Here is a 57,671-nt window from a genome sequence, read left to right as displayed (position 1 = left end):
ACAGTTCCATTTGCTGCTACTTCTCTATAACAAACACCTAGCGTGCACTCAACAAACTTTGATGACATACCTAGCAACCCGACAACAATCATCCAGAAAGTTGCACCTGGACCACCTATAGAAAGTGCAATTGCAACACCTGCAATATTACCAAGTCCTACTGTTGCAGATAATGCTGCTGTGAGGGCTTGAAAGTGACTTACCTCTCCCTGCTCACTTTCATCTCTTATAGTGTCAGGTATATCTACTGTGGGTGTATGCATTTCTCCTCCCTTTTCTATTGCATCATACTTACCTCGCACAACCTGAATAGAAGTCCAGAAACCTCTTACATTAATAGCTTTAAAATAGAAAGTGAAATATGTAGCTCCAGCAATAAGAACGATAAGTACCCAAGGCAAGCCCACATTTTCTGTAATGGGAATTTGCCACATTACTGCATCTACAAACCAGCTAGTTGCATTATCAAATTGTTCATTAATACGCTCATCTAGAGAGCTGTTTTGAATACATAAAAAGAGATTCATAGTATATGTTTTTGATCTTCTCAAAAGTCATATACTTATGCTCACTATAAAAGGTTACGCAGTGTTCAAAAAGGCATAGTTAAGTACTTAAGTACTTCTTAACCCTATTGTTTTATAGAAGCGTGCTGCAATAAGTCATTTGCTTTTGCAAATGCAATAAGTCGTTCCTTACCTCCTGTTCCGCTTATGCTTAGCATCTTTTTGATTTGGTGTATATGAGCTTGAAAACCATCTAGCGAGATGTGCATCGCCTCTGCCATCTCTCCATAAGACATTGTATCGCCATATAACCCTAGGTTGCCTAAAACTTCTTTTTGCCTGTCTGAGAGTTCAATCTTATGTGCTGCCTTGAGCGTTTTAAGCTCAGACTTCATACTTTTTATAGTATCAAGATGGCTCTCATTTGCCAGTGTAAGTTGCTCTTGATTTTTAAGTAGTCTACTATTTTCAAGGGTGAGTGATGCAGCTCTACTTTCTTCTTGTTCTTTTTCTGATAAGAATTTCCAACTATATAACAAGATGGAAAATAATAAAATAAAGAGAAACTTAAATGATATAGAAGTTACCGCACCTATGGCTGCCCAACTTGCTGCTAGTGATGTATTCTCTATGTAGCTATTTGGTATAATACGATGCGTCACTGCAATTACAATCAGGATAAAAAGAGCAATTACAGGGATTACCATAAATCGCATATCTCTATTATTAAATGCTTTATGCAACTCGATAAGTAATGCCACCGCCACAACAATAGAAATAGGTATATCTATAAGCCAGATAAGTGTATTGCTTATAGCTGTATTATTATACGAGGTTACTATAAAAACAAAAGAGATCATCATAAGTATCCCTAAAAATACGCGCACAAACTCACGCTCTGTAAAACGTTCTACTAGTCGTACAACTAGGCTACGCTCTTTGTTATGTTCTATAGATGGTAATGAGAGTAAAATACACAGCGAGTTTACTAAGGAAAAAAGTACACCTAGATATATGATTGACCTACTGCTGTAATTACTGTCAAATATCCCCACCAGTACAAGATTAGATAATGCGCCTACTCCCCAAACTAAAATGGCCCATCCAAACCATTTTATGCCGTTTACAGCCTTTAAAGAAGCTCCGCGTTGTAATTCCTTAAAGTAAATACGTTGTATGACAACAGCCGTGATGAGGCAGACAATGGCAGTAACGGTGTAAACAGTAGTTGTGAGCATAGAGTACTAATATAAGAGATTGTTTGTTATTAAATAAACCTTATTAATTTTGATAGTTATATATTACGCTTTCGCGAAAGCGTAACAAAACCCTTTTAAATACTACTTACATACAAACTCATATAAATGATTATAACAACTACAAACAGTATACAAGGTAGAGAGATCACACACTACCTAGGTGTGATTACAGATTTTATGTATGCAAAGCTTTTTGATACAAAGGGACTAAGTTTTAAAGATTCCTTTAGTATGAGTAAAGTCTATAAAAGTGGCGAAGAAGGAATAGATGCTGCCAAACAAGAAGTACTCAAGAAACTGGAAGCCAAAGCTAAAGAAATGGGAGCTCACGCGATTGTGGGAGTCACTATGGATGTAGAGGTTATAAGCCAAAACACAAAACTAGGCATCTCTGCAATGGGTACCGCTGTAGTATTAAGGTGATGATACTTTTAGAACGTACAAGCTCGTCGCATCCAGACTTTATAAAACTAGTCGCATTACTTGATGCATATCTAGCTCAAGTAGATGGTGACGACCACCATTTTTATAACCAGTTTAATGGCATAACTACCTTGCAACACTGCCTCGTAATTTATGATGATAAAGTTGCTGTAGGCTGTGGTGCCATCAAAAAATTTGAGTCCACAAGCTTTGAAATAAAAAGAATGTACGTACACCACACTGCAAGAGGTAAAGGATACGCAATACAACTTGTAAATGCACTAGAAGAATGGGCGCAAGAACTAGGTGCCACACATACCGTACTAGAAACTGGTAAGCGTATGCAAGATGCCGTCCAACTCTACAACAAGTTAGGTTACACTAGTATCGCAAATTATGGGCAATATAAAGGAGTAGCAAATAGTCTCTGTTTTATGAAACAATTAAAATCTTAAATCTATCCCATTTAATATGATTTTAAGATAGTTAGGCTAGGTTAGAAGTAACTTTACTGTACTAACCAATCACATTAAATGAAATTCTCACTTAAAAACTTCCTACAAGGTTTTGGTATTATAGCCATTATCCTCACCTTATTACCGCTTATTGCTATAGACTACTGGTGGATACGCATTTTTGATTTTCCGCACGCGCAGCTTACGCTGCTTACGTTTATAGCTCTTGTCACCTATTTTATACGCTTTAATATCAAGTATGTAGGAGATTATATTTTTGTGAGTGTTCTCGCTGTGTGTTTTATATTTCAGCTTATTAAGATTTATGACTATACACCACTTGCAGCTCCAGAAGCACTAGAAAATACAATCACAGACACTAGCAAGTCTATAAAAATATATAGTGCAAACGTTTTACAAAAAAACACACAATATGACCTTCTACTATCTCAAGTAGCAGATTATGATCCAGACATTGTATTACTTATGGAAACAGATACAGTCTGGAAAAAAGCGGTACACAGTAGTCTCGCATCTACATACTCCCACCATTTACTTGAGCCGCGTGGTAATACGTATGGAATGCTACTTTATTCAAAACTACCGCTTACCCAAAAAAAGGTAAGACACCTCGTAGATAAGGAAGTTCCATCTATGGAAGCCATTGTTACACTAGAGAGCGGAGACCAAATACAACTTTATGCTATACACCCTACTCCGCCTATGCCTCAACACAACCCTATGAGTTCTGATAGAGACACAGAGATGATGAAAACGGCATTTACAGTAAATAAAAGAACGCTTCCCGTAATTGTGATGGGTGACTTTAATGATGTGGCTTGGTCAAGAACGACTTCGCTCTTTAGAAAAGTGAGTAAACTACTAGACCCCCGCATAGGCCGTGGTTTTTACAACACATTTAATGCGAAAAATATTCTGATGAGATGGCCTCTTGATCACCTTTTTACCTCTCAAGAGTTTAGAGTAAAAAAGCTAGAGCGCACAGGTCATATAAAATCTGATCATTTCCCAGTATATTCAGAGCTTACCTATGAGCCACAAGGAGCAAGTTTACAACTTCCCCAAGAACCAACAGACTCTGAAATAAAAAGTGCAAAAAGTCAACTCAAAGAGCAGAACTTACTCAATATGGGTGTAAACTAGTTGTTTTAGTAATTTGTTCTCAAGGGACTTAACGCTCACTTAACACCCCTAGAACACTTAAGTAATAATTTTGTAACTACAATATCTCCTATATGAAACATTTTTACTTAGTTGCTTTTCTTATTTCTATTTGCTGTAATCCTTTAATAGCGCAGGTCACTATAAATGAACTTGATGCAGATACACCTAGTACAGATGACCAAGAGTTTATAGAACTCCTTACCACTCCAGAAGCTTCTCTAGACGGCTATGTGCTTGTTTTATTTAATGGATCTAGTAGTGGCGGTGATAGCAGCTACTTTGCACTTGATCTAGATGGCCTTGTGGCAGATGTAAACGGTATTGTTCTTATAGGTAGTAATAATGTGGTGCCTGTGCCAGATTTTATACTGTTTGATAATACGATACAAAACGGTGCAGATGCCGTTGCAATATATCAGGGAGATGAACAAGACTTTCCCGAAGGCACACTTGCTACCACAGCAAATCTTGTAGATGCACTTGTCTATGACACTAACGATAGTGATGATACAAACCTCCTCAACCTACTAGGAGAAACAACACAAGTAAACGAAGGTGGTAATGGTGCATCATCCAGTAACTCCATCCAACTTAATAGTACTGGAGGATATGATGTCACAACCCCTACCCCAGGACAACTTAATGATGGATCTGGAGTGGTATTTAATTTTATAGGCGCTAGTACTTCTCAAACAGTATATAATGAAGGTGAAGAGATTACCATAAACTTCACCACGACTACAGCCGTTACCAGCACTTCCCAATTTACATTTACCCTGGACAATGCAGGCTTTAACTCGGCAGATTTTACAGGTGAGACAAGTGTTACCATTGCAGCAGGTGCTTCTACAGGACAAACTACCATTTCAATTATAGACGATCAAGACGACGAGGGTGATGAGGAGCTGAAAATCACCTTTGGCGAAATGCCAGATGGTTTTAAAAGAGCAAATGATAATATTATCATACGTATCATAGACAATGACTTTACAACTGCCTCATTCGGTACTCCACTAGTTCCTACCTATGACCAAGTAGAAAGTACACAACCTGATGGCTATTACGACTCCATTGATACACTTGCAGATGACGCACTTATACAAGCCTTACAAGATATCATAGCAGATCCATCTATTGTACGTGCACAAACCTATTCAGATATTATAGATATCTTAAAAGAGGCAGACCAGAGTCCGCTTAACAGTAATCAGGTATGGCTAGTCTATACAGAGCAGCAGCGACCTAAGTTAGATTTTCAAACTTCTGGAGGTAGTAATGAGGGCTTATGGAACAGAGAGCACACCTACCCACGATCACGTGGAGGTTTTAATGACATAGAGTACGATCAAGTAGCAGATGGTATAGACATTTTTACAACCACAAAGGCAGACTCACTACGCCACGCAAATAGTGATGCCCACGCACTGCGTGCAGCAGATGGACCAGAAAATAGCTCTCGCGGTAACCAAGACTACGGCGAGTACAGTGGCCCCACAGGTAATCAAGGTAGTTTTTATGGTGATGTAGCGCGTAGTATCTTTTTCTTAACCATACGCTATAACGGGCTTGACGTAGTATCTGGCAATCCCGCAAATACGACTGTGGGAGCTCTAGGTGACCTAGATTTTTTACTAGACTGGCATCGCAATGACCCACCAGATGATTATGAGATGAATCGTAATAACGTTATTTATAACTGGCAGTTTAACCGTAATCCCTTTATAGATATGCCTGACCTTGTAGAGTACATCTGGGGTACAAACGTAGGTGAGCAGTGGACTAATCCGCTGGGGGTTGAAGATAATGAGCTTAGTGATATGACTATATATCCTAACCCATCTTCGAGTGCAATTACTGTAACTACCCCTCAAGAAACTGGTGAGGTATTCTTGTTTGACACTCTAGGTCGTGAGGTTTATAAAGATAACTTTCAGAGTGGTAGCCCTATAATTCACAACCTACCTAGCGGTGTATATATTGTAAAAGTGATGACAAAAACAACTGCCACAACACGTAAACTCATTGTGAGATAAAACAGCACTTCGGGGTAATTACGCTTTCGCGAAAGCGCACCACTACACCTTACAGGTTTTAACATTGTATCGTTTTCTTTTAACCCTTTTTTAGTACAAAATAGGATGTTACAACTGTATCTTACAGGTTATGATACATTTAGACAAAGAAGAAAACAAAAACAACGCATTTTTAACCACGACCATTACCTATCTTGAAAACAAAGGTTTTGAAAATATCAAAGCAGATGTAGCAGGCTATGAGACGCCTACATCCTTTACAAGACAAGAAACCGGAAACACCATCATACCAGATATCGTGGCCGAAAAGCGTGGCATAAAATACTTCTTTGAGGTGAGTTTAAAATCTACAAAACCTCAGCTGCTTAAAACCAAGTGGCTACTACTAGACACCCTCACAAAAATGAAAGACTATCGCTTTAGAATTATCACCACAAAAGGGCATCTAAGTTTTACACGTGATATGATAGCAGATACTAACCTCAACAAAAATTATATTCGCATTTAGACAAAGACATAAAGCTTCTTTAGATTGCCTATTTCATTAATGAGATAGGCAGTTTTTATTTAACAAATATTAATCTTTTGCTAAGGATAATTATGAAAAATGATGTGTAGATTGAATAAAATTAAAACGTGAATTACAAACTACAATTTCCTACTTACTTCTTCTATGCTTCTGTACTTGCTATAGTGCTACTACTTACTGAGTCTTGTGCTGTGCATCACGATTTATACAGAGATACAAATCACATACTCACTAACGACACTAATGAAAATTATGTGAGTTTCTTCCAGCTAGGTAACGCTGGTGCCTATGCGCGCGGTGCAAATGAGTCATTGCTAAATGATGTAGGTAACTATATAAAAAAGCATAGTAAAAAAGAAGATTATTTTTTATTTACAGGCGATAACCTACATCGCAATGACCTAAAAGATAGTCGTAGTAAAAAACAACTTTTACAACAGCTTGAGATCACAAAAAACTTTAAGGGCACCGCACTCTTTTTACCAGGAGAACTTGAGTGGAACGAGACTGGTCTTAAGGGAATGGAAGAAATAGAAGATGCCATAGAAGACTTTTATGATGAAGAAGATCATTTTATACCGAAAAATGGTTGCCCTCTTGAAACCATAGAAGTTAATGACGAAGTAGAACTCATTCTTATTAACTCACAGTGGTATATAGAAGACTGGAGTAAAGTAAAAGAGATGAACGACAAGTGTGAGCTTAAGACACGCGAACAGTTTACTACATTACTAAGTAGCGAGATACGCAAGGCTCGTCACAAAACAATTATTATAGGGATGCACCACCCACTCTATGCAAATGGTGTATACGGAGGAGAAATTCCTGCTGAGGTTACTTATCGTCCCACGGCAGAAAATCTCTTTATCCCAGGCTTGGGAACATTTTGGTCATTTTTACGATCACAAGGAGGATTATCAAAACAAGATAGATACAACCCACTTATGAACGAGCTAATGTCTCATATAGAGCTCGCTAGTTTTGACGCACCTAGGGTTATTATCCTCTCTTCACACGAGCGATCTATGCAATACATAGACCAGGGTGAAATAAAGCAAGTCATTGCCGGTACGGGAAGTTCTGTAAAGCCTGCAAGATTGAGTAAAAAAGGACTTTTTACGTCTACAAAAGCTGGTTTTTCTGAGGTGAGACTGTATGAAGGGGGTGCATCTTCTGTTCATTTTTATGGATTACAAGATGGGGCCCTGACAGAACTATACTCAAAAACAGCTTTTCAACAACCTAAGGATTATAACATAGACAGCCTTCCTACACGTTTTCCTAAAACGATGGTGGCATCTATTTACCCCCAAGAGAGTGTTATAAAAAGTGCTAAGTATGAGAAATTCTGGGGAAAGCATTATAGGTATGTGTATGGAGTGCCTGTTGAAGCTCCCGTTGCCCTGCTCGACACATTGTATGGAGGCCTTACGGTACAACGTGCTGGTGGCGGAAATCAGACTAATGGTCTACGCCTTGAGGACAAAGAAGGGCGAGAGTATAATATGCGAGCTATTGCAAAAGATCCGCTTGCTTTTTTAAAATCGGCGGGGTATAATGATCTTGATGCCGAGAATTATTTTGAAGATACCGTGCCCGCAACTGTAATTGAAGACTTTTATACAGCCGCGCATCCTTATGGCGCATTTGCAATTCCAAGACTTGCTGGTGCTATAGATGTCCCTCACACACACCCAAAACTATATTATATACCCAAGCAAAAAGCGCTAGGCAACTTTAATAAAGACCACGGTAATGTACTTTATATGATTGTAGAAAAACCTAGTGGTGACTTTAATAAGTCACATATGTTTGAGTTCAGCAATGAGGTAGAAAGCACACCAGATTTATTTAAAGAACTACGAGAAGATGAGTCTAACCAGCTCAATGAACGTATGTACATACGAGCGCGCATATTTGATATGCTCATAGGTGACTGGGATAGACACGAAGACCAGTGGCGCTGGGCACAAGATAAGGTAGATGAGGCAGATGGTGTCATAAAGTATCTTGCTGTACCCAGAGATAGGGATCAGGTGTTTGCAAAATTTGACGGCGCATTTTTAGAAAAAGCACAAAAAATAATGAGCGGGATGCGACAGTTTGGTAACTATGGACCAGACATTCCATTTATTGAGCAATTTAGTGAGAGTGCCGTAAACCTAGACAGAGCCATATTACAACAGGCAGATCTATCGCTTTGGCTAGAGGAGGTAACTTATATTCAAAAACGCATTACAGAAGAGGTTGTGCAAAGCGCTTTTAAAGCTGCTCCAAAGAAAGTTCAAGATTCTACGTGGATGGAGATACAGGAGAGTTTGCTTTCGCGAAAGCGTAATCTTCCCGACATCATACAACGTTATTATAGCCATTTAAGCAAGTTTGTATCTCTTAAAGGAACTGATAAAGATGATCACTTTATCATTGAAAATCTGACAAATGGAAATGTACGAGTGATGGCTTATCGTATTAAGGACGGTGAGAAAGGTACACTACTCTTTGACCGAACACTGGATAAAGACGTGACAGAAAACATATGGATTTATGGCCTTGATGATAAAGATATATTTGAAGTAAACGGCTTACGTACTAGTCCTATAAAAATAGTGCTTGTAGGAGGACTAGAGAATGATACGTTTACTGTAAATGGCGGAAAAAATGTTACCATCTATGATCAAAAGTCTTATCAAAATACAATTACAAATAAAGGGAAGGCAACCCGCCACATAGATGATATTTACGAGAATCATATTTATGATAGCGAGCGTAGACCAGATAGTGGCGGCACTTTTTGCCTTGAGGCAAATTACAATCCAGATGAGGGCTTCTCACCGCGACTTATTTTCGGGAAATCTACGTTGGGTTATGAGAGGCATCCTTTTACAACAAAGATTGAGCTCGATGCCCGTTATATATCACTCACACAGGCGGTAGACGCTTCACTAGAGTGGCATAAGGCTCACCTCTTTCACGATTGGAATTTTAAAGCTTTTGGCCGTTTGACATCTGCAAATTATACAGAGAACTTTTTTGGACTCGGTAATGGTAGCTTGAACAATGCAAATAGCTTTGATGACAATAGAGTGTACACTCAATATTTACAAGGTGGGATAGGTCTATACTATACTGGTGAATATGGCTCTTCTACAGCTTTTGATCTTACTTATGAAAACACAGATCTGAGAGATATAAATGTCACAACTCCTGCACTAGCAAGTACAGAGTATCTCTCCCTCACTGGGAAATATGAGTATGAAAGTAGAGATGATGAAGCTTTTACCACAAGAGGAATGCATTTTACAATACGTAGTAGTGTAGCAGATGAGCTTACCTCATCGCAATATGTGGGAGCTATAGATCCTAGTATAACATTCTGGAATGCTATAGATAGATCACGCAATATTGTTTTAAAAACAAGTATTGCTAGTGAGTTACGATTTGGTGATGATATTCCATTTTATAGACTCGCAACGCTAGGTGCAAATAATGGATTAAGATCTTATAGACAAGGTCGTTTTAGAGGTGAGCAATCACTTGCTGGATCTGTAGATATAGGCTTTAAATTAAAACCCATACGTACCTTTTTATTTCCTGTGCGTACGCAAGGATACGTAGGTTACGATACGGGGCGCATCTGGACTGGTGGAAATGAAGATAGCACATTACATTATAGCTATGGCGGCGGATTACAATTTACTACCGCTGCAGTGCTTAAAACAGATGTACATTATTTTTACGGTCCAGAAGGTGGCAGACTAGGTTTTGGGTTATCATTAGGTTTGTAAAGATATGCTTGAGATTAGACTAATAAAAAGGCTCCCACTTGGGAGCCTTTTTTTGTTAAAGCTATTTGAGTTATAGATTTTTACAATCTAACTCCAAATCTAAAGTCTATACGCATCCCGTCTTCACCAGCAAAGGCTCCTATTTGTCCAGATACGGTTTCTACCATATTTATCCAGAAACCACCTCCAAAGTCGTTGTGCCATTTCTTACTGTCTTCACCATCAACCCACACACGACCTACATCTGCTCCTCCAAAAACTCCTAGCTGTATAGGGATAAGACCTGTACTAAAACGATCAAAGCTATATCTTATATCTCCAGAAGCTGCTAGTGATGACTCCCCAGTAAATCTATTAAAGCGATAACCTCTCAATCCTGTTCTTGCTCCTAATGAGGCTGCTTGATAGAATTCAAAGTCGTCACCTATTCTTATTTGTGATTGTACGAGTGTTTTTAGGACTAATTTCCTATTTCGCGAAAGCGCATTATAAAACCCTATTTTTGGGTTGACATATGAATACATTCTATCACCAGAGCTCAAGTTGCGCTTAGCACCTATAACTGTTTCAAACTCCATACCTCTAGTTGGGTTTGCTTGATTATCTGCACTTATATAACTGTATGAACCTTCTACACCTATAAAAGATTGCCCTCCAAAAAAGTTATCTGTATCTGGGGTAAATAGTGTCGCATCATCTATAATGCGTCCTCCTGTTTGCTCTATTTCTATGCGCTCAAAGTTTGCTACAAAACGTAGTTTACTACCAAAGGTATTATCACTCTCTACACCTATGTGTGCACCAATCTCGCCATTACGTACACGGTTAAAGTCGAGTCCTAAATCGTCGTCATTATTTACTGTTTCATTTCCAAAACCAAAGAAGTTACGAGAGAATGCCTCGTTTGTAAACTTACCTCCTACTACAAGATTCCACTGTCCGAAAGCATTTGCAAAGTCGCCTTCATATTTTAAATTAAGTGACTCTGTCGCAAATGAATATGTCGCATTAAGTGTATGCCTACTGCTAAAAGGGTCATTTTTAAACCCGTAGGTAGAAAACACATTAGTCACGCCTATGAGAAGCCCATCATCTGGGTTAAAGCCTATGGCTGGTAGTGTACTATTTGCTGTACTTTTTTTCTTGAGTGGGTCGTATGTATTAAAGTTATAGATATTTGAGTACTTCACATTTGCTCCGCTCTTTTCTTTTATGGTATTTGGCTTAGTTTTATGCTCATACACTTTAAGTCTACGACCGTCTTTTATCTCATAAATGTCGTTGTTTTGACCACCTACAATTTTCATTTTAATAGGTCTCTTCCCTCCTCCACTTACATTAAAAACATCATCATCATCGAGACCGTAAATCCATATTTCGCTGGTTTCTTGTGAAGATATCGTTCTATCTACAAAAGGTTTTTTAACCTCTCCATCTTTTATTCTAGAGATTTGTACTCTGGTACTCTCATCACCTCTTGTAATCTCAAAGTGATCATCTTTATCTGTTCCCGTAAGAATTACGAGTGTAGAGATATAGTCATAGTAGGTCTCTGCAATATCTACAATGTTAGACCTTCTTTCTCGCAGGCTCTTTTTAATTTCATCAACTCCTAGGTTCTGCACCTCTAGAGGTAAAGCTTTAAAAGCCTCATCTATCTCTTGATCTGTTAGATTTTCTTGTAGATATGTAGCCTCACGTAGCCAGTCTTCTTTTACGGCATTTTTGAGTAGTGCGCGATCCATTTTGATACCCGCCTCATTAATCCACTTTACGTTTTCTAGATCTCCATCATAGTTTTGAAACTGTTTTACCGCTGGGATAAGCGTTTTAAGAAGACCTAAAATTGCTCCATCAAATTTTGAAAACACTTGATCTCTATCACGAGGTATAGGTCTATAAAGTTTTGTTCCTTTTGAATCAAATCGAGCCCATCTCCACTGGTCTGCGTGACGGTCCCAATCACCTATAAGCATATCAAAAATACGTGCCCTCAGGTAAGCTGCTTCATCTATCTGGTACTCCTCATCATCTCTTAAATTTTCATATACATCATCTGTACTATCTATACTGTCTGGGTTACCAAAAGAGTCTACATCTGTAAAATCTTCGTCTGGTCTTTCTTCTATGAGATATAGTTCATCTCCATAATCTGCATTATACTTACCAAGAGCTTTATGCTTAGGTACATAAATTAAACGCGGATTAGTATGATATATACCTACCGCATCAGAGAGTTGTGCCACCGCAAGTGAAGCATAAGGGTGTGCAGATGTGTAAAAATCAAGAATTAAGTCTTCTGTAAACGTATCTCTAAAATCTTCTTGAATAAAATTATCCTTAAATGCCACGCTCTGTAAGAACTGTACTGCACTCTTGCGCACGGCTCTCAAGTTATAAGCGCGCCCGTCTTTATCCTTAAGTCGTAAAGAGCGTGTCTGGTGCCCACCTCCCTTTCTATCTACTGTAAAACCTCCCATAAGCGTGTCTAGCGTTGCAACAGGAGCTGTAACAGGTGTACCATAAACTTCTCTATAATGATCTCCCCAGAGTGACGTATGTACATCTGAGACGTCTGTATCATTTTGTTCATATACCGTTGCCATTACCGTCTCTGGATAAAACTCTGGCAGCGAGTCTAGATTAACCGGCTCGCGAGGTGGATGAACTTGTGAGGTGAATAATAATTCTGGCTCTCCTTGGTTTGCCGCATAAAATCGTACTGCCGAAGACTCGTCTTCATAAATATCTAATATAGCAAAGCCTTGACCTCCGTAAGAGAAAAGCCCATCTTCTCCCAGTGCTGCTGCAGAGTTTTTTGCCCCGGCTCCACTCACGATCTGCTTGATACCGTCCTTTTCTATATATTGTAAACTATGCTCGTGACCAGACGCAAAAATTACTTTATCTGTATCTGTAGCAAGTACCGCTATACGTTTCATAAGCTCATTGTATCGTTTATTATATCTATCTTGGATAGAAACACCACCTTGTGATCTAATTTGTGCTACAAGAGAGGCAAGCACCGGAAGCGGAAACTTACTTTGCGTAGGATATAATTGCTTATCAAAACTGAATTTACCTCCGTGTACCCCATTTGTATACATAGGGTGATGCATTACAACAACTATCGTTTTTTCATTATTCTTTTTAAACTCATTTTCTATTTCTAAAAATAGCCCCTCACGAGTACGTATGTTACAATCGTCATTTATAGTAGGATTTTCATCCCAGTCTTCTAGATACCACTGCGTGTCTATAATCATTAACTCCACATCATCACTTACCTCTTTCATCTCGATAGGGCATCCATTTTCTGGCTGAAAAGCTTCTTTATCATCTAGTGCCTTTTCGATATACTTTTCTTGGCGTTTTACTCCTTCTACTCCACCTGCATACCAGTCGTGATTACCAGGTATAAAAAGTGTTTTCCCCTTAAAGTTTTCTACAGCAGCGATTTGTATATCTAGCCTGCGCTCTGCTTCTGCGCGCTCTGGGTGATCTTTTTTGGGTAACCCAGCATCATAAATATTATCTCCCAAGAAGACTGCATAGTCATCCTTAGTATCTGCCGTATCTATTACTTTTTTGAAAGCATCAAGCGCATATGTACTACCGCCATCACTATCACCTCCGGCGTCACCTATGAGGTAAAATGTTTTATGTATACGCTTTCGCGAAAGCGTACTACTATCAAAATTTTGAGGCTCAGCTACTTCATTTGCATACTTAGGGGCATACGTCGCACAACCACTTAAGAAGAGGGCTAGTAAGAAGTTAAGAAAAACGTAATATTTGTTCATATGGCTAATTTTAATGTACTTTAGAAGTCTAATCGCTTGCAATTACTATGACCGAATTACTCGAAAAAACGGATAACTATATCTCTCAACTTTTTGATAACGAACTACCTAAGACGTGTATATATCATAATTATGTACATACCAAGAGAGTCCTTAAAAGTACCCAAGAAATTATAGATAATAGTGAAGAAAACCTTAAAGATGAAGAAAAACTCATTCTTCAACTAGGTGCACTACTGCACGATATAGGGTATGTAGACGGTACAAAAGAGCACGAAGCACGCAGTGCACAAATGGCAGAAACCTTCTTAAAAGGTGAAGGTGTAGATGCTCATATTATCTCTGAAGTTAAAAAAGTAATACTCGCAACAGATATGCGAGTTGAACCAGAAACCTATCTAGAGAAGGTACTTAGAGATGCAGATGCATCCCATTTTGCCAAAGATTATTTTCCGGAAGCTAGTGAATACTTGCGTCAAGAACTAAAAATAAAAAACATCAAGGAGTACACTCCAGAAGAGTGGACAAAGGCAAACATAGAGATGTTTACAATAAAGCATAAGTACTATACTACCTATGCCCAAGAAAACTGGAAACCGAAAAAAGATAGCAATCTTAACGATCTAACAAAGGCACGTAAAAAGGCAAAAAAAGCTAGAAAGAAAGAAAAAATAAAAATGGAACTCAAGGACGCAAGTCCAGAAAAGGGTATCCAGTCTATGTATCGTATTGCTTTACGTAACCACATCAAGCTTAGTGACATTGCAGATACAAAGGCAAACATTTTACTCTCTGTAAATGCTATTGTAATCTCTCTTGCCCTTGCAAATCTTATCCCAAAACTTGAGAATGAAAGTAATGCTCACTTAATATATCCTACTGCGGTATTTGTGCTTTTTGCAATGATCTCTATGGTAATGTCTATTATAGCTACTAGACCAAACGTTACCCGCGGTGAATTTGACAAAGAGGATGTACGTCAAAAAAAGGTAAACCTACTGTTCTTTGGAAATTTTCATAAAATGAAACTTGAAGATTATGAGTGGGCTATAGGAGAGATGTTGCAAGATAAAGAATACATATACTCTGCACTTACAAAAGATTTATACTTCTTAGGAGTCGTACTCGACAGGAAATATAAGTTGCTACGTATGACCTATAATGTCTTTATGATAGGTATTATCATATCTGTAATCACGTTTGCAGTATTCTTTATCTATAGAGATAAAGCTGCCACTGTGGTAGAAGGTGTGGGTGACCTTACTAATATGGCCTTAGGCTTTATATAAATAAAGCCTAAGGTATACTATTTATGCCTTTATCTCTTCCATAAGATCTTCATAGGTATAGAAGCTCTTTTTTGCTTTTCCCTTTTTCTGAGCGTAAAGCACGTTTACACGTAGTGCTTTGAGGCCAGTAACCGCTTGTAAATCTTCTAACTGAAGTATCTCTATCTCAGATCCTAAATAATTCTTGGTCTGTAAGAATTTAATATAGCGTAGGTATTCTTGTTCGTCTTCATATTGCGAGTACACGATGGTAATTTTTCCAGCTTGTGTTATACGCTCTTGAGTGCCTTTTATATAAGCTTTATCTACTCGCTTTTTTACCACTTCATACCGAGCATTATAAGTGCCATCTACGTCAAAACGTTTTTCGTCCATTCTATAGCGCACAGATAATGAGGTATTAAAAACTAATATCATAGAAGCAACTTCTAGTGGGTGATCCATTTTTCGCGAAAGCGAGAAATGCTCATTCTCCATCTCGCACATTACTTGTAGTTGCCACAATCGTAAATTATAGAGGTAAATTTTATTGAAACTATCGTCTTTTGTAATAGCCTCACCTAAGTACATATTGTGCTCTACTCCGTCTGTTTTAAACAATTCAAAAAAGTGTGGGTACATATTTTGAGCTGTTTTTTGCTTCTTTTCGAGTACAGCCGCCATACGCTTGTTGAGCAACATAACAGACTCATCATACTCTTTACGGTGTCGGTACACAAGACCTAGATTATCTTCTATCTGGCTTCTATATGATGTGATGAGTGATTTAAGCTTGTCACTACGTTTTAATAAATGGCTAAATAATGGGCGTATATTCTCTTTTAAAAAGTTAAGAATCTTACGCTCACTATCTACCTCCAGTTGCTCTTTAGTTTCTACTAAAAACTCATTGAGATTGTATTCTAATTGCTCATAGATAGGTAAAGATTCTATACTGCGTGCTTCTTTTAGAATTTCTATAGCCTTATCTAGCTGTAATAAGATATCCTTTTGCGTAGCTTTATTACGCGCTTCTGAAGAGCCTTTAATATCTATTTGCCCAAAGAGTGGGTATACATCTTTAAAAACAACATCTCTAAACTGAACGTTTGCATCTCCTTGAGCTTGTAATTTTAAGAAGCGTTTTGCCTCTTGCTCAAATTTCCAGTAGACACTCTGATGTATAGACGTACACTCGTTTTGAATAACGAGTTCTATCTCATTTTCTTGCTGCTCTTTATTGCGCACTACTGCCTCGACTATGTAAGGCATTACATCTTCTAGTTTATTTGCATTAATAGTGTTCAGCTCACCTATATTGGGAGAAGCTAACTCAAATATTCCTAGCAAATTACCTTTATACCTTACAGGAGCTAGTATCACACTTCCTATACCTTGATCTTTAAAGTTTTCATACATCTTAATGTCTGGAAAACGTTTATGATATTGTTTAATATCTGATACTGCAAAATACTTACCTGTTTTAAAAACGGCATCATAAGATCCTTCACAAAGGGCAGATGTACACGTCGCCTCAGTCTCACCGTAAAGAATATAACTGTTTATTTTTTTTAGTGGTACCAGTTCAAATTTACCTTCTTGCTCATTATAGTTAGAAAAACCTATTTGGATTTCTGGTAAATTGAATATAGCCTGAAAGATTTTATGAAAATCTTCTGTAAAGTTTGTATCATCTTGGTCATATTGTAATAGACCAGATTTTAGATTTGATATAGATACATCTACCGTGGCGTCATATAGGTTTGCGATTACAAAGCCTTTAAAAATATAACCTTGAGAGGGGAATTTTTCTTTCCACACCTCTATGTTATCAAAGTTATCTAATAACACGGCAACATCCTCTTCTGTGATTTCTGGAGTTTCTGGCTTTTTTTCTATACCTACAAAGTCTCCGTTATATAACATTCTATATGAACGTGTCATACCACTTGCATCTGGTATCTCGTAATAAAATGGCCTTCTAAAGTCTATTTTATAACCATAATACTGCATTAAGATAATGCTGCAGCCCATTATGTAATAATGGTTATCATCAAAGTTTGTTATCTCCGGAGTATACTCTTCACCTCCGCTAGCTATAATAGACTTATATCGCTTTGTAGACTGTAATACCGTCTCCTGAAATGGCATTGAGACTATCTTTATCTCATTGCTTTGTAATACTGCAGGAAAGAGATCTAACAGTAAATTATCTATCTGCTCTTGATATTGTGATAAGTTGTCTAGATCGCTTATACCTGTGATAAGCTCAGGAAATTTTTGTGTTATTTGAGTAAGCTCTTTAATTCTATTTTGAGCCTGTAGATGATCTGTTGCTGCTTCTTGGGTGTAGTGCGCCATAAGCTTCTCCACACTAAAGCGTAGGTCCAACGGAAAATCTTGATTTTTAAATTGCATACTCGTCTTCATAACTTCTGGCTTCTATAGCCCTCTTTCTTTCTTTATTATACGCACTATTCTTATTTTTGTTACTTAAAATAATCATTTATGAAACAATTAGTAGCGATAACCGTACTTTTATTACTTTATTCTTGTGGGAATAATGATATTTCTCCAATACAAGGAACCGCTGCTGGTATGCCAGATGGCACAGAGCTTTATCTAGAAGAACTGGGGTCTAACAATAAGCGTATAGCTCTAGACACTGCCCAGGTAACTGCCGAAACTTTTACTTTTAAAAAACCAATTACAGAGGGCACTGGTATCTTAATCTTGAGCCAAGGCAAACCAAATAACCAACTCTTACTAGTAAAGGATGCAAAACCTCTTACTGTAGAATTGTACAAAGATAGTCTAGGCGCATCAATTGTGACAGGAAGTTTAGAAAATGAATTATTTAATTCTTACAGAAATAGCGCTAGACAGACAGCTGTAAAAAAACAACAATACATTAAAGAAATGCAAAAAGCGCAACGTGAGACAGATGGCGTAATGGTCACACTTATGCGTGAAAAAATAGCAGATATAGACGAGCAATTTATTGTTGATAAAAAGGCAGTAGTAGAGAATAATACAGACAAGATGGTCTCTATTATAGCCCTATCTGATCTTATTAATGCAAAAGTTCTTAAAGTAGATGAGTCTGATGCTTATTTCCAGAGCTTATCAAAAGACATACAAGATTCTCCTATAGGTGAAAGCGTAGAAAATTATATCGCACAACTCAAATCACAACGTATTGCCAGTGCTCTAGCTAGTGTAGGTAATAAAGCGCCTGAGTTTAGTGCAAAGACTCCAGAAGGTAAAGAACTTGCCTTATCTGATGCATTAGGAAAGTATACTATCATAGACTTCTGGGCATCGTGGTGTAGGCCTTGCCGTATGGAAAATCCTAATGTTGTAAACGTATATAACCAGTATCACGATAAAGGGCTTAATATTATAAGTGTATCCCTAGACAGACCAGGTCAAGAAGCTAGGTGGAAAAAAGCTATTAAAGATGATAAAATGGACTGGTACCACGTCTCTAACTTAAATTACTGGCAAGACCCAATACCTAGAAGCTATGGTGTGCGTGCAATACCAGCTACATTTTTACTTGATGAGAATGGCGTTATTATCGCAAAAGACCTAAGAGGATCTGCCCTAGGTGCAAAAATGAAAGAGCTTTTAGGTGACAGCTAAAAGCTGTCATCACAAAGTATTGTAAAAAGTATAGTAAATATCATATAGCCTGTTTACATTTACTATTATGTTAATAGGGCTTATCTGTTTGTTTATTGTAGCACCACTGCTACCGCTATTGCCTATATCTCACTGGACCGTTAGGTTTTTTGATTTTGTGCGATTACAAACGGCTGTTATACAAGTTATACTCATTGCCCTTGCTTTTATTTTCTGGAAGCAATTTAATGTCGTGCAAATAATTGCTATTACTGCCATTGCAGCTGTACTACTATACCAGGTCATTCTTATAAGACCATACACGCCATTTTATCACAGACGTAAGCCTAAGCAGCAATTTCACAAAGAACAACTCACGCTGGTCACAGCAAACGTTTTACAGACCAATACAAATTATGATGACTTTATAAAGCTCATAAAAGAAAACAAGCCTCACATATTTATTACAATGGAGTCAGACCAAAAGTGGGATGATGCCATCTCTGTGGCATTTCCTGAGTATATACATACTGTAAAGGCTACGCTAGATAATTTTTATGGGATGCATATCTATTCTAAAATTCCCTTTAAGAGTGCAGATATACACTATTTAGTAGAAAAGGATATCCCTTCCATACATTGCGAGATAAACTACGCAAACCAGCTATTTAATCTAATTGCAATACACCCTGCTCCACCGAGTCCTACAGAAAATGAAACGTCTAAAGAACGTGATGCAGAGCTTATGCTTGTAGGTAAAAAATGTAGAGAGTCACAAGACGCTACCGTGGTATGTGGTGATCTTAATGATGTGGTGTGGTCTAAAACCTCACGCCTTTTTAGTAAAATGACAGGATATCTTGACCCACGAGTAGGAAGAGGGTTGTATCCATCCTTCCACGCAAACTACTGGTTACTTAGATTTCCGCTAGATCATTTATTTTATTCAAAGGATTTGCACGTTACACAAATGAAGCGCTTACCGCGCTTTGGTTCAGATCATTTTGCAATGTATTATAACATCGCTTTCCCACTTGTAGATGTAGATGTTCCTAACCCTAGTATGTCAAAAGAAGAAGTTCAAGACATCAAAGAGATCATAGCAGATGGAAAGATATCTGCCCGCATTGCAGAGCAAGAAGAACTAGAGGCCACGAGATAGCTTTCGCGAAAGCGTACTCCTATTTTTCTTAATTTTTTTTAGAAATACGCATACTTACTAGTTAATGAAGGTTAAATGAGATAGAAATTTTAACATTTGACGGTAACTTGGTTTTAAACCAAAGAAAAACCCTAATGGATAAAATAACAGCATCATTAAATAATCTATCGACCAAATTATGGGGATGGGTAGAAGCATTTATAAGAAACCTTCCTAATCTAGCAGTCGCTATACTTGTACTAGTAATCGCATACTTTGTATCACGCCTAGTAAATAAGTACTCACAAAAGGTGGTAAAGAAGTATGTACCGCAAAAGTCTATTACAAAACTTATAGGTAGAGCCCTTGCCGTAATCGTTGTGCTTGTAGGCTTATTTCTTGCCTTAGGCGTTCTTAATCTTGATAAAACGCTCAACACACTTATAGCAGGTGCTGGTGTATCTGGACTCGTTATAGGTCTCGCCTTGCAAGGAGCGCTTGCAAATGGTATTGCAGGGATTATACTTTCTTTTAGAAAACGAGTTAATATAGGCGATTGGGTAGAAACTAGTGGTTATACTGGCTATGTAGAGGATATAAAACTTAATAATTTTAGTTTACGTGAACCAGATAACAATATTGTAATCATTCCTAACAAAACAATTACAGATAATCCTTTAAAAAATTACTCTATCACAGACCGCGCACGCATTATTATAGAATGTGGTGTAGGCTATGAATCTGATCTTGAGATGGTAGAAAAACTCACAAAAGAGACTATAAACAATACGTTTGCACAAAACAGATCTAATGAGGAGGTAGAATTCTTTTACACGGCCTTTGGCGGTAGTTCTATAGATTTTGTATGTCGTTACTGGGTAGACTGTGAAAACGGCAAAGATAAGCTCACAGCAAAGCACAAAGGGATGCTAGCTATTAAAAAAGCATTTGATGCAAATGATGTAAATATTCCATTCCCTATAAGAACGCTGCAATTTGATAACAAACTATCAATGGTAAGTGAAAGTGAATAGTTGTTATTACGCTTTCGCGAAAGCATAAAAAAACCCGTTACTATAACTAGTAACGGGTTTTCATTTTTATTATCCTTAAGACTTAAGCTCCAAAAGCCTCTGCCACCTTTGCCGAAAGTCTCTTGTACGTTCCATTATCAAGACGCTCACGTATCGCCTCAAAAGCGTTAAGTGTTTCTTCTACGTCTGTAAGCGTATGTGATGCCGTAGGTATCATTCTAAGAAGTATAAGACCTTTAGGTATTACAGGATATACTACAATAGAACAGAACACTCCGTGGTTCTCACGTAAGTCTTTTACAAGTGCCATTGCTTCTGGCACAGATCCTTTAAGATATACTGGTGTTACACAAGATTGTGTTGTACCTATATCAAAACCTCTTTCCTTAAGACCACCTTGTAATGCATTTACATTCTCCCATAACTTCTCACGAAGTTCTGGCATAGAGCGTAGCATATCTAGTCTCTTAAGTGCTCCTACCACAAGTTGCATTTGCAGTGACTTTGCAAACATTTGTGAACGTAGGTTATATTTTAAGTAATCTATTATTTCTTGATCTCCAGCAATAAATGCTCCTGTAGATGCCATAGATTTTGCAAAGGTTGCAAAGTATACATCTATATCATCTTGAACACCTTGCTCCTCACCTGCTCCTGCACCAGTAGCACCTAGTGTACCAAAACCGTGTGCATCGTCAACAAGTAAACGGAAATTAAATTTTTTCTTAAGAGCAACTATCTCCTTTAGTTTCCCTTGCTCTCCACGCATACCAAATACACCTTCAGAAATCACTAAGATTCCTCCGCCGGTTTGCTCTGCCATTTTTGTAGCACGCTCAAGATTTTTTTCGATACTTGCCATATCGTTATGCTTGTAGGTAAAACGTTTACCCATATGCAGTCTCACACCGTCTATAATACAAGCGTGGGTATCTACATCATACACAATGATATCATCCTTACCTACCAGTGCGTCTATAGTAGACATAATACCCTGGTACCCAAAGTTAAGTAAGTAAGCTGCTTCCTTTTGTACAAAGGCTGCGCACTCATTTTGAAGTTGCTCGTGTAGCTCTGTGTGACCAGACATCATACGAGCACCCATAGGGTAAGCAGATCCATAATCTGCAGCTGCTTGTGCGTCTACTGCTCTTACTTCTGGACGATTTGCAAGACCTAAATAATCATTTACACTCCACGTGATCACTTCTTTCCCTTGAAACTTCATACGGTTAGAAATAGGCCCTTCTAACTTTGGGAATACAAAATATCCCTCTGCTACTGATGCCCATTTACCTAATGGTCCCTTATCCTTGTAAATTTTATCAAATAAATCTTTCATATGCTTGTTTTGAAAACAGGTGCAAAAGTACACAATTTTGACATTTTTACCTAACAGTAAAATCTAATAGTATGATTGCCAAAAACAAAAAACTCCTACACGAGGTAGGAGTTTAAATATACGTAATATTTTAGATTACTTTATGTATTCTATAGTTGCGACAGCTTCTTCATTTTGACTATCAAAAAAGCCTTGGTCACTCATCCATTTATCAGAGAAGACCTTACTCATATAGCGGCTTCCGTGATCTGGAAATATTATAACTACTTTACTATCTTTTGTAAACTCTCCTTGTGCAGCTAGCTGCTTTACACCTTGTATAGCGGCACCACTTGTATAACCTACAAATAACCCCTCTCTGGTTGCAATCTCTCTAGCACTATGTGCTGCCTCTTCATCACTTACTTTTACAAACTCGTCTATAGCGTCAAAATCTGTAGCTGTAGGTATTAAGTTTTTACCTAAACCTTCTATTCTGTATGGATAAATCTCTGTAGCGTCAAACTCACGTGTCTGGTGATACTTTTGAATCACAGACCCATAAGCATCTATCCCTATTACTTTTATCTCTGGGTTTTGCTCTTTTAAGAATCTAGCCGTACCAGATATTGTGCCGCCTGTACCACTACAAGCAATGAGGTGAGTAATCTTCCCTTCTGTCTGACTCCACACTTCTGGACCTGTAGATAAGTAATGAGCATCAATATTAAGCTCATTAAAATACTGATTAATGTATACAGAACCCTTAGTTTCTTCGTGCAGTCTTTTTGCTACACTATAATAAGATCTAGAGTCGTCTGCACTTACATTTGCCGGGCATACATACACCTTTGCTCCCATTGCTTTAAGAGCATCTATTTTATCTGGCGATGATTTTGAGCTCACTGCAAGTATACACTCATATCCTTTTATGATACTCACCATTGCAATACTAAAACCTGTGTTACCAGATGTAGTCTCTATAATAGTATCGCCTGGTTTAAGTACTCCAGTACGCTCTGCCTCCTCTATAATGTGAAGAGCTATACGATCTTTTGAAGAGTGACCTGGGTTAAAAGCTTCGACTTTGGCTAAAAATTCACCGTCAAAATCGGCTGTTATGCTATTTAATTTTATGAGGGGCGTGTTACCTATAAGTTGTAACGCGTTATCATAAACGTTTAAGTCCTTGTTCATATATCTAGGTTAGTGCCTTGCGCAGTTTCTGGTTAAAACGTGCGCGCAAAACAGAGCAAAAATACTATAATTTTTAAAAATAAGATCTTTCTTAGTGGTTCTATTCCATACAGTTATAAACATCAAGCTGTAGCACTACTTAGTAATCCCCTCTAAATCAAGCAAAAACGCATAATCTTGCGCCACCTCTTTTAAGGCTTCAAAACGCCCTGATGCTCCACCGTGACCCGCATCCATATTGCACTGGAAGATGATTTGGTTATTAGAAATGTTGTTCTCCCTAAGTTTTGCTACCCATTTTGCAGGTTCCCAGTATTGCACCTGGCTATCGTGATAACCTGTGGTTACTAGTATATTAGGGTACGCTTTCGCGAAAGCGTTATCATAAGGACTGTAACTCTTCATATATTCATAATACTCCTTATCATTAGGATTTCCCCACTCATCATACTCTCCCGTTGTGAGTGGTATGGTATCATCAAGCATTGTTGTAACTACATCTACAAATGGAACAGCAGCGATAACCCCGTTATAGAGCTCTGGTGCCATATTTATAACCGCACCTATAAGTAAACCTCCGGCAGAGCCTCCGTATGCATAAAGATGTTTTGAAGATGTGTAATTATGTGCTATCAAAAATTTTGAAACATCAATAAAATCTGTAAAAGTGTTTTTCTTTTTAAGGAGTTTTCCATCTTCATACCATTTACGACCTAGATACTCCCCTCCTCGTATATGCGCAATGGCATAGATAAAACCTCTATCAAGTAAAGAAAGACGTATACTACTAAAGGATGGATCTATGGTGCTTCCGTAGCTTCCGTATGCATATTGCAGTAGGGGAGCGTTTCCGTCTAGCACTGTATCTTTATGATAAACGATTGAGATTGGAATTTTTGCACCGTCTTGAGCAGGTGCCCAGATGCGCTCCATCTTATAGTTATCTTTTGAGAAGTTACCACCCAGAATTTCTTGTTCTTTAAGAACCGTTTTTTCTTGAGTTTTCATATCAAAGTCTACAACAGATGCAGGCGTATTTAAAGCATTGTAAGCATATCTAAGAATATGAGTATCAAAATCTATATTTGTCGTAGGGTATGCATCATAGGTCTCATTATCAAAAGGAAGGTAGTAGTCTACGCTATCATCCCAACTTTTGATTCTTATCTTATTTAACCCGTTGCTACGCTCACTTACCACTAAGTACTCCTTAAAAATCTCAACGTCTTCTATAAGCGTGTCTTCTCTGTGAGGTATAAGGTCTTCCCAGTACTGCATCGCAGTTTGGTTTTCTGGAGTTCTCATTACCTTAAAGTTAGTAGCCTTATCTTTATTAGTCTGTATATAAAACGCGTCATCATAATGCGATACTGCATATTCAAGACCTCGTGTACGCTCTTGAAAAACTTTAAAATCTGTTGTTCCTCGGGCTGCAGATGCAAATCTAAACTCACTCGTCATCGTACTGTCAGAACCTATGAGAATATATTTTTTTGACTTTGACTTAAATACATAAGTATAAAATGTCTCGTCGTCTTCTTGATAAACGAGCACATCTTCACTAGGATCTGTACCTAATGTGTGTTTAAAAATCTGGTTAGAGCGTAGTGTCTCTTCGTCTTTTCTGGAATAGTAGACAGTTTTATTATCATTTGCCCATACAGCTCCCCCTGTTGTATTTTTAATTTCAGTATTAAGAATCTCTCCAGTAACGAGATTTTTAAAACGTATGGTATACTGGCGTCTACTTACGGTATCAATACCGTAAGCCGCAATGGTATTATCTTCTGAGACAGAATAGCTCGCTTGACTAAAATAAGAATGACCAACAGCCATCTCATTATTATCAAAAACGATGATCTCTGGAGCATCTAAACTTCCCTCTTTTCTACAATATAGCGGGTAATCCTTACCTGTTTCAAAACGTCTGTAATACCAGTAGCCATTGTGCTTATAAGGTACTGAAGCATCATCTTCTTTTATCCTACCTTTCATCTCCTCAAAAAGTTCAGCTTGAAATGCTTTGGTATGAGCCGTCATCTCATTGTAATACCTATTTTCTTCTTCAAGGTGTGACAACACCTCCGGACTATCTCTTTCATTCATCCAGAAATAATCGTCTACTCGTATATCATTATGCTTTTCTAGTTGAACAGGTAATTTTTTGGCTACAGGTGGTATATTATTTTTTATCAAGAGCTTTATATTTTATAGAAATGCAAAAGTACAACCCATCTGTCTAACTATTTTGTGTTGTATGAAATAGGTCATCAATGCTTTTAATAACTTTGTACTCACTAATGATTAAAAACAATACATATGTTTGGAGATATGATGGGCTTAATGGGTAAACTACAAGAAGCCAAAGCAAAAGCCGAAGAAACTAAAGAAAGACTTAAAACAGTTTTAATAGACGAAGCATCGTCAGACCAATTACTTAAAACGACTGTGACAGCAAGTGGCCGTATAAAAGAGATTAGTCTTGATGAAGCGTTACTAGAAGATAAAGAACAACTAGAAGACTATCTTGTATTAACCCTTAATAAAGCCCTTGAGAAGGCACAAGGTATACACGATACAGAAATGGCTGCCGTTGCTAAGGAAGGTATGCCTAACATACCAGGAATGGATATGTTTAAATAACACAACATATATACTGTATTAAAAAAGGCATCCACATAGCGTGGTTGTCTTTTTTTGTTCTAATCACTTATTAGAATATGAAGCAAAAAAAGCGCCTTCATTATGAAGGCGCTTTACTATATAACTGATTAGCTAGTGCTAATATAAGTCTTAGTTATTGATAAGACGGAATTCAGTACGACGGTTTGCAGCGTGCTGACGCTCAGTACAAGAAACACCATCCGCACAACGGTTTTTAAGCTTACGCTCACCAAATCCGTTTGCTACAAGAAGACTGTTGTTTACTCCCTTAGAGATAAGGTAGTTTGCTACAGACTGTGCACGACGCTCAGAAAGATCTTGGTTAGAAGAAGCAGCTCCTCTAGAATCTGTGTGAGAAGCGATCTCTAATTTTACACCTGGGTTTTCAGCAAGTAATGGCATTAATCTAGTATCGATAATGTTTTTTGCAGCAGGAGTTAAAGTTGCAGAGTTAGTATTCCAGTTGATAGGAAGTGCTTGGTACTCAACAAGAGCACACTCAACTTCTCTCCAAGTAGTAAGACCACCTTTCTGCTTAAGAACTTCTTTAGATACAGTGTCAAAAGTTGCAGCAACTACTTCTTCAGTAGTAGTAGCATCTTTCACAAGTACAGTTTTAGTGATAGTTGCAAACTCAGCAGGAACTTCTTCCTCAACTACTCTTGCAGGCTGATCAACAACTCTCTTAGTGTAAGTTCCGTTTGCAGAACCTCCTGGAGTAGACTGTACTGTTGCATCTGAAGCAAGTACACGCTTAGATACTGTTGTATACTCAGCTGGGTACCCTTTGTAACACCAGTAACGACAATCGTCTGGGTTAGAAGAAGCACAATCAGGAGCTGGAGCACCTAATTCCCACTGCGCATAAGCAGATTTTACTTCGATAGTCTCAGTATCGTTAGAAAAAGAAGCAGGAACTACTCTTAAAGAAGAACCTGAAGTACTCTTTACATAAGTTACTGTTTCAGTTTTGTAAGTAGCTGGTATTACTCTAAGACGCTTAGAAGCCTCTTTTACCATCACACGCTCAGTTACTGTATCGTATTGAGCAGGTACAACTTTAAGTACTTTGTAAGCTGGTGTTTTTTGGATCTGTACACTCTGAGTCTCATAGATGTCTGGAGTTGTACAACGTACATAACATTTACCTGGTTCTGGATTAGTAGGTAAATCTTGTGCTTGAACATTTGCAAATGCAAATCCTACTAATGCACATAAAAATAAAATTTTCTTCATAATAATTGATAGTTAAAAGATTAAAGTGTTGGAATTCAATTTTAAAAGTACAAAAATAACCGCTTTCCCTTATAAAGACGTTAACTTTTTTTTAAGAAAGTTCAAAAAGGATTAAATACGTGTTTAAATCGACCAACAACACAAAAAAACACAATCTTCACGTTTTAATGCATTTTTAGTGATTTTTCTAATTATGATAAATCGCTTAAAATCTGCCTAAAACGTCTAGAACACGGGCGTGAGCAGTTTTATCGTAATCATAATGAGTCACCATTCTTAATTTGCCTTGTCCCATATCACTTATAGCTATTTGATTTTCAAAAAGATAGTTAGTAAAAGAAACCCCATCTATAGTATCCTTAAGGTTAAATATTATAATATTTGTTTCAGTAGACTCAACAGATTTAACGTAAGTTTGACTTTTTAATAAAGTTGCTATCTCTTGCGCTCGCTGGTGATCTTCTACCATTCTATCTACGTGGTGGTCTAACGCATACAGGCCAGCAGCGGCCATATACCCTACCTGGCGCATACCACCACCTAAAACTTTACGCACACGCATTGCCTTATCCATAAATCGTTGTTTTCCTATAAGAACAGAGCCCATAGGAGCTCCAAGGCCTTTTGAAAGACATACAGATATAGTGTCAAATAGTTCTCCATAACTGGATGGCTCCTCTCCTTTTGCTACAAGGGCATTCCATAATCTTGCACCATCTAGATGTAAACCTAAGCCGTGTTTATTACACACTGCTTTAATTTTCTTTATCTCTTCTAGATCATAACAAGCTCCTCCACCTTTATTTGTTGTGTTTTCTAGACACACCAATGTAGTGAGCGGACTATGATAAAAATCTGGCGGATTTATAGCTGCCTCTACCTGAGATGCAGTTATCATACCCCTATTGCCATTTATAAGTTTGCACGATACACCACTATTAAAGGATACTCCTCCTCCTTCATAATTATAAACGTGAGCATAAGCATCTGCTATAAGTTGCTCTCCTGGCTGTGTGTGTAACTTAATGGCTGCTTGATTTGCCATACTCCCAGTTGGGAAGTACAAAGCATCATCCATATTAAACATCCTTGCAAGGCGACTCTCTAACTCGTTTACTGTAGGGTCTTCCTTATAAACATCATCACCCACTTGTGCTTTCATCATAAAATCGAGCATAGCCGGAGTAGGCTTTGTGAGTGTATCTGAGCGTAAATCTATTTTCATTAATTCTAGTGTATGATATAATTATAATATGTGGTGGTGAGTTTTAAGATTACGCTTTCGCGAAAGCGTACTTACATACATCCTATAGGTGATCCATCTGGAATTTTTGGAGATGGTAACACCTTAAACTTTTCTGGCGCTTTTAAGAATGTCTCAATTTCATCTACCATAAATGCCGCATTTGCATCTGTAGTTTGACTAGCAAGTTTTGCTCTCACCTGTTTAAGCTGTGCTCTCGTAAAAGCTTTAGTCTGTGGTATAGACTTACTATGCGCCGAAAGATTCATAAGATGCTTGAGCACATTGTAATTAATAGCTTGCTGCACTTCTGCTTTATAAGCATCTTGCTCGTTACTGAATATGGTGCTATTTACAAGCGTAGAAAGCATACCATCAAGTCCCATTTGAGACGGGTCTATCGCCTTCTGTTGCACAAGTCTGTTTGCTCTTTCTGGATGAAGAAGCAGTGACAACGTCATATCACTTGCTGTTGCTGCAGCGCCTAAAGCATCAAAGCCTACACCATCATTACTTTTAAAACTTTCACGTGATCTCCCATACCCTTGCGCTCTAGGAGGGAATAATGCCAACTTGTCTTTAGGTATAGCCAGCTCTGTAGCTGTCAAGGTTTTTAAAACGGTACTAAGCGCTGCTCTTTGCTCTCCAGCGTCAAGAATCTTTGTTATGCTAAGATTACTATCACCTTTTACGGCATAATTATACTCGAGACCTCCTATCATTTTAACCGCTGCCTCAGTTTGATATCTGTGGTAAAAATATAGTGGTACAAATACGTCTTCAAGAACAGAGTAAGGCTCATTGCTACGTATATTATCTACAGAAAAGTTTGCGATAGCCCCTTTTCTTAAAGCAAGCATTTTATCTAACTCTTGGTAAGCACTAGCCCCATTATCCCATAGGTGCGCCTTAGCGTGAGCTCCCCCCTGCGGTCTCGCATCACTATCTGTTATATAACGTAAGCCACTTTGCTCTGCTGTAGTTAAGATAGTATTGAGATAGTCTTTTTCTAAAACTCCCTTAGGAGCCACTCCGTAGTTATACTGTACAGTAACTTTATCCCACTCTCCTATACCTGTTGCATAGGCATTAGAAAAATCTACTTCACTTCCATCCCAGGTGAGTGTAGGGTGCGGGTAATCCATAACGCTAGCTCTACCGTTTGAACTTGCTGCAAAGTTATGTGCAAACCCTATAGTGTGACCTACCTCGTGAGCACTTAATTGTCTTATTCTTGCGAGCGCCATCTCTAGCATAGGCTCATAATTATCATCACGCTCTGCAAAAGGCTTATTCATCAACGCTTGAGCGATTAAAAAATCTTGACGTATTCTTAAACTCCCAAGGCTTACGTGCCCTTTTATGATCTCCCCTGTACGTGGGTCACGCACGCTTGCTCCATAACTCCACCCTCTAGTACTACGGTGTACCCATTGTATTACATTATAACGCACATCCATAGGGTCTGCATCCTTAGGCAACATTTTTACCTGAAATGCATCCTTAAATCCCGCCGACTCGTATGCTTGGTTCCACCAGCTTGCTCCCTCAAGTAATGCAGATCTCACTGGCTCTGGAGTACCAGGATCTAGGTAATAGATAATAGGCTCTACTGCTTCACTTATTGCTGCATTAGGATTTTTCTTCTCCAGTCTATGACGGTTTGCATAGCGCTTTACTATAGGCTCTTGCACCGGTGTTGCATAATCTAGGTATGTAGTTGCGTTTACTCCAGCACGAGGATCAAAAGGACGAGGCACGTACTTATTATCTGGTAACTTTACAAATGAGTAGTGCTGTACTACAGTAAGTGCCTTTGCATCTGGTGCAACAGAGCGTATGTTTCTTCCCGTTGGGCTGCCTTTAAAAGTGAGTAGCGCCTCAAACTCTGTGTTTTCTGGAAAAGCCTTTGTGCGCTCCATATACATAGCGCTTCTTGTTTTGTCTAATTTATAAGTACCTTCCTTACCACGTTTTAATCTCGCAGCTACACCGTGTGTGTCTTCTAGTAAAAACGGTGTGAAGTCTATGAGGTACTTTCCTCCTTTTTGCTCTTTTATAGGAAAACCAAAGAGTACAGACTTTGCAAAGGCTTCTTCTATAGATTTGCGTTCTAGCTCATTTGTAGTATTTGCTCTGTAGCGCATATTAGGCTGTACAAGCATTATTTTATTACCTACTTTCTGAAATTTTACTACTGCATTACCACCTAGTTGTCCTCTATCTAGACCTATGTCGTTGCTTCCTAAGCCTGTGCGCAGTGAGTGTACGTATAAAAATTCTTCATCTAGCTTATCTACCTCTACATATATCTTATCATCACTCTCATCATAATGCAGTGTGAAAAATCCTTTTGAGGTTACTAAATCTTTTTTTGAATCTAAAAACTGTGCAAAGGTGCTGGTTGCGACTAATAAACAAATGGCAAGAATGCTGTATTTTTTCATATCGTAAAATTAGGTTGTCTAAGATACACGTTTAGATGAAAATATACTTGCCAATTATAGGGTACTAAGAGAGTACTCTATAAATCTCATAGCTAGCCCCGATTGTAGTGTAAATCCCGCAGGGCTGGCTGTGCCATCCCGAGGAATTGCAACGTAAAGCGGGATACCGCTCTTGTAAATACACCTGCTGTATATGCTCCAAAAAAAAAGAGGCACCCTTGCGGGTACCTCTATATATGGAAAGCCTATCGCCAAATAGGGCTTATGCGTTCAACATTTTTTGACTTTATTTATTATCAAAAACTTCCATAATGCTTCCAAATTGTGATACATCTATATCACTCTTTTCTAGAGACTCTGCCATACGCATCATATCTCCTATGTTCATATCATTACCTAGTAAGCGAGCAAGCATAAAGCCTTTATTATCATCTGCACCAAAGAAGATTACCTCATCTATAGCATCTTCTTCTCCTTTAAAATAGAGACGCATTTGTCCCATATCTCCGCTGGCTTTCATAAGCTCCTCATAATCATCTGAGGTAAGGATGTCTTTTACCTTATCGCGCTCTACTTGCATTGCTGCCGTGTCACCAGACTTAGTCTGGTATGCCATTAGGTTTATTTTACGCACGGTTTTAAAAACCTCTTGCTGCTCTTCACTTAACGCCTCTACATTTTTACCTAGTAAACTAGTAGGTACGTCTACAAGAATAAAGTCACCGTTTTCTTGATTATCTACATAATACTCTTGCAACGATTGTTTATTACTACAACTTGCAAGTGTGAGCAACACCGCAAAGGCTGCTACTACTGTTTTTATTGTGTTATACATATTATGACTTTTTTGCGTTTTGAACTTCCTTAAGAGCTTCACTACCTTTAAAATCTAGGTCTTGAGCTAGCTTAGATATTTGCTTTAAATCTATGTTTCCTGTTACCTGAAAGAATACAGTGCGTTGCTCACCTTCCATATTTCCGTTTAAAAACATTACAAACTCTTTTACATAGTCTTCACTACTTCCTTCTTTATAGTAAAACTTTACATTCTTACCATCATCTTTTGCTCGCATTAGTTCTTGTAAACCGCTGCTTGCTATGTAGCCTTTCATAGATGCGTTCATCTGGTCCATTATACCTGTATTTGCACTGGTATACATCTTTACATTTTCTAGGTTATCTACTAGGTTTATGTACTGCTGCATCTCTGGGTCTGATGAGTTAAGGTCTACTTTACTGAGTAGCTTAAACATCTTCTGGTTCATTACTATAGAGCTTACTCCTTTAAGATCTTCGTACTTATCAAAAGGGCTCTGGGCGTTACTTGCTAGGGTTACTAATGCAAGAGCTGCTATCATTATTAACTTTTTCATCTTCTTTGTTTTTTGATTTTTATTTAAATAAGGTGCTAGAGGCTTTGTCAAATTCTTCTACCACATCCAGCTGTGTGGTGCTACTGTTAATCATTTGAGACATCATACCAAGGGCTTGCTTGGTTTTTAAGATGGCTACTTCTTCATTTTCATAATTTGTAGAGATACGATTATCTACCTGAGTACCTTGTGTCCAGATTACAAGTCCTACTATTACCGCTGCTGCTGCACTTGCCATAAATCTATATCTAGGCTTATGCTGCTTAGGTAATACAATAGGTCTATCATAAGTCTCTTCACTTGCTACGGCAAATGCTGTAAACATACTTTCATACTCTTTAAGATGTGGCGCCACGTTATCACCCGTAAAGTAGTCACGTAGTTGTGCTTCTTGCTGGAGCGTAGTACTTCCTTCAAAGTAATCTTCTAGTAGTTTCTCTATATTATGAGATTCCATAATTTCGTTTTTTAATCAATTCTTCTCTTAGCTTTTTGCGGGCTCTAGAGAGTGCTACTCGCACAGCGGTCTCATTCATCTGGAGTGCCACGGCAATCTCTGCATTATCTATTTGCTCTACATCTCTCATTTGTACAATAAGTCGTTGTTGCTCTGGTAGGTCTTCCATAAGTTTAAACACCCACGCGACCTCATCTGCAACCTCAATATGCTTACTTGTATTACCTGAGTGATCTTCATAATTGTTATGAACGATTTTAAGATTATTGCTTCCCTTAGCTTTAAGCTTATCGTAGCAATAATTTTTTGTCATCGTCATCGCAAATGCTTCAACACTTCGATATTCTTTTATTTTAGACCTCTTTGTCCATAGTCGCAGTAGTACTTCCTGCGTAGCATCTTGCGCCTCATCTTGTGATACGAGCAATCGCTTTGCAACGCGATATATCTTATCCTTAAAAGGATTTACAAGCTTTATGAACGAGTGTTGGTCCATCGATTAATTGGTTAGTTATTAGGAAGACGATACATCATAAGTTTTGTTACAGCGGTTGTTACATTTTCTTTTTACGCTTTCGCGAAAGCGCTCTCAGATCCCATAAAAACTAAAAAAAACTCCTACCTGAAGAGGTAGGAGTTTTTGATATGATATTTATAAAGAAGCAGCTTACTTTTTGTTTTTCTGCTGTTGCTCTGCTTGCTCCATCATTTGTTGCATTTTCTTTGCAAACTTACCTTGCTTCTTAGGCTTAGCTTTTTTCACTTCTATCTTTGCTCTTATCTTCTCTTCGTCGATAATCACATTTTTAATAACTAAGATAATACCTATAGTAAGTAAGTTAGAAATAAAGTAATATAAACTCAGACCACTTGCATACTGGTTAAAGAAAACAAGCATAAGTAATGGTGAGAAGTACATCATATACTTCATCATCTTACTCATATCTGGCATACCTTCTTGAGTAGGCTGTTGCATTTGCTGGTTACCTGTAGTTAATCTCATAGAGAAGAAAATAGTAACTGCAGCTAGTATAGGAAATAAACTCACGTGATCACCATAAAAAGGAATCTCAAACGGAAGCTTTGCAATCTCATCATAGCTAGATAAATCATCTGCCCATAAGAAGCTTTTTCCTCTTAAATCAAACGCAGATGGGAAGAACGTAAATAGCGCATAAAACACAGGAATCTGTAATAACGCTGGTAAACAACCTGCGGCGGGACTTGCACCTGCTTTACTATACAGCGCCATAGTCTCCTGCTGCTTCTTCATTGCGTTATCTTTATACTTTTCTGAGATAGCAGCAATTTCTGGCTTAAGAATCTTCATCTTAGCCTGTGACGTGTACTGCTTATACTGTACAGGAGATAAAAATAATTTTATAACAATAGTCATTACTATAATAGCAATACCTGCTGGTAAGAATCCAGATAAGAATCCAAAAAACGGAATCACAAGGTACTTGTTCAAGAACCCAAATATCCCCCACCCTAATGGCATAGCCTCATCTAGTCCTTGATCATACGATTTAAGAATGGTATAATCTGTAGGACCATAGTACATCTGCATTGCGTAGTCTAGCTCTCCATTTTTGGCTTCTAGTAAAACGTCAGATCCATATTGTTTTGTAAATATGGTTTCTTCATCTCTATCGTCTGCTTCTTTATAAAGATCTTTTGAGGTAAGTCTCGCTTCTTTAAAAGGTGTCTCAGAGATAAGCATTGAGCTAAAGAAGTGCTGGCGGTAGTTCATCCATACAAGATCCTCTTCTATCTCATCATCATCTCCTGCTGGTGAGAGCTTATCTGTTTTATCTTCTTCATACTTGTATGTAAGGCGCGTGTATCTATTTTCATAAGACTGGCTACGTGCGTGACGCATCCCTTTAAAGTCCCACTGCATACGCATAGGGTTTGATGTGTTAAGCCTAGTAGAAAGTCCTTGAGAACGCATCCCAAAATCCATCATATAATCGCCTTCCTTAAGCTCATAACGGTACTCTAGGTACTCATTATTAGAAACTTTAAGCTTCATAGATAACACATCGTTGTTACCGTTTTTAGAAAGACTAGGCTCAAAAAACAAGTCTTTAGTATTAAGATTACGGTTATCAGACGTACTAAAACTTACATTAAAAGTACTGTTACCATCTTTAATAAGGTATACAGGTATCGAGTCATAAGTGCTATGCTGTAGCATCTTCACTTCTGTTATATATCCACCTTTATTGCTCACTTTAATTTCTAAAACATCGTTAGAAATAGTAGTGGTTGCTCCCTCCTTTGCAGATGGTAATGAGCCAGAATATGCAAATGCACCTAGTCTGTTTTGTAATGCAATATTTGCAATAGAGTCTGATGCTACTGCAGGAGCTGTTTGTGCAACTGGCAGGCTAGCTACATCTGTATCTTGTGATTCTACCTGCTCTGTTTGTGCTGCTTTCTCAGCTTCTAGCTCTTCGGCTGTAGGCTTATTAAAGTAGATGATCCATAAAAGGATACCTCCCATAAGGAGCATTCCAATAAGTGAATTTGTGTCAAAGTTCTTTTTCATTAATCCTGTTTAGGTGGGTGTTTTTTGATTACGCTTTCGCGAAAGCGTGATTTTCTCAAAGCAATTTACTCGCCAAAGGGTTTATTTATGCCATACTGGCACGCGTACTGTCTTGAGCATAACTAACGGTTGCTCTCACAAACGCTACAAATAGCGGGTGCGGGTTGCTTACCGTACTCTTATACTCTGGATGATATTGCACGCCTACAAACCAAGGGTGATCTTCTATTTCTACAATCTCCACAAGACCTGTATCTGGGTTAGTACCTGTAATTTTCATACCGGCTTTTTCTAATCGCTCGCGATATGCGTCATTAAACTCATATCTATGGCGGTGTCTTTCCATAATAATCTCATCGCCATATACGTCTTTTACAATACTATCTGGCGCAAGCTTACAAGCCCAAGCCCCTAGACGCATTGTACCTCCCATATCTGTGATACTCTTTTGCTCCTCCATTATATCTATGACTGGGTGCGGAGTGTTTGGGTCCATTTCTGTTGAGTTTGCTTTTGTAAACTCACAAACATTTCTTCCGTACTCAATAACTGCCATTTGCATACCAAGACATATCCCTAAAAACGGAATTTTATGCTCTCTTGCATATTGTACTGCCTTAATTTTACCTTCTATACCGCGCTCTCCAAAACCTGGTGCTACTAGCACACCGTCTAGGCTTGCAATTTTATTTTTAATCACCTCTGGAGTGATGTGCTCACTATGTATGCTCTCTATATTTACCTTAACCTCATTTTCTGCACCAGCGTGTATAAATGCTTCAAGTATAGATTTATAAGAATCTTGAAGTTCTACATATTTACCTATAAGGCCTATCGTTACTTCAGATTTTGGGTTTTTATGCTTTGCTAGAAACTCATTCCATCTGGTAAGTTCTGGTTGTGTAGCATCTGGCAGGTCTAATTTTTTAAGAGAGATTGCATCAAGACCTTCTTCTAGCATCAAGTTTGGTACATCATATATAGTACTAGCATCTCTAGACTCTATAACAGCTTCTTGCTCTACGTTACAAAAACGTGCAAGCTTTGCCTTAAGATCATACCCTAGCTCGTGTTCTGTACGGCATACAAGTATATCTGCCATAATACCACTCTCCATAAGTGTTTTTACACTGTGCTGGGTAGGCTTAGTTTTAAGCTCTCCTGCTGCTGCAAGGTATGGTATAAGTGTAAGGTGTATAACTAGTGAGTTCTTTTTACCTAGCTCCCATTTGAGCTGGCGTATACTCTCTATATATGGTAGTGACTCTATATCACCTACAGTTCCTCCTATCTCAGTAATAACGATATCATAATCTCCGCTCTTCCCTAAAATCTGGATACGCTCCTTGATCTCATTTGTAATGTGAGGTATTACTTGCACTGTTTTACCTAAAAACTCACCTCTACGCTCTTTATCTATCACACTCTGATAGATACGCCCCGTTGTAACATTGTTAGCCTGTGAAGTAGGTGCATTAAGAAAACGCTCGTAATGTCCCAGATCAAGATCTGTCTCTGCACCATCATCTGTCACATAGCATTCTCCGTGCTCATAAGGATTAAGTGTACCAGGATCAATATTAATATAAGGATCTAGTTTTTGAATAGTGACTCTGTATCCTCGCGCCTGCAAAAGTTTTGCTAGTGATGCTGCGATAATACCTTTACCTAGTGAAGAGGATACTCCGCCCGTTACGAAGATGTATTTTGTAGATGCCATTTAAGGATTTTCTGAAGGTTCGTTTACGGGGTGTAAAAGTACGAGATTTTAAGGAGAGTACTGCTTAAAATCTCAATATTTATATAAGTACTAATACTCATAATTATAGAACGGCACACGTAAAAATTGTTTCATTTTGACGATCTAACTTCCCTTTATCTGCCGTTTTAATTTTTTTGCTCATTTTCAAGACTTTAGAATAATACAAGTAAGAAAAACAGCTGTTTTTGTACTAAATCGTTGTATTGACAAAAAAATGAGATTATTAACCTGTAATATTCTGACTTTCAGCATTTTAATGTAAGTATATTCGGACTAAACAAATAGGCTAAACACCTACAAACTACCGTTTTAACCGATTAAATTTAACCACCCTCAAATCATACTTATTATTAACAACGCAATTGCGTAATAAACAACCTTTATTATGAAGAAACTTACAACTTTATTATTTTCGATCCTTTTACTCCTAAATGGTCTACGAAGCTTTGCACAAGGGAGCAGCGCTATCTCTCAGAATTTGCCTACACTTACTGGTTATCAAAATAACTATGGTAAACAAATTTTAGGCAATTCACCTGGCTCTACTGTGCTTATTGCAGCATCACCAGCACACGAAGTATGGCTTTTTGATGTAGAGGAAAAAATAGAGGAAATAGGAAGGCATAATGTTGTCACATTTAACACAACTACAGGCACACCTACCCTGGAGGAATTACAAGGGTATGATGCGGTCTTCACCTTTACAGATAATGAGCCTAGTGATCCTATAGCTTTTGGTAATGTGCTAGCTCAATATATAGAGAGCGGAGGCGCAGTAGTAGATGCCACATTTGGGGCAAGTATACCTATTATGGGCGACTGGTCTGCATATGAATTATATATGCAATGTGGTCAAGCCAGTGATGCCTATCTAGGTCTTGGAACCATACATCATCCGGAGAGCACTATTATGACAGATGTAAGTTTTATAGACGGTGGTATGGCATCTTTTCATAATGCGGAAGGATATATAGCAAACGGTGCTACAGTAATTGCGGAGTGGACAGATGGATCACCACTCATTATCACAAAAGACAATGTAGGGCAAATGCACACAAGACGTGCTTACATAAATCTCTTTCCTCCATCTTCAGACTCTAGAACGGATTTTTGGGAAAGCAGCTCAGATGTGGGACAACTTATGTCTAACACTTTAGAGTGGGCAATAAATGCCGAGGCGCTTTCTACTAGCGCTGCACTACTAGATACCAGTATCAGTATTTACCCGAATCCAGCTCAGAGCTCAATAACCGTATCAAACCCTACGGATATAACTATCGTCAATGTTGAAATTATTAATATAGTGGGTAGTGTAGTAAAATCCTTTGATTTTACTAATGCAATTACCAGTCTTAATATTTCAGATTTACAGACAGGCATATACTTCCTTAAACTTACTGGAGATAGAGCAAGCCAGTCACTACGATTCATTAAAAATTAATAAGTTCCCCAATTATTTAATGCAAAGAGCCGCCTCAAATTGAGGCGGCTCTTTTTTTATTTCACTATATGTAATTACGCTTTCGCGAAAGCGTAATTCTAAAATTTCTATCTACTATAGTTAGGAGCTTCCTTTGTGATAGTCACATCGTGTGGGTGGCTCTCGTTTATGCCACTAGCAGTAATTTTTACAAATTGTCCATTTTCTTTAAGAGCCTCGATACTGCCAGCACCGCAGTAACCCATACCAGCTCTTAGACCTCCTACAAACTGGTGGATACTCTCGTTAAGCTCACCTTTGTAAGGTACACGACCTACAATACCTTCTGGTACTAGTTTCTTAATGTCATCTTCTACATCTTGAAAGTAACGATCTTTTGAGCCTTGCTTCATAGCCTCTACAGATCCCATACCTCTATATGATTTGAACTTACGTCCTTCATAAATAATAGTCTCTCCTGGTGACTCTTTCGTACCTGCAAGTAAAGAACCTAGCATCACACAGTCTGCTCCTGCAGCAACTGCCTTAGGGATATCACCTGTATAACGTATACCTCCATCTGCAATTACTGGTACTCCTGTTCCTTTTATAGCCGCTGCACACTCTAGCACAGCGCTAAACTGAGGAAAGCCAACTCCCGCAACAACACGGGTTGTACAGATTGATCCTGGGCCTATACCTACTTTTACAGCATCTGCACCAGCTTCTACAAGGTATTTTGCTGCTGCCCCAGTAGCTATATTACCTACCACACAATCTAGTTCTGGGTAAGATGCTTTTACAGACTTTAAGACCTCTACCACACCTTTAGTATGACCGTGAGCTGTATCTATAACAATAGCATCTACTCCAGCTTTTACAAGTGCTCCAGCACGCTCTACAGCATCACCAGTAACACCTATAGCAGCTGCTACGCGTAGACGACCAAATTTATCTTTATTTGCGTTAGGCTTTAATGTAAGTTTTGTGATATCTCTAAAAGTGATGAGACCCACAAGTGTATTATCTCCTGTTACAACAGGTAGTTTTTCTATTTTATGATTTTGAAGTATCTCTTCTGCTTGTTGTAGAGAGGTTCCCTCTGCTGCAGTAACAAGATTTTCTGATGTCATCACCTCACTTACCGGACGGTCATTGTCTTTTTCAAAACGTAAATCACGGTTTGTAACAATACCTATCAATTTTCCATTATCATCTACAATAGGAATTCCTCCTATACTATGCTCGCGCATTGCAGCTTTTGCATCACTTACTAAAGATTTAAGAGGTAATGTCACAGGGTCTATAATCATCCCGCTCTCTGCACGCTTTACTTTACGCACCTTGATAGCCTGCTCATCTATAGTCATATTTTTATGCAATACTCCTATACCGCCTTCTTGAGCAATAGCAATTGCCATACGACTCTCTGTAACCGTATCCATCGCTGCAGAGACAATAGGTACATTAAGAGTGATGTTGCGAGTAAATTTTGATTGTATGCTTACTTCTCTAGGTAATACTTCAGAAAAAGCAGGAACTAGAAGTACGTCGTCATAGGTGAGCCCTTCTCCTAGAATTTTATTTTCGTGTGCAGTCATAGCAATTATTGTTTTAAGAGGTGAGAGTGGATTTTTTTACGCTTTCGCGAAAGCGTACTACTATAAATCCACGCTAACAATTAATTGCGTGCAAAGATACGCTTAATTAATCAATATAACTCGCCCATCTATCAAATCTACATTTAAGACATTTAAAATGAGTGATTTAAATAAAATATCGATAAGAAATTTTGAATCAATTTTACCGCAACTATCTCTTTATTCTTACTCAATCTAAATACAAACAACCTGATTAACAGTTATTTATAATTTTCAAACATTCTTTATTCATAACTTTAGGAAACAATACGAACTTAAAAAAAGAAAAAGATGGCTATTAAACTCGCACATAACTGTATAAACTGTGATCAACTTAAAGACGATAATTATTGTAACAAACACCAAGTACACGTAAACTCAGCATATACTTGTGACAGCTTTGAAATGAAGGCTGCTCTTAAGGATGACCGTAACTGTGTTACTTGCAAGCGCTATGAAGAAAGTGATTGTGCAAACCCAAAAACTGCTGCACCAGGTATGCTCTGTGCATCGTGGGCACCACAAGCACAAGCTTAGTACTTTACTTATTAATAAATAACAAAAGCCCTCTCATACCTTTATGAGAGGGCTTTTGTTATATGTAGCATATCTCGTAAAAGACAGGCTTACAATTTAATCTGTAATGTAGTATAAAATGTGAGAGGCTCTGCAGGTATAATACCAGGACCAGGATACCCGGTTGCTCTTCTTGTAAAATATGACTCATCAAGTGCATTATTAAGCCCAGCCTCTAGCTTAAACTGCTTCCAAGAGTAAGCTGCCGAAATATCTAGCACTCCATATGAGGGAATACTCCCCTCTATACCACGCTGATTATCATTTACATCTTGTGGCGCATTTGTAGCATCTGTAAATTGCTCTGTGAGGTACGTATATTGAACACTTGCTGTAAGGTTCTTATAACCAAAATTTAATCCTGTTTTTAAATTTACATCTGGTATAAACTCTACTTCATTACCCTCTACCCCTATCTCCTCAGAACTAAGATACTCTGAACTAGTAAGCGCGAGGTTTGTAAATAAATTGAGTTTAAACTCTTTATGACTTTCAAAAAAAGTATTGCGTAGGTTCCAGTCTGTAAAAACTTCAAGACCATAAATAAAAGCATCACCTATATTACCACGACGCCTTTTTATACTACCATCTGTATCTTCAAAAAGCACTTCTCCCAGACGGTCATCATAGCGCACACCAAAGGCACTTACATCATAAGCAAACTTATTATCTATGCGACCTCTTGCCCCTATATCTAAGGTAAAGCCTTCTTCATCTTTAATATCTTCATCTACCACAAAAGATGGATTTACCACTCGTATATCATTAAAAGTAACAGAACGATAGTTTTGACTAAAGTTACCATACAACTCAACAGCAGGAGATAGCTGGTATGTAGTACCAAGTCCCAATAATAAAAAGTCACGTTCAAAATCACGATTATCTGCCAGGTCTTGATTTACAAGCACGTTACCTGCTAGATCTAACACGATGTCTTTATAAGAACCAGCACTTGCTGTTTTTATATACTCAAATCTAAAGCCGGGTGTAACCGTAAACCTATCTGTTAGATTAAAAATATTTTCTCCAAAAACCGCTAAGTTCTTATTAGGGAAATCAAACTGTGCCTGGCGTTCATAATTAGGAAACTGCTCTGTTGCAAAACTAAAATCTGCATCGGCAGCTGTAGTTCCAGGTCCTTGTTGCTGGCTATTACTAGCATCATAGTACTTACTTCCTATCAAGAAGACCGCATCTTTATCACCTATGCGATACCTGCTAAGTAATCTTGCCTCTGCTCCCCAGTTTGTAAAATTATCTACAAGAAGTTCTCTAGGCTCTTCTACATCATCTGGCTGTGATACTCTATTTGTTCTAAAACCTACGGCGCTACGTTGTGCATCAAGTCCAAAAACATTTAAACTAAAATCTGTTTTATCACTAAAAGCGTGATCAAGACGCAATGAGTACACCTTCCAGTCTACATCAAACCAGTTACGATCACGGTTGCTAAAGTTAGGGTCTTCTATAAATTGAGCATCTGTAAGACCTCCAGCTTGTTTTGCTAAATAATTAAAAAGGGTAAGTTCTCCCGTAAGTGTAGTGCGCTCGCTTAACTCATATGCCACGTGTGCAAAATAATTACGACTATTAAATTGAGAGTTAGGTCTCCAGCCATCACCTTCTTTGTAATTAAAATATGTGTAGTAGCTCAATTTACCTACCGTACCACTTAGGCTATTAAAAGAGGTAAGCAATCCATACGAGCCTGCGGTTTGTCTTGATATTAATTCGATCTTCTTGTCTTTAACGGGCTCTCTGAATTTAAAATTTATCAATCCGCCAAACTGTGTTCCGTACTGTAAAGATGCAGCACCACGCACTACTTGTATCTCTTTAAGCGCCTCTGCTGGTGGTGTATAGTAACTCTCTGGGTACCCCAGCACATCTGCGCTTATGTCATAATTATTCTGTCGTATATTAAAGTTTGCAGAGCGATTAGGGTCTAGACCGCGGCCACCTATATTAAGCTGCAACCCTGCATCGCCGTTCTCGTAGATATTAAGGCCTACTACCTGGCTATATATTTGTCTCGGGGCATTTGCAGCAAGGTTTGCCGTAAGTTGATCCACCAGTACTACTTCACTTTTTTTACCCGCATAAATTGCAGTTCCTTCTACTTTTTTAAGTGATCGTAAGGCAAAAATCTTTTCTCTTCGGCTTGTGAGTACTACCTCGCTTAGGGATTCTCCTAGTGGTGTAAGTGTATAGTCTTTTACAGTTTCTCCTTCTATACGTATTTGTTGCTCTACAAGTTCATAAGCCAGTCCAAAAACGATGAGGTTATACGTGCCGTTTTCTATATTTTCAAAACGGTATTTTCCAGCCGCATCTGTACTAGCTACTTGATTTGCTTCTCTTAAGTAAATCTCTACATCTTCTAGCGCCTTCCCATCTTGAGAAGAGATTGTACCGCTCAGGTTGCTTTGAGCAATGGTAGTAGTTGCTATAAGTATAAAAATAAGTGTATTATAAACCTTTAATCTCATCTGTAAATGGAGTAACCCACGTTTTGTGTTTAAAAGAATCTTCTATTTCTGCCAGATTTACCTCTGGATCTATATATGTTGTACTCAATCTCCCATTAAGAGCAACATATGACTCAACATATACTTGCACCTCTTTATGGCCTTGACTCTCAAAATGGTCGCGAAGATAGTGAGCATACTCGAGAATAAAGTCTGGCTGGAAGCTCATTTGCTTTTCTTGCAACGGAGTCAAAAAATCTGTGTTATCTACATAAAATCGTCTGCCTGTCACACCGTCTACTATTTTAAACTGAGCATACCCAGATTTTTCCATAAGCATCACGCGCCAGGAGAAACGATAGCCCTCTTCGGTCCAGAATAACTCACCAGGATAAGCTAGATATCGCCACGGTAATAAAATCTGTATCACAAAGAATATGACAACAACAGCAACCGCATAATTTTTTGAAATAGCAGAACTAGCAACGTATTTCTTACTCGTTTTAAGAAGTGCTGTGGGGTATTTTAACGCTTTCGCGAAAGCGTAAATAATCTTTTTATGAAACGCTGCGTCAAAAAAGATGAGTGCGCTCACAATCATCACATAAGGAAACATCCCGATAGGAAACAACACGCGTGTAAGCACGTGAAAGATTATCACCATTACAAAGGCATAAGGGCGCGTCTTTTTATACAGTAAAAAGAAGGGAATAAACAAGTCATAACCCGCACCAAACCAGCTAAAGGCATACTGAACCCACTCCTCACCCATAAGATTACCTATGAGCGGTATATCAAATTTAGACGGTAACCATATTTTAAGCGGCATCGCTTTAAAGAGCCAGTCACTATTAAGTTTTGCCAGACCAGCATACACATAAACAATACCCAAAAGCAGTTTTATACTATCAATAGTCCACGCTGGGATCAATTGTGGTGGGGTTGTGTTACGCTTTCGCGAAAGCGTAATAGCATCTATAGAAAAGTAAGCTCCAGCTGGAAGAAATATCATCAAGAAGCTCAACATACTTATGAAGTAGTAGTGGTTAAGATACATTGTCTTATCCATAAGCTCTATGTAAGTAAAGCTCAAAAAGAAAATTATGATTGCCCAGCGGTACTTATAACCTACCATCACAAAAAGACTACTTAATGCACAAATGGCAAAAAGTAAGTAGGTATAATCACCTAAGGGTCTCACCCACTCAAACCCGTAGAAAGTAAAGTGAAAGCTAGGAGTGATATAAAATTTTTCTATCCATCCATAACTCCAAAAGCGCACAATACTCGCAAACATTAGTACACCAAAAAACACACGAAAGACCGCTAGTGGTGCGGCCTCTCTTTGGGTATTAAAATATGTTGTTATGCGTGTACTCATTAGTTATCTAATCACCATCTGCATCTGCAAAGTCTATGCTTATACTCATAGCGCTTACCATATCTACTTTGAGTAATGGCACAAGGCGTTGTACCTCATCATAAGCGTTTAAGAAATTTGTAGGAGGGTTTATGGCCAGCTCCTGCTCAAAGTTACCTAAAGCAGAAACTACGGTTCTTGAAACGTCAAATTGAGAATTGATTATCTCGCTTAAGTCTGCCCCATCCTTTATTGCATTAAGTTCATCTAAGTAACTCGCAAGGCTCTCACCTTGTGCGCTACTGTTATATGCTTTACCATTAAAGAAATCTTGTGTAGCGTTAAGTCCTACTATAAAAAGATCTTTTGAGATACCTCCAGCATAAAGTGCTTCTATATTATTAGGCTCAACACTTCCAGAAAACACGCCTCCAGGGATACCCATTTTTCCCGCTCTTAAGTGCTTCTCAAAATAAAAGATATAATCATTTACAAAACGATCTGTAGATGCCGTTGCAGAGGCACCATCGTTTGCAATAAATGTATCTCTGTAATCTCCTTCCCACTCGTTAAGTACTGTGGTTGAAAGAGTTTTCATATCTGCTATTATATCTAGAAGATATTGCTTGTAAGCATCACCATCTGTACCATTATATATTGCAAGTATAGCTGCGTCGTCTTCACCTAGACCATAAAGTAAGTAGTCTATTGCGGGAAAACCTTTGGCTGCTCTGTTAGAAGAAAGATCTAAGTTATAAGATCCTGCTGTGATGTTATCTTCTATAGTAGCAACATTTGCCGGGTATATATTTACATTAAGACGTAAATTAACCGTCTCTGCAGGTCCTACTTCAAACATAGATACACGTTGCCAAGTGGTATATGCATCTAGCCAAGCTGCTCTTACCGCGGTAAGGTCACTAGGCGTATCTGTAAATGAGGCTACTTGCGCTTCTAGCGTGTTAACTTTTGCGACAAAGTCTTGATAACCTGGTATTATAATATTATCTGCCCAGTTTGTGAGCATTGCACTACGATCAAAAGTTACTGGAGTTACAGTATCTGTATCATCTGTACTTACTGTGGTGTCATCTCCTCCACAGGCATAAATGAATAGCGAAATTGCTAATATTCCAAAAATTCTTTTCATAAGTAATTCTTTTTTTTACCACCAAAAGGGAGCCAATGGGCTCCCTTTGTAGTTACATACAAACTCAAATTAACTTCCTGCCTGCGTCACTGTAAAATCAAATTGTGCCGCAATAGCAGTAGATATAGCATCAAGGGTTTCTGGAGTTACATCCCATAAACCATTATCTGCCGTAAGCTGACTTATAAATGCATTTACCTCTTCTGTAGAAAGGTAAGGTGCATCTGTATTAGGGTTACGTGTAAACTGTAAACTGTACACAAAACCAAATCCTTCTGATAGATCGTGAAAAGCAGCACCGTAGTCTCCTGCTTCTATGGCATTTTTACCTTGCTGTAAGTAGTATACAGCACGTATACCTACTACTTCAGATAATCTTGTTCTTAATATTTCTGCCTGCTCATCTCTAAGCTCATAATCTCCTGCTACAATAGCAGCACGACCTAGTTTAAAAGCATCAAAAACTTCTTGAGCAATTCCTGCAAAATCTTCATCTCCTTCTACTCTACCTAAGTACTTATTAAGGAAGTTATCATCTGTTCCTGCTGTAGCATTTGCATTTGCCGCATCTGCAGCATTACCGTATAGGTAACCAAATGCTTCATCCCATTTGTGTTCCATATTAGTATAAGACTTCCCTTCTACTACAACACCGTTATCATTATCTTCTACATTAGTAGCTTCGTCAAGAACAGTCGTGCCCAAATAATTATTAAGCGCTTGATCTATCATAAGAGCTCCTATAAGTCCCTTTGCAACTATCTGGTTGTACTCAAAACCTTGAGCGTTTACATATCTTGTACTCTCTCCATCTGCTATCTGACCAGCTACGCCAGCTTCTGCTACTGTATTTTGAGCCGGAAAAACTTCGTTTACTTGATCTGCAAGACGTGCTTCAAAAAATGCCTTTACTGTTGCAGATGCTGCAGTATTACCAGCATAATAATCTGCTGAGGCAGCAACCTTGCTCTTTATACTTTTATCTGAAGCGTTTAAATCTTCATTTTCAAAAGGGTTTTCTTCATTTGAAAACATATTAGATAGTGACGCTACAGTTGCATTGTCAAAATCGCTCATCTCGCTTACAAGCTCTTGAGCCATTTGTATTCTAGTAGTTTGACCAGAAAAGCTTACAGTACTTTCTCCATCTCTCTCAAAAGAGTATGTAGCCGGTGCGGTTACTTCTATATCTGTACCTCCATCAGTTATTACTGGATCATCATCTTCACAAGATGTAAATGCAATTGTCGTAAGTGCTAGGGCTATTGGTAAGTAGTTCTTCATTTTTATTTAGACTTATTATAAATAGTAAATTTGTTTACGACGGCAAAAATAAGAGAGAGTAATGGTCTACACAACTTTATTTAGAATAAATAAGAATAAGAAATTGTTAAGTATTTGTTTTTTCTACAAAAATAACACTCAAACTATTTATTTTCAATTACTTGAGTACGGCTTCTCTTATTTTCAAATTTTATGAAATACTAAAAAAAAATCCCCTTAGAAAACTAAGGGGACTATTGAATCTAAGTTTTAAACTTAATTATCTTCTTCTAGATCTACCAGAACGACTGTTAGATTTATCATTCCTTTTGTCACCAGATGGTTTACTATTACGACTATTGCGGCGTCCTTGCTGGTGACGCGCTTTATTTTCGGCTGCCTCCTTTTTAAGTTGCTCTAATGTATCTGTAGGTTGAAAACCTTCTAGCACCTCGCTATGAAGTTTTTCTCCTAATAGTTTTTCAATACCACGCACATAAGCAACCTCATCTACCCCTACTAAAGATATTGCCTGGCCGCTAGCTCCTGCTCTACCTGTACGACCTATTCTATGTACATAATCTTCTGGCACATTAGGAAGCTCGTAGTTTATAACATAAGGTAGTAATGGAATATCAAGACCACGTGCAGCAATATCTGTTGCTACAAGCACTCTTATTTTACCACTTTTAAAACCTGCAAGTGCTTTTACTCTCGCATTTTGTGTTTTATTACCGTGTATAGCTGCAGATGTTATTCCTGCTTTATCAAGTTTTTGACTAAGACGGTTTGCACCGTGCTTTGTTCTTGTAAATACCAGTACCTGATCCCAGTTACCTTCATTAATAAACTTTATAAGCATTTCGGTCTTACGAGACTTATCTACTCTGTAGGTTTTCTGGTCTACTTTTTCGGCGGTTGTATTTTCTGGTGTTGCTTCTACTAGCACCGGATTTGTAAGTATACTACTTGCAAGTTTCTTAATATCTTTATTAAAAGTAGCGCTAAAAAGCAGGTTCTGTCTCTTTGCAGGTACTAGTCTTAATACTTTTTTAATATCGTGTATGAATCCCATATCAAGCATACGGTCTGCTTCATCAAGTACTAAAAACTCAATATCAGAAAGACTAAGTAGGCCTTGATTCTCAAGATCAAGTAGTCTCCCAGGTGTTGCCACAAGGATATCTACTCCTTGACGTATGGTGCGTACTTGAGGATTTTGGTTTACTCCGCCAAAAATTACTGTAGATTTAATATCTACGTACTTACTATACTCGCGCACATTATCATAGATCTGAGCAGCTAGCTCTCTAGTAGGTGTAAGTACAAGCGCTCTTACTTTGCGCCTACCTTGTCGCGGGTTTGCGATAAGATTGTGTAACATAGGTAATGTAAAGCCTGCGGTTTTACCGGTACCTGTTTGAGCACTGGCAAGAACATCTTTACCTTCTAGTACTTTTGGAATTGCTTTTTGTTGAATAGGTGATGGCGTTGTATAGCCTTTTTCGCTCACAGCTTTGAGCAGGGCGTCAGATAGCCCCAAAGATTTAAATGACATAAATAGGTTTTCTGAAATGACCTATATGCAGCCACTTCTATATAATCGCGAAGGTAGAACTAAATAACGACTTGCTGTCTTAATATCACAAGTAAGAACTAATCTACACACAATTGACGCAACTTTATGCTTTCTTCCAAAATTTTAGCTTCTTTTTGAGCTGTTGCTTTTTGTGAAATTTTTCTTGAAAAGACTGAGTTGCATTGCATATAGCTTTGTAAACTTTTTCTTGATCTTCTCCACTCTCTTTCGCGTAAGCTTTTGCCATAATAGCAATATCACTCTCATTATATGAAAGGCGTTCAAAATTTGCCATACGAGTTTCAAAATCCATAGGTCCAAAATTCATCCTATTGAGATCTACGAGGTAAAAATCATAGCCATCATCCTTGATTACAATAAGGGTATTACCAGGAGAATGATCTAGAAAATGTATGCCTTTATTGTGAAGTGTATACGTGAACTTTGCAAAGGCTGTCAGTATCTCTTTATTACCATTGTAAATACCTTCGGTTGTGAGCTCTCTATATGTAAGGTCGTACTTAAGATGCTTACTTACATAATAACTATGTCCAAAGAGTATAGTTTCTTCTTCAAAATAAGCAATAGGCGCAGGAGTTAAAATCCCATTCTCAAGTAACTTATGTGCGTAAGTAAATGAGCGTTCGGCCTTTGAGCTTCTAAAAAATTTATAAGCAATTTTATTTATAAGGTGAGGAACTTTAAATGACTTTACATTAATCGTCTCATCACCTATATTAAATAGTTTAAGTGAGTTACGATCACGCTCATCAAAGGATTTTCCTTGTGTATCAAAATTTGCAATCATTGCGCAAATCTCCTCTTGCTCGCCTGTATATGTATCAGAAAAAGTGTGTTTCACAAAGCAAAACTACGGTTTAATACATAATGTCACATCACCGTATTTCATTTATCTTTGCGTGATATGGGTAAAAAACCAACCGTATTTTTAGAGAGTCATAACATAAAGAATCAATTTTTTGGTTTTGGACAGTTTAACTATCATTTACTCAAAGCACTTTCAAAAACTAATCTCAAGGGTATTGAAATTGAAATACACGTAAGAGCCATTGATAAATGGAAGCAAGTCTTCGGTGATATTTTTAGTTACAAAAAGTACCACGCTTTTAGAAGATACAAAACCTTCAGCATTCGTAAAAAATATGACTTATGGCACTGTCTTAATCAAAATGTTAAAATTGAACCTCGCTTAGATTTACCTTATCTACTCACTGTACATAACATCACATATATAGAAGATAAAGAAAATTATATGCAAGAAGATGTGCATATACGTTTTCAGCAAAAGTTATCTCGCAGTACGGCGATTGTATATATCTCAGAGTATGCTAAGGCATCAACGCATCAGTTTTTTTCTGTACCAGATGTTCCAGAATATGTGATTTATAATGGGAATCCTATTACAGAGGTACAAATACCTAAAGAACACACCCCATCTTTTGCTCCTACCAATAAATTTCTTTTCAGCATAGGGGAGTTTACTGCGCGTAAAAATTTCAAAAGCCTAATATCAATGCTTGAGTTTTTACCTGATTATGACCTTATTATAGCGGGTAAAAACAGTACTAAGGAAGCTGAAAATATAAAAGAACTCGTAGCTCAAAAAAGACTTTCAAACCGGGTTGTATTACCTGGTAAAATAAGTGAGTTAGACAAGTTGTGGTGCTATAGTAATTGTGAGGCGTTTGTTTTCCCTTCGCTAAGAGAAGGTTTTGGCTTGCCTATCATTGAGGCTATGCGTTTTGGTAAACCTGTCATCGCATCAAACAACACATCGCTTCCAGAAATAGGGAGTGACATAGCTTACTATTGGAATCATTACGACCCAGCCTATATGGCAAAAACGGTAACCGATGGCATACAAGATTTTTCAAAAAAAGAAACCCAAAATGTACAACGTAGTATAAGTCGTGCTCAATCATTTACTTGGGAAAACGCAGCAAAGCAATATGTGGAGGTCTACAAAAACATTTTAAAAATATGAGTCTTACAAAAATCACTGCTTCCTTAAAACGTAAAGTACGTAAACGTAAAGTTTTGCGTGCGGCATTGAGTTTACCTCAGTTTAATAATGGTGTTATAAACCTGCATCGTATGGACACAAATAATATAGGTGACTGGTATTGTGCTCCACACCACTACTTTAAAGAACTACAAGGTACCGCTCTTGATATCTTTGATTACAAAAGTGAAGATCCAGTTGTAGCCAATAATTACTCTCAACAAATTGCAAATAATGCGCTCATAATAGGAGGTGGAGGTCTACTTAATAGAAGTGGTTTTAAACTACAAATGAACGCTTTTGAAAAACTACCAGAAAAAGGAAAAAAAATTGTTCTTTGGGGGGTAGGTCATAATGAGAAGTCTCCAGCAACCTATGGCAATGTAACTAGTTATAATGTAAATACAGATAAGTTTGGCCTAGTGGGTACTAGAGATGTAAATATGCCTGGAGCATATGTTCCTTGCGTGAGTTGTTTGCATCCTATTTTTGATAAATCTTATACTACTTCTCAAGAATTTGGCGTCATCTTACATAAAGACACGGTAAAAAAACCTAAAATAACAACACTATTTGAGGCTTACCCAACAACATCAAACACAACAAACCTAGAAGAGCTCATTAATTTTATAGGTGCCTCAGAAAAAGTGGTTACAGATAGTTATCACGCAATGTACTGGTCTATGTTATTACAAAAACCGGTAGTTGTCATCCCTAATTCTTCAAAATTTTATGACTTTAAGCATAAACCAGTCATAAGTGATTTTGAAAATGCCTTACAATCCTTCCAGCAAGCACAAAAATTCCCAGGACTTCTTGAGGAATGTCGTGAGATCAACCGTAGCTTTGCCCAGAAGGCATTTGATTATTTAAATTTGTAATATGAAAGAAGAACACGACGCAGCACTAGCAGTACTTAAACGCGGGGGTCTCATCCTCTACCCTACAGATACCGTATGGGGTATAGGTTGTGATGCGACTAATCCAGACGCCGTAGATAAAGTATATGCACTAAAAAAACGAGCAGAAAGTAAATCTCTAATCTGCTTAGTAAGTGACTTCAAAATGCTCAACCAGTATGTAGAAAATATACCTGAGGTAGCTTATGATATTCTTAAATATGCTGCAAAGCCTACTACCATTATCTACGACGATCCTATACGTGTAGCGACTAATGTTATTGCACCAGATAACAGTACAGCCTTTAGAGTGTGTCGCAATCAGTTTTGTAATTTTCTTCTTAAAAAGTTTAAAAAACCTATCGTTTCAACCAGTGCAAATATTACTGGACAACCTACACCACAAAGCTTTAGCGAGATCTCACAAGAGATTATAGATGGTGTAGATTATGTAGTAAACATAGATCGTAGTCGTAAATCAAGCAAACCAAGTGCTATTATAAAACTTACAGAAGACGGTAAAGTAACTATTATTAGAAAGTAGTTTTTACGCTTTCGCGAAAGCGTAATTACCCCCACATAAACATCCTACATAGGCAACCCTTTTTACAGCTCATTCTACTTTTACAAAGAGGGAATGAAGCCGTACCTTTGCCTTATATTTTACATACCTAATGAATCTTAAAAACGCTTTAAACAATCCTATTTTTAATACCATCTCACGCGCTGCAGATGATTTACAACTCGAGACATACGTCATAGGAGGGTTTGTGCGTGACTACATCCTTAAACGTGGTGAGGTAAAAGATATAGATGTTGTAGCCGTAGGGAGCGGTATAAAGCTAGCTCGCAAAGTCTCTGAACTGTTACCTAACAAACCTAAAGTTCAAGTTTTTAAAACCTACGGGACCGCAATGTTGCGCTCTAACCAGATAGATGTAGAGTTTGTAGGAGCTCGCAAGGAGTCATACTCAAAAGATAGCCGCAACCCAGTAGTAGAAGACGGCACGCTAGCAGATGATCAAAACCGTAGAGACTTTACCATAAATGCGCTAGCCATACGTCTTAATGATGAAGGCTATGGAGATTTAATTGACCCCTTTGGAGGGATAAGTGATTTGGATCGTAAAATAATACGCACTCCGCTTGATCCAGATATTACCTATAGTGATGACCCGTTGCGTATGATGCGTGCCATAAGATTTGCCACACAGCTTGATTTTATGATAGAACGCAAGTCTGTGGAGTCTATCACACGTAATGCAGAACGTATTAAGATTATTACTAATGAACGCATTGTAGACGAGCTCAACAAGATAATGTTGAGCCCAGTGCCTTCTAAAGGATTCTTATTATTAGAAAAAACAGGCTTACTTCCTTATATCTTACCAGAGCTTGTTGCTCTTAAGGGTATAGATGAGATAGAGGGTCAAAAACATAAGGACAACTTTTACCACACCCTTGAGGTGGTAGATAATATCTCTCGCCATACAGATAATCTATGGTTGAGATGGGCAGCGCTTTTACACGATATAGGAAAAGCACCTACTAAGAAGTTTTCAAAAAAAGTGGGATGGACCTTTCACGGGCACGAGTTTGTAGGGTCAAAGATGGTTTACAAACTATTTAAGCGCCTTAAAATGCCTCTCAATGACAAGATGAAGTTTGTTCAAAAGATGGTATTGATGAGCTCACGCCCTATTGTCATCTCTGAAGATCACGTGACAGATAGTGCTGTGCGCAGACTCATTTTTGACGCAGGAGATTATATAGAAGATCTTATGACGCTTTGTGAGGCAGATATTACTACAAAAAACCCAAAACGCTTTAGACGCTACCATAACAACTTTAAGGTTGTGCGTGAGAAGATGAAAGAGGTTGAGGAGCGCGATCACATACGTAACTTCCAGCCACCAGTATCTGGTGAAGAAATTATGGAAACCTTTAATCTAAAACCTTGTCGTGAGATAGGAACGCTCAAAGAAGCCATAAAGGAAGCTATACTAGAAGGAGAGATACCTAACGAAAAAGAAGCTGCCGTTGCCTTTATGATGGATAAAGCAAAGACTATGGGGCTTCTTACTGCATAAGATTATAGATTATAAAACAAAAATCCCCTTGAAGTATATCAAGGGGATTTTTTATATCTATAAATGACCGTTTTAACCTATCTCGCAGGTTTTGTGACTTCCATCACAATAAGGAGGATTTTTAGTCATCTTACAATTACATAAATAGGCAGTGCCTGTTTTTACTGCCTCAAAACGTAAACTAGGGGTACTCTCTGCCGCTTTATGTCCGCCATCACAAAATGGCTGTTTTGCAGAGTGCCCACAAGTGCACCAAGAGTATTTTTTTCCTTCTTCAAGCTCTACGGCTATAGGTGCTAGACCTGCTACTTTTTTATTATTCTCCATTATATATTGGTTATAATTGAACAGTTTCCTGCTCATTGGTGTTTGTTAATTCTTTAATTATGGGCTTTTCTACCTGAAACATTTTTATGGTATAGGTAAGCAGTGTGCTGTCTCCACGCATCCCGTGACCTGGTATTACTTGTTTTACATCTGGATACAGATACTTTGCTGTGGCTACGGTCTTTGCCCATTCCTTTAGGTTTGCATCTGCTAGATTGCCTTTTCCAGCTTCTAGAGATTTTATCATACACCCGCCTAGTAATATCTCTGGTCCTTCTAGATAGGCTATCGCATTATCATCTGTATGTGCAGGACCTAAGTAATCCATCTTGATGAGGGTCTTCCCTAGCATCAAACTATCTTTAAGCTGAAATGTATTACTTAAGGTAATTGTATCTCTAGCAAGTAATGCTGCCGCTTTTGACGAGCCATATGTAGGTATGCCTGCTTCATTAAATGCTTTTACACCGCCTGCGCCATCTATATGAGCGTGACTCACCATAACGGCCTTTATGGTCGCATTAAGATCATTTTGTATAAAGTCAATAAGTTGTACAGATGTTGAATCATCTAAGGGTGTCTCAAATACAAAAACCTCATCACCCTCCTTACGTATATAACCATTACAAGGTATGTAACCATCTTTACCGTCTTTGAGATATGAGACGTGCATATAGTCTTGATCAGATAGTTTTATTATCTCTAGCGGCCTTAGGTAAGGCTCGGGGGCATACTTACTCTTGTCAAAACAAGAGTGTAATAGTAGTACGGCTAGACAGATCCCTAACATCTGCAGTAGTCGCTTCATTGTTTACTTGCGTTTATTTCTTTTATTATAGTTTTTATCGCCTCTAGTCTTAGGCTTCTTGTATTTTTTTGCAATTTCTCTTCTGTAAGAACCTCCCAGATTTACCTTAGAGTTTTTCTCACTCTTCTCGTGAAAAGCTGGTCCCGGAGCATCCTCATCATTTTTATTCCATTTATGAGGATTAAAAATTTCTTTGGCTTCTGGTCGCTCTTCTGGTGTGAGTTCTTTAGAGATTTGAACATCTTCTGGCAGCGTCTCTATAGGTACTTTTACGCCCATAAGCGCTTCTATCTCTTCTAGAAAAGCATCTTCGGCTGGAGTGCTTAATACTATTGAAGTACCTTCTTTTTGTGCTCTACCCGTACGCCCTATTCTATGTAAATAGTTTTCAGGAAAACGAGGTGTGTTTACATTTATAACGTGTGTTATATCATCTATATCAAGACCACGCGCCATTACATCTGTCGCTACCATCATACGTACTTTACCTTCAGAAAAGGCATTGATACTGTTTATACGGTAATTTTGTGTCTTGTTAGAGTGTATGAGATCTACTTGCCCTGGAAACGCTTCTTCAAGCTTGAGGTATAGCCTGTCTGCCATACGCTTGTCTCTTACAAATAACAACGTTTTTGGGTACGCTTTCGCGGAAGCGAGCTCCTCCAGTATAAAGTTAACCTTGGTATAGAAGTTAGGTATCTTATACCCTACTTGCTTTATATTTTCTAGCGGTGTCCCACTACGAGCAACTTTTATGAACTTAGGTTTGTTAAAATAATCTTTGATAAGCGCATCTACATCCTCTGTCATCGTGGCGCTAAACATAATGTGCTGTCTCCTTTTTGGCAGAATGTCAAAAATGTTCATAAGCTGTGGTCTAAAACCTAGATCCAGCATCACATCTACCTCATCTATCACTACCTTTTGGATAGATTTAAGTTGCAATACTCTACTCACGGCTAGATCATACAGTCTACCAGGTGTTGCTACTACAATATCTTGCCCTTGAGCAATGAGTGCTTTCTGGGTATTGATATTAGAACCACCATAAACACCCGCAATACGCACATCTATGTATTTTGTGAGCTTTTCAAGTTCGTTTACCACTTGTAGTACAAGTTCTCTAGTAGGGACTAGAATAAGTACACGAGGGTTTTCTTGTCTTGAGTATGGTAATGTTCTTAGTATAGGTAAGAGGTATGCAAATGTTTTACCTGTACCGGTTTGAGCAATTCCTACTACGTCACTTCCAGACATTACAGGCGCAAGTGCATCTACCTGTATAGGAGTAGGTTGTGTGTACCCCATATCATCTAGGGCATTCCACAAAAATTTATCGAGATTGAGATCTTTAAAGGTCATAGACATTCTCGCGAAAATAGGTTATTTTTTAAGATTCACAGTACTTTACAGGGTATTATCCTTTTAATTTTCAGCTATAAACGGGGTTTCAACTACCATCACTTTTTCAAGATGATTAAAGCATTAGGTTTTTAAGTCACCGCCAGGACTGATTTCTGATATGAATATACAAAAAATGCAACCCTTTTGAGGTTGCATTGTGATTGATTACGCTTTCGCGAAAGCGTGATACTACAAGTCTCTTTTCTTTAACAATAGTAAACTTGCATATATAAATAAGAACGTCCATACCGATACGATAGCTATCTCATACCACTCAACACCATAGTTCAATACCATATCAGTTTCTAATTGACTGGCAACAGTTTGTGCAATTTCTAATCTTGTAAAAGGTTCATTCAGTAAATTCCACATTGAACCAAGAGGTAGTAAGTCCCATACTTTCCAAGCAAAATCTTTTGCTACTAAGATTCCTAGAACAATAAATATTATCCATTCAAATATCCACCAGAACAACAAAAAGCCTAGCGCAAAAGCAGATCTTTTTATTAGAATACCTAAAAAAAGACAAAACGAAAAGAAACCTACTAGTTTGAAAAAGAAACCAATCAAAAACTCTAAATCCGAAAAAATAATTGATAACTCATTAAAGTCAGAAAAAATCAATCCAAGAATTATATTTAAAATAAATACAAACAACGTTGATAAAGCTGAAAAAACAACAACGGTTAAGAACTTAGAGAGTATAAATTCCTTCTTACTCAAACCGTCTATGAGGTTTTGTTTAAGCGTTCTATTGCTATACTCGTTTGCGGTCATTGATACTATTACAACGGCTAAGAAAAATTTAAGAATAGCGGCTATAAAAGAATTAAAGTGCCAGATGTATGGAAAGTTAAAAATACCTTGATCTGCAAGCCTAAACTCTAATCCAAATAAGTTAAACTTAAATGAGGCAAGCAGTGCTATAGCAGATAGTAATACAAAGTACCCTATGATAAGGACACGTGATGTCTTACTGTGTCTGAGTTTATGATATTCTATGGTGAGTAGTCGTAACATTGGGTTGTTTAGTTTTTAGTTAATTCAAGGAATTGCTCTTCTAAGCTCTCTTTGCGCTTTACAAGGTGCGTGAGCACGATACCTTGCTGGTGTAGTTGCGTGTTGAGCTCTTTGGCTTCTAGCGGGTTTAATAAAAACCCAGTGAGCAAGTCGCCTTCTATCTTTACCTCGCCAAAATCTGAGTGGGCATTGAGATAGGTCTCGAGCATAGATAAGTTATCTGTGCGCAACTCAAAAAAGCCGTGACTGGCATTCATCGCATCTACTCGTCCTGAATATAACTTTACGCCTTTACGTAAGATAACTACGTGTGTACATACTTTTTCTACCTCATCTAGTAAGTGA

At 38.0% G+C, this 57,671-nt stretch carries 45 protein-coding genes (2 of these 45 only partly in view); 17 read left to right on the top strand and 28 right to left on the bottom strand.

The genetic code is table 11. From position 1 onward, the window contains the following. Positions 1–527, bottom strand: partial view of an alanine/glycine:cation symporter family protein gene (locus MED134_RS14345; protein ID WP_038600567.1) — the beginning only. Its footprint begins 1,003 nt before the window's first position; 527 of the gene's 1,530 nt are visible here — the first part of the coding sequence; it begins with the start codon at positions 525–527; its stop codon lies off the left edge, out of view. Positions 528–631: 104 nt separating this feature from the next. Continuing rightward, positions 632–1,744, bottom strand: coding sequence for a sigma-70 family RNA polymerase sigma factor (locus tag MED134_RS14340; RefSeq protein WP_038600563.1), 1,113 nt, complete (start codon positions 1,742–1,744; stop codon positions 632–634). A gap of 126 nt (positions 1,745–1,870) precedes the next feature. On the opposite strand from MED134_RS14340, the gene MED134_RS14335 reads away from it, so the two are divergent. From MED134_RS14335 to MED134_RS14310, 6 genes are all read left to right on the top strand, one after another. Then, a complete protein-coding gene (locus MED134_RS14335) occupies positions 1,871–2,188 on the top strand; it encodes a YbjQ family protein (RefSeq protein ID WP_038600551.1) in 318 nt (105 codons plus the stop codon). Beyond that, positions 2,188–2,643, top strand: coding sequence for a GNAT family N-acetyltransferase (locus tag MED134_RS14330; RefSeq protein WP_038600548.1), 456 nt, complete (start codon positions 2,188–2,190; stop codon positions 2,641–2,643). Before MED134_RS14335 ends, MED134_RS14330 begins: the two co-directional genes overlap by 1 nt. A 78-nt stretch (positions 2,644–2,721) precedes the next feature. Continuing rightward, complete coding sequence (locus tag MED134_RS14325; protein WP_038600545.1) at positions 2,722–3,807, top strand: endonuclease/exonuclease/phosphatase family protein; 1,086 nt, start codon at positions 2,722–2,724, stop codon at positions 3,805–3,807. 92 nt (positions 3,808–3,899) lie between these two features. Further along, positions 3,900–5,861 carry an endonuclease gene (locus MED134_RS14320; protein ID WP_052084263.1) on the top strand — a complete coding sequence of 654 codons (1,962 nt, stop codon included), beginning with the start codon at positions 3,900–3,902 and terminating at the stop codon, positions 5,859–5,861. A 130-nt stretch (positions 5,862–5,991) separates the two neighbouring features. Next, positions 5,992–6,369, top strand: coding sequence for a hypothetical protein (locus MED134_RS14315; protein ID WP_038600542.1), 378 nt, complete (start codon positions 5,992–5,994; stop codon positions 6,367–6,369). Positions 6,370–6,497: 128 nt separating this feature from the next. After that, positions 6,498–10,175 carry a metallophosphoesterase gene (locus tag MED134_RS14310; RefSeq protein ID WP_038600539.1) on the top strand — a complete coding sequence of 1,226 codons (3,678 nt, stop codon included), beginning with the start codon at positions 6,498–6,500 and terminating at the stop codon, positions 10,173–10,175. An 80-nt stretch (positions 10,176–10,255) separates the two neighbouring features. On the opposite strand, the gene MED134_RS14305 is transcribed toward MED134_RS14310, so the two are convergent. After that, complete coding sequence (locus tag MED134_RS14305; RefSeq protein WP_038600536.1) at positions 10,256–13,978, bottom strand: metallophosphoesterase; 3,723 nt, start codon at positions 13,976–13,978, stop codon at positions 10,256–10,258. Positions 13,979–14,025: 47 nt separating this feature from the next. Here MED134_RS14305 and MED134_RS14300 point away from each other — a divergent pair, with 47 nt between their 5' ends. Continuing rightward, complete coding sequence (locus tag MED134_RS14300; protein WP_038600534.1) at positions 14,026–15,267, top strand: Pycsar system effector family protein; 1,242 nt, start codon at positions 14,026–14,028, stop codon at positions 15,265–15,267. 21 nt (positions 15,268–15,288) lie between these two features. Here the strand turns inward: MED134_RS14300 and MED134_RS14295 are convergent, their stop codons facing one another. After that, entirely contained in the window at positions 15,289–17,676 is a 2,388-nt protein-coding gene (locus MED134_RS14295) for a GAF domain-containing protein (RefSeq protein WP_084811678.1), read from the bottom strand. 78 nt (positions 17,677–17,754) lie between these two features. Here MED134_RS14295 and MED134_RS14290 point away from each other — a divergent pair, with 78 nt between their 5' ends. The 3 genes from MED134_RS14290 to MED134_RS14280 all read left to right on the top strand — a co-directional run bounded on the left by MED134_RS14290 (position 17,755) and on the right by MED134_RS14280 (position 21,045). Then, complete coding sequence (locus MED134_RS14290; protein ID WP_038600527.1) at positions 17,755–18,891, top strand: TlpA disulfide reductase family protein; 1,137 nt, start codon at positions 17,755–17,757, stop codon at positions 18,889–18,891. Positions 18,892–18,958: 67 nt separating this feature from the next. Continuing rightward, positions 18,959–20,032: an endonuclease/exonuclease/phosphatase family protein gene (locus MED134_RS14285; protein ID WP_038600524.1), complete on the top strand. Its 1,074-nt coding sequence runs from the start codon at positions 18,959–18,961 to the stop codon at positions 20,030–20,032. A 134-nt stretch (positions 20,033–20,166) separates the two neighbouring features. Next, entirely contained in the window at positions 20,167–21,045 is an 879-nt protein-coding gene (locus MED134_RS14280; RefSeq protein WP_038600522.1) for a mechanosensitive ion channel family protein, read from the top strand. 82 nt (positions 21,046–21,127) lie between these two features. Here MED134_RS14280 and MED134_RS14275 read toward each other — a convergent pair whose 3' ends face one another. The 3 genes from MED134_RS14275 to MED134_RS14265 form a co-directional block, all read right to left on the bottom strand. Continuing rightward, positions 21,128–22,387, bottom strand: a complete 1,260-nt coding sequence (locus MED134_RS14275; protein ID WP_035328391.1) for an aminotransferase class I/II-fold pyridoxal phosphate-dependent enzyme — start codon at positions 22,385–22,387, stop codon at positions 21,128–21,130. Positions 22,388–22,522: 135 nt separating this feature from the next. Further along, positions 22,523–23,563 (bottom strand): PLP-dependent cysteine synthase family protein, encoded by a 1,041-nt coding sequence (locus tag MED134_RS14270; protein WP_038600518.1) that lies wholly within the window; start codon positions 23,561–23,563, stop codon positions 22,523–22,525. A 135-nt stretch (positions 23,564–23,698) separates the two neighbouring features. Beyond that, a complete protein-coding gene (locus MED134_RS14265; protein WP_038600515.1) occupies positions 23,699–25,759 on the bottom strand; it encodes a S9 family peptidase in 2,061 nt (686 codons plus the stop codon). A 123-nt stretch (positions 25,760–25,882) separates the two neighbouring features. Here MED134_RS14265 and MED134_RS14260 point away from each other — a divergent pair, with 123 nt between their 5' ends. Then, the gene (locus tag MED134_RS14260) at positions 25,883–26,206 is read left to right on the top strand and encodes a YbaB/EbfC family nucleoid-associated protein (RefSeq protein WP_038600512.1); all 324 of its coding nucleotides are present in this window, start codon (positions 25,883–25,885) and stop codon (positions 26,204–26,206) included. Positions 26,207–26,356: 150 nt separating this feature from the next. On the opposite strand, the gene MED134_RS14255 is transcribed toward MED134_RS14260, so the two are convergent. The 9 genes from MED134_RS14255 to MED134_RS14215 all read right to left on the bottom strand — a co-directional run bounded on the left by MED134_RS14255 (position 26,357) and on the right by MED134_RS14215 (position 37,257). Next, positions 26,357–27,463: an OmpA family protein gene (locus MED134_RS14255; protein ID WP_038600509.1), complete on the bottom strand. Its 1,107-nt coding sequence runs from the start codon at positions 27,461–27,463 to the stop codon at positions 26,357–26,359. 205 nt (positions 27,464–27,668) lie between these two features. Then, positions 27,669–28,688 (bottom strand): threonine aldolase family protein, encoded by a 1,020-nt coding sequence (locus MED134_RS14250; RefSeq protein ID WP_038600506.1) that lies wholly within the window; start codon positions 28,686–28,688, stop codon positions 27,669–27,671. A gap of 71 nt (positions 28,689–28,759) precedes the next feature. Beyond that, positions 28,760–31,153, bottom strand: coding sequence for a zinc-dependent metalloprotease (locus tag MED134_RS14245; RefSeq protein ID WP_038600503.1), 2,394 nt, complete (start codon positions 31,151–31,153; stop codon positions 28,760–28,762). A 286-nt stretch (positions 31,154–31,439) separates the two neighbouring features. Next, on the bottom strand, positions 31,440–31,988 hold the full coding sequence (locus MED134_RS14240; protein WP_038600500.1) for a DUF4252 domain-containing protein: 549 nt from the start codon (positions 31,986–31,988) through the stop codon (positions 31,440–31,442). Position 31,989: 1 nt separating this feature from the next. Beyond that, positions 31,990–32,526 (bottom strand): DUF4252 domain-containing protein, encoded by a 537-nt coding sequence (locus MED134_RS14235; protein ID WP_038600496.1) that lies wholly within the window; start codon positions 32,524–32,526, stop codon positions 31,990–31,992. 19 nt (positions 32,527–32,545) lie between these two features. Beyond that, on the bottom strand, positions 32,546–32,983 hold the full coding sequence (locus MED134_RS14230) for a hypothetical protein (protein WP_035328364.1): 438 nt from the start codon (positions 32,981–32,983) through the stop codon (positions 32,546–32,548). Next, on the bottom strand, positions 32,970–33,479 hold the full coding sequence (locus tag MED134_RS14225) for an RNA polymerase sigma factor (protein WP_038600493.1): 510 nt from the start codon (positions 33,477–33,479) through the stop codon (positions 32,970–32,972). The genes MED134_RS14230 and MED134_RS14225 overlap by 14 nt, the downstream gene beginning before the upstream one ends. 171 nt (positions 33,480–33,650) lie before the next feature. Beyond that, a complete protein-coding gene (gene yidC, locus MED134_RS14220) occupies positions 33,651–35,537 on the bottom strand; it encodes a membrane protein insertase YidC (protein WP_038600490.1) in 1,887 nt (628 codons plus the stop codon). Positions 35,538–35,622: 85 nt separating this feature from the next. Then, on the bottom strand, positions 35,623–37,257 hold the full coding sequence (locus tag MED134_RS14215; RefSeq protein WP_038600487.1) for a CTP synthase: 1,635 nt from the start codon (positions 37,255–37,257) through the stop codon (positions 35,623–35,625). Between the two features lie 427 nt (positions 37,258–37,684). On the opposite strand from MED134_RS14215, the gene MED134_RS14830 reads away from it, so the two are divergent. Then, positions 37,685–38,740, top strand: coding sequence for a T9SS type A sorting domain-containing protein (locus tag MED134_RS14830; protein WP_052084262.1), 1,056 nt, complete (start codon positions 37,685–37,687; stop codon positions 38,738–38,740). Between the two features lie 107 nt (positions 38,741–38,847). On the opposite strand, the gene guaB is transcribed toward MED134_RS14830, so the two are convergent. Beyond that, on the bottom strand, positions 38,848–40,320 hold the full coding sequence (gene guaB / locus MED134_RS14205; protein WP_038600485.1) for an IMP dehydrogenase: 1,473 nt from the start codon (positions 40,318–40,320) through the stop codon (positions 38,848–38,850). Positions 40,321–40,650: 330 nt separating this feature from the next. Here guaB and MED134_RS14200 point away from each other — a divergent pair, with 330 nt between their 5' ends. Beyond that, on the top strand, positions 40,651–40,896 hold the full coding sequence (locus MED134_RS14200; protein ID WP_038600477.1) for a hypothetical protein: 246 nt from the start codon (positions 40,651–40,653) through the stop codon (positions 40,894–40,896). An 89-nt stretch (positions 40,897–40,985) separates the two neighbouring features. On the opposite strand, the gene MED134_RS14195 is transcribed toward MED134_RS14200, so the two are convergent. The 6 genes from MED134_RS14195 to MED134_RS14170 all read right to left on the bottom strand — a co-directional run bounded on the left by MED134_RS14195 (position 40,986) and on the right by MED134_RS14170 (position 49,617). Further along, positions 40,986–43,424: a TonB-dependent receptor domain-containing protein gene (locus MED134_RS14195; RefSeq protein ID WP_038600474.1), complete on the bottom strand. Its 2,439-nt coding sequence runs from the start codon at positions 43,422–43,424 to the stop codon at positions 40,986–40,988. After that, positions 43,405–44,784, bottom strand: a complete 1,380-nt coding sequence (locus MED134_RS14190; protein WP_038600471.1) for an HTTM domain-containing protein — start codon at positions 44,782–44,784, stop codon at positions 43,405–43,407. The genes MED134_RS14195 and MED134_RS14190 overlap by 20 nt, the downstream gene beginning before the upstream one ends. Positions 44,785–44,791: 7 nt before the next feature. Further along, positions 44,792–45,913, bottom strand: a complete 1,122-nt coding sequence (locus tag MED134_RS14185) for an imelysin family protein (RefSeq protein ID WP_038600468.1) — start codon at positions 45,911–45,913, stop codon at positions 44,792–44,794. A gap of 69 nt (positions 45,914–45,982) precedes the next feature. Beyond that, positions 45,983–47,197, bottom strand: coding sequence for a DUF4856 domain-containing protein (locus tag MED134_RS14180; protein ID WP_038600466.1), 1,215 nt, complete (start codon positions 47,195–47,197; stop codon positions 45,983–45,985). 259 nt (positions 47,198–47,456) lie between these two features. Next, entirely contained in the window at positions 47,457–48,734 is a 1,278-nt protein-coding gene (locus MED134_RS14175) for a DEAD/DEAH box helicase (RefSeq protein WP_038600464.1), read from the bottom strand. A 124-nt stretch (positions 48,735–48,858) separates the two neighbouring features. Beyond that, the gene (locus MED134_RS14170) at positions 48,859–49,617 is read right to left on the bottom strand and encodes a hypothetical protein (RefSeq protein WP_038600461.1); all 759 of its coding nucleotides are present in this window, start codon (positions 49,615–49,617) and stop codon (positions 48,859–48,861) included. Positions 49,618–49,680: 63 nt separating this feature from the next. Here MED134_RS14170 and MED134_RS14165 point away from each other — a divergent pair, with 63 nt between their 5' ends. From MED134_RS14165 to MED134_RS14150, 4 genes are all read left to right on the top strand, one after another. Beyond that, positions 49,681–50,760, top strand: coding sequence for a glycosyltransferase family 4 protein (locus MED134_RS14165; RefSeq protein WP_038600458.1), 1,080 nt, complete (start codon positions 49,681–49,683; stop codon positions 50,758–50,760). Then, entirely contained in the window at positions 50,757–51,659 is a 903-nt protein-coding gene (locus MED134_RS14160) for a polysaccharide pyruvyl transferase family protein (RefSeq protein WP_038600455.1), read from the top strand. The genes MED134_RS14165 and MED134_RS14160 overlap by 4 nt, the downstream gene beginning before the upstream one ends. Position 51,660: 1 nt before the next feature. Beyond that, positions 51,661–52,221 carry an L-threonylcarbamoyladenylate synthase gene (locus MED134_RS14155; RefSeq protein WP_035328332.1) on the top strand — a complete coding sequence of 187 codons (561 nt, stop codon included), beginning with the start codon at positions 51,661–51,663 and terminating at the stop codon, positions 52,219–52,221. A gap of 130 nt (positions 52,222–52,351) precedes the next feature. Then, positions 52,352–53,767 carry a CCA tRNA nucleotidyltransferase gene (locus MED134_RS14150; protein ID WP_038600452.1) on the top strand — a complete coding sequence of 472 codons (1,416 nt, stop codon included), beginning with the start codon at positions 52,352–52,354 and terminating at the stop codon, positions 53,765–53,767. A gap of 72 nt (positions 53,768–53,839) precedes the next feature. On the opposite strand, the gene MED134_RS14145 is transcribed toward MED134_RS14150, so the two are convergent. The 5 genes from MED134_RS14145 to MED134_RS14125 form a co-directional block, all read right to left on the bottom strand. Continuing rightward, positions 53,840–54,094, bottom strand: coding sequence for a CDGSH iron-sulfur domain-containing protein (locus tag MED134_RS14145; RefSeq protein WP_035328326.1), 255 nt, complete (start codon positions 54,092–54,094; stop codon positions 53,840–53,842). Between the two features lie 10 nt (positions 54,095–54,104). Next, positions 54,105–54,902: a subclass B1 metallo-beta-lactamase gene (bla, locus tag MED134_RS14140; RefSeq protein WP_148305676.1), complete on the bottom strand. Its 798-nt coding sequence runs from the start codon at positions 54,900–54,902 to the stop codon at positions 54,105–54,107. Between the two features lie 3 nt (positions 54,903–54,905). After that, entirely contained in the window at positions 54,906–56,264 is a 1,359-nt protein-coding gene (locus MED134_RS14135) for a DEAD/DEAH box helicase (RefSeq protein ID WP_038601328.1), read from the bottom strand. A 231-nt stretch (positions 56,265–56,495) separates the two neighbouring features. Beyond that, positions 56,496–57,326 (bottom strand): ABC transporter permease, encoded by an 831-nt coding sequence (locus MED134_RS14130; RefSeq protein ID WP_038600436.1) that lies wholly within the window; start codon positions 57,324–57,326, stop codon positions 56,496–56,498. A gap of 8 nt (positions 57,327–57,334) precedes the next feature. Continuing rightward, positions 57,335–57,671: the 3' portion of an ABC transporter ATP-binding protein gene (locus MED134_RS14125; RefSeq protein WP_038600433.1), read on the bottom strand. 557 nt of this gene lie beyond the right edge of the window; the window shows 337 of its 894 coding nt (coding positions 558–894); its start codon lies beyond the right edge, outside the window; it ends in the stop codon at positions 57,335–57,337.

The sequence above is a fragment of the Dokdonia sp. MED134 genome (assembly GCF_000152925.2).
GTDB lineage: Bacteria > Bacteroidota > Bacteroidia > Flavobacteriales > Flavobacteriaceae > Dokdonia.
The sequence above is the reverse complement of the archived record's forward strand: the minus strand, read 5'-3'. Positions and strand labels throughout refer to the sequence as shown.

Coding starts and splice junctions, on each gene's coding strand:
- MED134_RS14165 (WP_038600458.1), top strand. CDS start 49,681: ATGGGTAAAAAACCAACCGTATTTTTAGAGAGTCATAACATAAAGAAT.
- MED134_RS14215 (WP_038600487.1), bottom strand. CDS start 37,257: ATGGCATCTACAAAATACATCTTCGTAACGGGCGGAGTATCCTCTTCA.
- MED134_RS14155 (WP_035328332.1), top strand. CDS start 51,661: ATGAAAGAAGAACACGACGCAGCACTAGCAGTACTTAAACGCGGGGGT.
- MED134_RS14175 (WP_038600464.1), bottom strand. CDS start 48,734: ATGTCATTTAAATCTTTGGGGCTATCTGACGCCCTGCTCAAAGCTGTG.
- MED134_RS14320 (WP_052084263.1), top strand. CDS start 3,900: ATGAAACATTTTTACTTAGTTGCTTTTCTTATTTCTATTTGCTGTAAT.
- MED134_RS14180 (WP_038600466.1), bottom strand. CDS start 47,197: ATGAAGAACTACTTACCAATAGCCCTAGCACTTACGACAATTGCATTT.
- MED134_RS14135 (WP_038601328.1), bottom strand. CDS start 56,264: ATGACCTTTAAAGATCTCAATCTCGATAAATTTTTGTGGAATGCCCTA.
- MED134_RS14300 (WP_038600534.1), top strand. CDS start 14,026: ATGACCGAATTACTCGAAAAAACGGATAACTATATCTCTCAACTTTTT.
- MED134_RS14130 (WP_038600436.1), bottom strand. CDS start 57,326: ATGTTACGACTACTCACCATAGAATATCATAAACTCAGACACAGTAAG.
- MED134_RS14830 (WP_052084262.1), top strand. CDS start 37,685: ATGAAGAAACTTACAACTTTATTATTTTCGATCCTTTTACTCCTAAAT.
- MED134_RS14190 (WP_038600471.1), bottom strand. CDS start 44,784: ATGAGTACACGCATAACAACATATTTTAATACCCAAAGAGAGGCCGCA.
- MED134_RS14290 (WP_038600527.1), top strand. CDS start 17,755: ATGAAACAATTAGTAGCGATAACCGTACTTTTATTACTTTATTCTTGT.
- guaB (WP_038600485.1), bottom strand. CDS start 40,320: ATGACTGCACACGAAAATAAAATTCTAGGAGAAGGGCTCACCTATGAC.
- MED134_RS14325 (WP_038600545.1), top strand. CDS start 2,722: ATGAAATTCTCACTTAAAAACTTCCTACAAGGTTTTGGTATTATAGCC.
- MED134_RS14270 (WP_038600518.1), bottom strand. CDS start 23,563: ATGAACAAGGACTTAAACGTTTATGATAACGCGTTACAACTTATAGGT.
- MED134_RS14200 (WP_038600477.1), top strand. CDS start 40,651: ATGGCTATTAAACTCGCACATAACTGTATAAACTGTGATCAACTTAAA.
- MED134_RS14340 (WP_038600563.1), bottom strand. CDS start 1,744: ATGCTCACAACTACTGTTTACACCGTTACTGCCATTGTCTGCCTCATC.
- yidC (WP_038600490.1), bottom strand. CDS start 35,537: ATGAAAAAGAACTTTGACACAAATTCACTTATTGGAATGCTCCTTATG.
- MED134_RS14275 (WP_035328391.1), bottom strand. CDS start 22,387: ATGAAAGATTTATTTGATAAAATTTACAAGGATAAGGGACCATTAGGT.
- MED134_RS14195 (WP_038600474.1), bottom strand. CDS start 43,424: ATGAGATTAAAGGTTTATAATACACTTATTTTTATACTTATAGCAACT.
- MED134_RS14185 (WP_038600468.1), bottom strand. CDS start 45,913: ATGAAAAGAATTTTTGGAATATTAGCAATTTCGCTATTCATTTATGCC.
- bla (WP_148305676.1), bottom strand. CDS start 54,902: ATGAAGCGACTACTGCAGATGTTAGGGATCTGTCTAGCCGTACTACTA.
- MED134_RS14230 (WP_035328364.1), bottom strand. CDS start 32,983: ATGGAATCTCATAATATAGAGAAACTACTAGAAGATTACTTTGAAGGA.
- MED134_RS14245 (WP_038600503.1), bottom strand. CDS start 31,153: ATGAAAAAATACAGCATTCTTGCCATTTGTTTATTAGTCGCAACCAGC.
- MED134_RS14260 (WP_038600512.1), top strand. CDS start 25,883: ATGTTTGGAGATATGATGGGCTTAATGGGTAAACTACAAGAAGCCAAA.
- MED134_RS14330 (WP_038600548.1), top strand. CDS start 2,188: ATGATACTTTTAGAACGTACAAGCTCGTCGCATCCAGACTTTATAAAA.
- MED134_RS14225 (WP_038600493.1), bottom strand. CDS start 33,479: ATGGACCAACACTCGTTCATAAAGCTTGTAAATCCTTTTAAGGATAAG.
- MED134_RS14280 (WP_038600522.1), top strand. CDS start 20,167: ATGGATAAAATAACAGCATCATTAAATAATCTATCGACCAAATTATGG.
- MED134_RS14285 (WP_038600524.1), top strand. CDS start 18,959: ATGTTAATAGGGCTTATCTGTTTGTTTATTGTAGCACCACTGCTACCG.
- MED134_RS14315 (WP_038600542.1), top strand. CDS start 5,992: ATGATACATTTAGACAAAGAAGAAAACAAAAACAACGCATTTTTAACC.
- MED134_RS14295 (WP_084811678.1), bottom strand. CDS start 17,676: ATGAAGACGAGTATGCAATTTAAAAATCAAGATTTTCCGTTGGACCTA.
- MED134_RS14250 (WP_038600506.1), bottom strand. CDS start 28,688: ATGAAAATAGATTTACGCTCAGATACACTCACAAAGCCTACTCCGGCT.
- MED134_RS14145 (WP_035328326.1), bottom strand. CDS start 54,094: ATGGAGAATAATAAAAAAGTAGCAGGTCTAGCACCTATAGCCGTAGAG.
- MED134_RS14235 (WP_038600496.1), bottom strand. CDS start 32,526: ATGAAAAAGTTAATAATGATAGCAGCTCTTGCATTAGTAACCCTAGCA.
- MED134_RS14305 (WP_038600536.1), bottom strand. CDS start 13,978: ATGAACAAATATTACGTTTTTCTTAACTTCTTACTAGCCCTCTTCTTA.
- MED134_RS14150 (WP_038600452.1), top strand. CDS start 52,352: ATGAATCTTAAAAACGCTTTAAACAATCCTATTTTTAATACCATCTCA.
- MED134_RS14335 (WP_038600551.1), top strand. CDS start 1,871: ATGATTATAACAACTACAAACAGTATACAAGGTAGAGAGATCACACAC.
- MED134_RS14255 (WP_038600509.1), bottom strand. CDS start 27,463: ATGAAGAAAATTTTATTTTTATGTGCATTAGTAGGATTTGCATTTGCA.
- MED134_RS14160 (WP_038600455.1), top strand. CDS start 50,757: ATGAGTCTTACAAAAATCACTGCTTCCTTAAAACGTAAAGTACGTAAA.
- MED134_RS14240 (WP_038600500.1), bottom strand. CDS start 31,988: ATGTATAACACAATAAAAACAGTAGTAGCAGCCTTTGCGGTGTTGCTC.